Source organism: Pengzhenrongella phosphoraccumulans, assembly GCF_045689905.1.
Lineage (GTDB): Bacteria > Actinomycetota > Actinomycetes > Actinomycetales > Cellulomonadaceae > Pengzhenrongella > Pengzhenrongella phosphoraccumulans.
Genome location: NZ_CP144210.1, coordinates 1,252,001 through 1,309,671, shown reverse-complemented (window position 1 = coordinate 1,309,671; position 57,671 = coordinate 1,252,001). Strand labels below are relative to the sequence as shown.

The 57,671-nt window shown below is 72.4% G+C and carries 49 protein-coding genes, 2 tRNA genes, 1 pseudogene and 1 riboswitch (2 of these 53 running past the window's edge); of the genes and pseudogenes, 34 read left to right on the top strand and 18 right to left on the bottom strand.

What is annotated here, in order from left to right:
- From VTA80_RS06055 to VTA80_RS06045, 3 genes are all read left to right on the top strand, one after another.
- Window positions 1-107, top strand: partial view of a MarR family winged helix-turn-helix transcriptional regulator gene (locus VTA80_RS06055; RefSeq protein ID WP_407344494.1) — the 3' end only. Its footprint begins 379 nt before the window's first position; only the last 107 of its 486 coding nucleotides appear in the window; its start codon lies off the left edge, out of view; its stop codon occupies window positions 105-107.
- Window positions 104-1,459: an MFS transporter gene (locus VTA80_RS06050; protein ID WP_407344493.1), complete on the top strand. Its 1,356-nt coding sequence runs from the start codon at window positions 104-106 to the stop codon at window positions 1,457-1,459. Before VTA80_RS06055 ends, VTA80_RS06050 begins: the two co-directional genes overlap by 4 nt.
- A 377-nt stretch (window positions 1,460-1,836) precedes the next feature.
- On the top strand, window positions 1,837-2,880 hold the full coding sequence (locus VTA80_RS06045; protein ID WP_407344492.1) for an endonuclease domain-containing protein: 1,044 nt from the start codon (window positions 1,837-1,839) through the stop codon (window positions 2,878-2,880).
- A gap of 136 nt (window positions 2,881-3,016) precedes the next feature.
- On the opposite strand, the gene VTA80_RS06040 is transcribed toward VTA80_RS06045, so the two are convergent.
- A complete protein-coding gene (locus tag VTA80_RS06040) occupies window positions 3,017-3,838 on the bottom strand; it encodes a hypothetical protein (protein WP_407344491.1) in 822 nt (273 codons plus the stop codon).
- On the bottom strand, window positions 3,835-4,221 hold the full coding sequence (locus tag VTA80_RS06035; RefSeq protein WP_407344490.1) for a PadR family transcriptional regulator: 387 nt from the start codon (window positions 4,219-4,221) through the stop codon (window positions 3,835-3,837). Before VTA80_RS06035 ends, VTA80_RS06040 begins: the two co-directional genes overlap by 4 nt.
- Before the next feature lie 195 nt (window positions 4,222-4,416).
- Between VTA80_RS06035 and hutH the strand changes: the two genes are divergently transcribed.
- The 7 genes from hutH (at window position 4,417) to VTA80_RS06000 (ending at window position 14,454) form a co-directional block, all read left to right on the top strand.
- Window positions 4,417-6,003 carry a histidine ammonia-lyase gene (gene hutH / locus VTA80_RS06030; protein WP_407345706.1) on the top strand — a complete coding sequence of 529 codons (1,587 nt, stop codon included), beginning with the start codon at window positions 4,417-4,419 and terminating at the stop codon, window positions 6,001-6,003.
- A 50-nt stretch (window positions 6,004-6,053) separates the two neighbouring features.
- Complete coding sequence (hutU, locus tag VTA80_RS06025) at window positions 6,054-7,718, top strand: urocanate hydratase (protein ID WP_407344488.1); 1,665 nt, start codon at window positions 6,054-6,056, stop codon at window positions 7,716-7,718.
- Complete coding sequence (locus tag VTA80_RS06020; RefSeq protein ID WP_407344487.1) at window positions 7,715-9,106, top strand: formimidoylglutamate deiminase; 1,392 nt, start codon at window positions 7,715-7,717, stop codon at window positions 9,104-9,106. The genes hutU and VTA80_RS06020 overlap by 4 nt, the downstream gene beginning before the upstream one ends.
- A gap of 11 nt (window positions 9,107-9,117) precedes the next feature.
- A complete protein-coding gene (gene hutI / locus VTA80_RS06015; protein WP_407344486.1) occupies window positions 9,118-10,350 on the top strand; it encodes an imidazolonepropionase in 1,233 nt (410 codons plus the stop codon).
- A gap of 71 nt (window positions 10,351-10,421) precedes the next feature.
- On the top strand, window positions 10,422-11,798 hold the full coding sequence (locus VTA80_RS06010) for an asparagine synthase-related protein (protein WP_407344485.1): 1,377 nt from the start codon (window positions 10,422-10,424) through the stop codon (window positions 11,796-11,798).
- A 79-nt stretch (window positions 11,799-11,877) separates the two neighbouring features.
- On the top strand, window positions 11,878-13,779 hold the full coding sequence (locus VTA80_RS06005) for a DUF4012 domain-containing protein (protein ID WP_407344484.1): 1,902 nt from the start codon (window positions 11,878-11,880) through the stop codon (window positions 13,777-13,779).
- 102 nt (window positions 13,780-13,881) lie between these two features.
- Window positions 13,882-14,454, top strand: a complete 573-nt coding sequence (locus tag VTA80_RS06000; RefSeq protein ID WP_407344483.1) for a hypothetical protein — start codon at window positions 13,882-13,884, stop codon at window positions 14,452-14,454.
- 133 nt (window positions 14,455-14,587) lie between these two features.
- Here VTA80_RS06000 and VTA80_RS05995 read toward each other — a convergent pair whose 3' ends face one another.
- Both VTA80_RS05995 and serC read right to left on the bottom strand, forming a co-directional pair.
- Entirely contained in the window at window positions 14,588-15,913 is a 1,326-nt protein-coding gene (locus VTA80_RS05995; protein WP_407344482.1) for an MFS transporter, read from the bottom strand.
- Window positions 15,906-17,054 carry a phosphoserine transaminase gene (gene serC, locus VTA80_RS05990; protein ID WP_407344481.1) on the bottom strand — a complete coding sequence of 383 codons (1,149 nt, stop codon included), beginning with the start codon at window positions 17,052-17,054 and terminating at the stop codon, window positions 15,906-15,908. Before serC ends, VTA80_RS05995 begins: the two co-directional genes overlap by 8 nt.
- A gap of 142 nt (window positions 17,055-17,196) precedes the next feature.
- Here serC and VTA80_RS05985 point away from each other — a divergent pair, with 142 nt between their 5' ends.
- From VTA80_RS05985 to VTA80_RS05970, 4 genes are all read left to right on the top strand, one after another.
- Window positions 17,197-17,892, top strand: a complete 696-nt coding sequence (locus tag VTA80_RS05985) for a metal-dependent transcriptional regulator (RefSeq protein ID WP_407344480.1) — start codon at window positions 17,197-17,199, stop codon at window positions 17,890-17,892.
- 107 nt (window positions 17,893-17,999) lie between these two features.
- Window positions 18,000-18,201: riboswitch (cyclic di-AMP (ydaO/yuaA leader) on the top strand.
- An 86-nt stretch (window positions 18,202-18,287) separates the two neighbouring features.
- Window positions 18,288-18,965: a C40 family peptidase gene (locus VTA80_RS05980; protein ID WP_407344479.1), complete on the top strand. Its 678-nt coding sequence runs from the start codon at window positions 18,288-18,290 to the stop codon at window positions 18,963-18,965.
- Window positions 18,966-19,193: 228 nt separating this feature from the next.
- The gene (locus VTA80_RS05975; protein WP_407345704.1) at window positions 19,194-19,700 is read left to right on the top strand and encodes an HNH endonuclease; all 507 of its coding nucleotides are present in this window, start codon (window positions 19,194-19,196) and stop codon (window positions 19,698-19,700) included.
- A 119-nt stretch (window positions 19,701-19,819) separates the two neighbouring features.
- Window positions 19,820-20,788 carry a universal stress protein gene (locus VTA80_RS05970; RefSeq protein ID WP_407344478.1) on the top strand — a complete coding sequence of 323 codons (969 nt, stop codon included), beginning with the start codon at window positions 19,820-19,822 and terminating at the stop codon, window positions 20,786-20,788.
- Between the two features lie 160 nt (window positions 20,789-20,948).
- On the opposite strand, the gene rocD is transcribed toward VTA80_RS05970, so the two are convergent.
- From rocD to VTA80_RS05955, 3 genes are all read right to left on the bottom strand, one after another.
- Window positions 20,949-22,160: an ornithine--oxo-acid transaminase gene (gene rocD, locus VTA80_RS05965; protein ID WP_407344477.1), complete on the bottom strand. Its 1,212-nt coding sequence runs from the start codon at window positions 22,158-22,160 to the stop codon at window positions 20,949-20,951.
- A complete protein-coding gene (gene ddaH, locus VTA80_RS05960) occupies window positions 22,157-23,005 on the bottom strand; it encodes a dimethylargininase (RefSeq protein WP_407344476.1) in 849 nt (282 codons plus the stop codon). The genes rocD and ddaH overlap by 4 nt, the downstream gene beginning before the upstream one ends.
- Before the next feature lie 163 nt (window positions 23,006-23,168).
- Complete coding sequence (locus tag VTA80_RS05955; protein ID WP_407344475.1) at window positions 23,169-23,672, bottom strand: SRPBCC family protein; 504 nt, start codon at window positions 23,670-23,672, stop codon at window positions 23,169-23,171.
- 261 nt (window positions 23,673-23,933) lie between these two features.
- On the opposite strand from VTA80_RS05955, the gene VTA80_RS05950 reads away from it, so the two are divergent.
- Window positions 23,934-24,926, top strand: coding sequence for an aldo/keto reductase (locus VTA80_RS05950; RefSeq protein WP_407344474.1), 993 nt, complete (start codon window positions 23,934-23,936; stop codon window positions 24,924-24,926).
- Window positions 24,927-24,960: 34 nt separating this feature from the next.
- Here VTA80_RS05950 and VTA80_RS05945 read toward each other — a convergent pair whose 3' ends face one another.
- Together VTA80_RS05945 and VTA80_RS05940 are read right to left on the bottom strand one after the other, a co-directional pair.
- A complete protein-coding gene (locus VTA80_RS05945; RefSeq protein WP_407344473.1) occupies window positions 24,961-25,788 on the bottom strand; it encodes a hypothetical protein in 828 nt (275 codons plus the stop codon).
- 1 nt (window position 25,789) lies between these two features.
- A complete protein-coding gene (locus VTA80_RS05940; protein ID WP_407344472.1) occupies window positions 25,790-26,260 on the bottom strand; it encodes an OsmC family protein in 471 nt (156 codons plus the stop codon).
- Window positions 26,261-26,464: 204 nt separating this feature from the next.
- On the opposite strand from VTA80_RS05940, the gene VTA80_RS05935 reads away from it, so the two are divergent.
- Both VTA80_RS05935 and VTA80_RS05930 read left to right on the top strand, forming a co-directional pair.
- Complete coding sequence (locus tag VTA80_RS05935) at window positions 26,465-27,679, top strand: CAP domain-containing protein (protein ID WP_407344471.1); 1,215 nt, start codon at window positions 26,465-26,467, stop codon at window positions 27,677-27,679.
- Window positions 27,680-27,874: 195 nt separating this feature from the next.
- A tRNA-Arg gene (locus tag VTA80_RS05930) sits at window positions 27,875-27,947 on the top strand.
- Window positions 27,948-27,989: 42 nt separating this feature from the next.
- On the opposite strand, the gene VTA80_RS05925 is transcribed toward VTA80_RS05930, so the two are convergent.
- Entirely contained in the window at window positions 27,990-28,154 is a 165-nt protein-coding gene (locus VTA80_RS05925; RefSeq protein WP_407344470.1) for a hypothetical protein, read from the bottom strand.
- A 211-nt stretch (window positions 28,155-28,365) separates the two neighbouring features.
- Here VTA80_RS05925 and VTA80_RS05920 point away from each other — a divergent pair, with 211 nt between their 5' ends.
- The 4 genes from VTA80_RS05920 to VTA80_RS05905 all read left to right on the top strand — a co-directional run bounded on the left by VTA80_RS05920 (window position 28,366) and on the right by VTA80_RS05905 (window position 35,677).
- Complete coding sequence (locus tag VTA80_RS05920; protein WP_407344469.1) at window positions 28,366-29,361, top strand: diguanylate cyclase domain-containing protein; 996 nt, start codon at window positions 28,366-28,368, stop codon at window positions 29,359-29,361.
- Window positions 29,362-29,668: 307 nt separating this feature from the next.
- Window positions 29,669-31,783 (top strand): putative bifunctional diguanylate cyclase/phosphodiesterase, encoded by a 2,115-nt coding sequence (locus VTA80_RS05915; RefSeq protein ID WP_407344468.1) that lies wholly within the window; start codon window positions 29,669-29,671, stop codon window positions 31,781-31,783.
- 375 nt (window positions 31,784-32,158) lie between these two features.
- Window positions 32,159-35,248, top strand: a complete 3,090-nt coding sequence (locus tag VTA80_RS05910; protein WP_407344467.1) for an EAL domain-containing protein — start codon at window positions 32,159-32,161, stop codon at window positions 35,246-35,248.
- A gap of 87 nt (window positions 35,249-35,335) precedes the next feature.
- Entirely contained in the window at window positions 35,336-35,677 is a 342-nt protein-coding gene (locus VTA80_RS05905; RefSeq protein ID WP_407344466.1) for a PGPGW domain-containing protein, read from the top strand.
- 38 nt (window positions 35,678-35,715) lie between these two features.
- Here the strand turns inward: VTA80_RS05905 and VTA80_RS05900 are convergent, their stop codons facing one another.
- From VTA80_RS05900 to VTA80_RS05885, 4 genes are all read right to left on the bottom strand, one after another.
- Window positions 35,716-36,165: a DinB family protein gene (locus VTA80_RS05900; protein WP_407344465.1), complete on the bottom strand. Its 450-nt coding sequence runs from the start codon at window positions 36,163-36,165 to the stop codon at window positions 35,716-35,718.
- Window positions 36,166-36,215: 50 nt separating this feature from the next.
- A complete protein-coding gene (locus VTA80_RS05895) occupies window positions 36,216-36,764 on the bottom strand; it encodes a dihydrofolate reductase family protein (protein ID WP_407344464.1) in 549 nt (182 codons plus the stop codon).
- Window positions 36,765-36,854: 90 nt separating this feature from the next.
- Window positions 36,855-37,946 carry an RDD family protein gene (locus tag VTA80_RS05890; RefSeq protein WP_407344463.1) on the bottom strand — a complete coding sequence of 364 codons (1,092 nt, stop codon included), beginning with the start codon at window positions 37,944-37,946 and terminating at the stop codon, window positions 36,855-36,857.
- A gap of 34 nt (window positions 37,947-37,980) precedes the next feature.
- Entirely contained in the window at window positions 37,981-38,895 is a 915-nt protein-coding gene (locus tag VTA80_RS05885) for an EamA family transporter (protein WP_407344462.1), read from the bottom strand.
- A gap of 83 nt (window positions 38,896-38,978) precedes the next feature.
- Here VTA80_RS05885 and VTA80_RS05880 point away from each other — a divergent pair, with 83 nt between their 5' ends.
- The 5 genes from VTA80_RS05880 (at window position 38,979) to VTA80_RS05860 (ending at window position 47,159) form a co-directional block, all read left to right on the top strand.
- Window positions 38,979-39,896, top strand: coding sequence for a LysR family transcriptional regulator (locus VTA80_RS05880; protein ID WP_407344461.1), 918 nt, complete (start codon window positions 38,979-38,981; stop codon window positions 39,894-39,896).
- Between the two features lie 82 nt (window positions 39,897-39,978).
- A complete protein-coding gene (gene heR / locus VTA80_RS05875) occupies window positions 39,979-40,761 on the top strand; it encodes a heliorhodopsin HeR (protein WP_407344460.1) in 783 nt (260 codons plus the stop codon).
- A gap of 107 nt (window positions 40,762-40,868) precedes the next feature.
- Window positions 40,869-42,362: an amino acid permease gene (locus VTA80_RS05870; protein WP_407344459.1), complete on the top strand. Its 1,494-nt coding sequence runs from the start codon at window positions 40,869-40,871 to the stop codon at window positions 42,360-42,362.
- Between the two features lie 287 nt (window positions 42,363-42,649).
- Window positions 42,650-46,876: a hypothetical protein gene (locus VTA80_RS05865; protein ID WP_407344458.1), complete on the top strand. Its 4,227-nt coding sequence runs from the start codon at window positions 42,650-42,652 to the stop codon at window positions 46,874-46,876.
- Window positions 46,877-46,919: 43 nt separating this feature from the next.
- Window positions 46,920-47,159 carry a hypothetical protein gene (locus VTA80_RS05860; RefSeq protein WP_407344457.1) on the top strand — a complete coding sequence of 80 codons (240 nt, stop codon included), beginning with the start codon at window positions 46,920-46,922 and terminating at the stop codon, window positions 47,157-47,159.
- Window positions 47,160-47,192: 33 nt separating this feature from the next.
- Here VTA80_RS05860 and mscL read toward each other — a convergent pair whose 3' ends face one another.
- Entirely contained in the window at window positions 47,193-47,606 is a 414-nt protein-coding gene (gene mscL, locus VTA80_RS05855; RefSeq protein ID WP_407344456.1) for a large conductance mechanosensitive channel protein MscL, read from the bottom strand.
- 86 nt (window positions 47,607-47,692) lie between these two features.
- Window positions 47,693-48,421: a flagellar biosynthesis protein FlgA gene (locus VTA80_RS05850; RefSeq protein ID WP_407344455.1), complete on the bottom strand. Its 729-nt coding sequence runs from the start codon at window positions 48,419-48,421 to the stop codon at window positions 47,693-47,695.
- A gap of 126 nt (window positions 48,422-48,547) precedes the next feature.
- On the opposite strand from VTA80_RS05850, the gene VTA80_RS05845 reads away from it, so the two are divergent.
- The gene (locus tag VTA80_RS05845; protein WP_407345854.1) at window positions 48,548-48,808 is read left to right on the top strand and encodes a hypothetical protein; all 261 of its coding nucleotides are present in this window, start codon (window positions 48,548-48,550) and stop codon (window positions 48,806-48,808) included.
- A gap of 14 nt (window positions 48,809-48,822) precedes the next feature.
- Here VTA80_RS05845 and VTA80_RS05840 read toward each other — a convergent pair.
- Window positions 48,823-48,963 (bottom strand): annotated as a pseudogene (locus VTA80_RS05840) (FmdB family zinc ribbon protein); the annotation flags it as partial.
- A 158-nt stretch (window positions 48,964-49,121) separates the two neighbouring features.
- Between VTA80_RS05840 and VTA80_RS05835 the strand changes: the two are divergent.
- Entirely contained in the window at window positions 49,122-51,743 is a 2,622-nt protein-coding gene (locus VTA80_RS05835; protein WP_407344454.1) for a penicillin acylase family protein, read from the top strand.
- Here the strand turns inward: VTA80_RS05835 and VTA80_RS05830 are convergent.
- On the bottom strand, window positions 51,721-52,371 hold the full coding sequence (locus VTA80_RS05830) for a 5-formyltetrahydrofolate cyclo-ligase (RefSeq protein ID WP_407344453.1): 651 nt from the start codon (window positions 52,369-52,371) through the stop codon (window positions 51,721-51,723). The genes VTA80_RS05835 and VTA80_RS05830 overlap by 23 nt on opposite strands.
- A 107-nt stretch (window positions 52,372-52,478) precedes the next feature.
- Between VTA80_RS05830 and galU the strand changes: the two genes are divergently transcribed.
- From galU to VTA80_RS05800, 6 genes are all read left to right on the top strand, one after another.
- Entirely contained in the window at window positions 52,479-53,378 is a 900-nt protein-coding gene (gene galU / locus VTA80_RS05825) for a UTP--glucose-1-phosphate uridylyltransferase GalU (RefSeq protein ID WP_407344452.1), read from the top strand.
- Entirely contained in the window at window positions 53,375-54,601 is a 1,227-nt protein-coding gene (gene glp / locus VTA80_RS05820) for a gephyrin-like molybdotransferase Glp (protein WP_407344451.1), read from the top strand. Before galU ends, glp begins: the two co-directional genes overlap by 4 nt.
- Window position 54,602: 1 nt before the next feature.
- Window positions 54,603-55,214, top strand: a complete 612-nt coding sequence (locus VTA80_RS05815; protein WP_407344450.1) for a GNAT family N-acetyltransferase — start codon at window positions 54,603-54,605, stop codon at window positions 55,212-55,214.
- 364 nt (window positions 55,215-55,578) lie between these two features.
- Window positions 55,579-56,361, top strand: coding sequence for a hypothetical protein (locus tag VTA80_RS05810; protein ID WP_407344449.1), 783 nt, complete (start codon window positions 55,579-55,581; stop codon window positions 56,359-56,361).
- A 72-nt stretch (window positions 56,362-56,433) separates the two neighbouring features.
- A tRNA-Ala gene (locus VTA80_RS05805) sits at window positions 56,434-56,509 on the top strand.
- 276 nt (window positions 56,510-56,785) lie between these two features.
- Window positions 56,786-57,671: the 5' portion of an aldo/keto reductase gene (locus tag VTA80_RS05800; RefSeq protein ID WP_407344448.1), read on the top strand. Its footprint extends 65 nt past the window's final position; only the first 886 of its 951 coding nucleotides appear in the window; the start codon lies at window positions 56,786-56,788; the stop codon falls past the right edge of the window.

Sequence of the window (57,671 nt, the reverse complement as noted above, 5' to 3'; positions counted from 1 at the left end):
GGCGACGCGACGCGTGGCTCGCCAAGAGACTCGCGGGTCTGACCCTGGCCGAGCGCGCCACGCTCGCCGAAGCCACCGAGATCCTCCGGAGTATTGCCACTACATGAGTCCTACTTTTTCCTCGTTCCGTTACTTCAACTACCGGCTGTGGTTCGCCGGTGCGCTCGTCGCGAACGTCGGCACCTGGATGCAGCGCGTCGCCCAGGACTGGCTCGTGCTCACCGTCCTCACGAACGAGTCGGGCGTCGCCGTCGGCGTCGTGACGGCGCTGCAGTTCCTGCCCGTGCTCGCGCTGTCGGCCTGGGCCGGCCTGCTCGCCGACCGGGTGAACCGCCGCAAGCTGATCATCGTCACGCAGTCCCTGCTGGCGCTGCTCGCGCTTGGGCTCGGCGCGCTGACCATGTCGGGTCACGTCGAGCTGTGGCACGTGTACGTGTTCGCGACGCTGCTCGGTTGCGTGTCGGCCATCGACAACCCGGTCCGGCAGACCTTCGTCGCCGACATGGTGCCCGCGAGCCGGCTGCCGAACGCCGTTGCGCTCAACAGCGCGTCCTTCAACGCCGCGCGCCTGATCGGCCCCGGGGTTGCGGGGCTGATGATCGCCTGGGTCGGGACCGGTTGGGTCTTCCTCATCAACGGGCTCTCGTTCGCGGCGACGATCTTCGCGCTGACCCAGATGCGTACCCGCGAGCTGCGGCCCGCCCCGCGCGTGGTGCGGGACAAGGGTCAGATCCGCGCCGGCATCCGGTACGTGCGGCGGCGCAGCGACATCCTGGTGATCATGGTCGTCGTCGGCGTCGTGTCGACGTTCGGACTGAACTTCCAGCTCACGAGCGCGCTGATGGCACGGACGGAGTTCGGCAAGGGCGCGGGGGAGTACGGGATCCTCGGGTCGATCATGGCGATCGGGTCGCTCGCCGGGGCGCTGCTCGCCGCGCGGCGCGAGCAACCGCGCGTGCGGCTCGTGATCGGGTCGGCGTTCGCGTTCGGGATCGCCGACGGGATCATGGCGCTCATGCCGACGTACCCGACGTTCGCGGTCGCGTGCATCCCGGTGGGGCTGGCGTCGCTCACCATGATGACGGCGGCGAACGCGACCATCCAGACGACCACCGACCCCTCGATGCGCGGGCGCGTCATGGCTCTGTACATGATCGTGTTCCTCGGCGCGACGCCGATCGGCTCACCCCTGGTCGGCTGGATCGGCGAGACCTACGGCGCGCGCTGGGCGATCGGCATCGGCGCGATCGCGTCGCTGCTGGTGGCGAGCGGTGCGGCCGTGTGGGCCATGCGGCACTGGCACCTCGAGGTGCGCTACCACGTGCACCGGCCGCACCTGCAGATCACCTACCTCGACGCGGAACCCCTGCCGGGCACCGCCGCCGACCTGGCCGCCCGAGCGGACGCGGCCCTCCGCATCCGCGAACGCGAGCTCCAAGACGCGACCACGGCCGCCTGACCCACCCCGCCTGACCCCGCCGGCCGCGGAGCGCCGCGAACCCCGAGAAGTGGTCCCCCCGGATCTCCCCCCGACAACCCCTTCTCCCAGTTCGCGGCCGCTGAACCGCCCTGCCGCCCCGAAATGGCCCGACGCGCTCTGCGGCTCCGTCCCGCCCGACCGCCGCACGTTCTTCGCCGATTTGCGCGCGAACCCCGAGAAGTGGCGCTGCGGTTTCCTTGGGGACAACCACAGCTCCCGGTTCGCGGAGCCCGCGGGCGGCTGGTGCGCGGTTGGTGTGTGCTCGAGCCGACCCGAGGTTCGGTTTCTCGCGCCGTGTCCACCGGGGAGGGGACCGCGCCGGTGGATCTCCTGGACCGGCGGCAGGGTCCGGTCCTATGAATCCGCCCAGTCACCTGCCGCAGAACCCCACCTACCCTCCCGATCCCGTTCGCGGGCCTGCGCCGGGCCGCCTAGCCAGTTCCCTGCCCGACGCCGTCATCGGCCCCGTTCGCGTGGCCGATGCGCTCGCCGCGGGAGTGAGTCGCGGGCGGCTGCGCAACCCGTCGCTCGTCGCGCCGGTGCGGGGCGTCCGGATGCCGGTCGAACATGCCGGGGATCTCGCGGCGCGCTGCCGGGCGATCGGCCTCGTCCTGCCCGACGACGCCGCGTTCTCTCACGCCACCGCCGCCGCCCTCTGGCGACTGCCGTTGCCACGCATGATCGATCCGGCGGCGCCCGCGCACGTCAGCGGGCCGGCTGGACGCACCGTGATCCACGCGCGTGCGCTGACCACTCACGAGGGGATCCGGCCCGACGACGTCGCGCGGTGCCGCGACCTGCCCGTCACCACGGTCGCGCGCACCTGGGCGGATCTGGGCGCCGTGCTCGGGCTGACGGACCTGGTCATCCTCACCGACGCGATCCTCTCGCTTCCGTACCCGCGCACAACGACGTCCGACCTCACCGTCGCGCTCGACCGAGCCGCGGGTCGGCGGGGGTGCCGCGCGCTTCGTCGAGCGCTCGGGCTCGCGCGGCACCTGGTCGACTCGCCGATGGAGACGCGGGTGCGCCTGAAGCTCGTCGCGTCGGGGTTCCCATGTCCCCGCGTCGGCGCGGATCTCTTCGACGATCGCGGCTGCTGGATCGCGCGGCCCGACCTGTGCTGGCCCACCCTGCGGCTCGCGATCGAGTACGACGGCGAGCACCACCGCACCGACCGATTCCAGTACGCCAAGGACATCCACCGCAAGGAGCAGATGGAGGACCTCGGCTGGCGGTCGATCGTGCTGTTGTCCGACGACGTGAACCGCCGCTGGACCGTGACCGAGTCCAGGATCACGGACGCCTTCGCCTCCCGCGGCATCCGCAACCCGCGGATGGTCCCCTCGGAGCCGGACACCCCGACTCGAACCCGCCTGACGACCCCCCGTCCGACCTGACCGCGACCCAGGCCCGCGAACCCGGAGCTGTGGTCGTCCTGAGCCCCCGTGCGACGACCACAGCTCGGGGTTCGACGGCGGGCGGCGCGCTCGGAGGTGGGGCGTCGGGCTGTGGGGCGGTCGGTGGTGGGGCGGGTCAGGTGGTCATCGCGTGGAGCAGCAGCGAGAGCAGCAGCAGGAAGACCGTGCCCGCCGGGAACATCGCGGTGGCGGTCAGGGTGGCGAACAGGGGGCTCTCGATCAGGCGTCCCAGCCGCGTCGGCGCCGGGGGGAGCGGGGCGAGCGGGGACGTGATCTTGTCGTCAAGCCCGTGGCCTGCCCGGATCCGCACGAGCGCCCACCCGACGCCCGCCGCGAGCAGACCGGCTCCCGCGGCGAGGCCCCAGCCCGCCCCGACCCGCCAGATCGGCACGTCCCAGAGCAGCAGAGCGGCGACGCCGACCCCGATGACGACAAACATCCAGCCGGCCAGCAGGAGTCCGGCACGGACAGGGTGGCGTACGAGCAGACGCAGCGCGGGATCGGCGAAGCGGACGACCGCCGTCAAGGCGATCGCGGTGACGAGCGCGCCCACGAGGAACCCCACCGTGAACTCGAGCGGTCGGCCGCGCAGCATCGGGTCGAAGCTCCAGCTCAGCAGCGACATCCCGGCGAACTGGACCGCAGTGGGGGCGAACTCCCGCAGCGCGACGCGAGCGGACACGTCGTCGGTCCCGGGCAGATCGAGGCTGCGCGCGTAGGTGATCGCGTCGCCGAAGGCGTCCGGAGCGCTCTCGCCGCTGTCGGCGCAGTGCGACTCGACCTCGCTCAGCGCGCTGCCGATGTCGTCTCCCGACACGCCGAGCAGGCGCAGCTCGAGCACGAAGTTCTCGGCCCAGGTCCCGTCGACGTGCGGGGCGAGTCGACCTTCGAGGGTGAAATCGGACGCACCCTTGCGGCTGTCGACGGGTGAGCTCATGGCGCAACCTCTCTGGTGCTGGCATCGGTGCTGGCGGGGATGGTCGACGTCGGCGGGTTGGCGAGGATCTCGCCGGTCAGCGCGGTGAAGCGGGCCCACCGGTCGGCGGTGCTCGCGAGCTCGGCGCGCCCGCGGGAGGTGAGCTCGTAGTACTTGCGGCCGGGTCCTCCGTCGCCGGCCCGCCAGTGCGCGGTGACCAGCCCGGCGTTCTCGAGCCGGATCAGCAGCGGGTACAAGGTCCCACCCTTGACCGTGCCGAGCCCGGAGTCCGCGAGCCGGGTCGCCACGGCGTACCCGTACGTCGCGCCGTCGGCCAGCACGCGGAGCACGCACAGCTCGAGCACGCCGCGCAACCACTCGCTGGGCCACCCGCTATCGGACACAACTAGACAGTAACCCGATCTAGTCAGACGCACAACGTACTGAACCCCCGAGCCCAACAACGCGAACCCCGCGAAGTGGTCGCGGTTCGGGTGACCGGCACGACCACAGCTCGCGGTTCGGCGCGCTGCGCGGCGCCGTGCCGGGCCGAGGGCGTGTTCTGCGACGATCTGGGTGTGGATGCAGTCCAATGGGGGATGTCTTCCGGTCAGGGCGACGCTGCCCCCGCGTATCCGGCTCGGCTCGTCCCGCCCGTCGTCGTCGGGATCGGACCCGTGTCGGTGGCCGACGTCGTCTCGGTCGCTCGCCTGGACGCAGCCGTCCGCATCGACGACCTCGCCTCCCGGGCGATCACCGAGTCGCGCGCCCTCATCGACCGGCTCGCGACCGACCCGGTGCCGCACTACGGCATCTCGACCGGCTTCGGCGCGCTCGCCACGACCTTCATCGCACCCGAGCGCCGCGCCCAGCTGCAGCAGAGCCTCATCCGCTCGCATGCGGCCGGGTCGGGCGCCGAGGTCGAGCGCGAGACCGTCCGGGCGCTGATGCTGCTGCGCCTGTCGACCCTGGCGACCGGTCGCACCGGCGTGCGGCTCGCGACCGTGACCGCCTACGCCGCGCTGCTCAACGCCGGGATCACCCCGGTGGTCCGCGAGTTCGGGTCGCTCGGCTGCTCCGGCGACCTCGCCCCGCTGGCCCACTGCGCGCTCGCGCTCATGGGCGAGGGCACCGTGCGCGACCGGTCGGGCGCCGAGGTGCCCGCCGCCGACGCGTTGCGCGCGGCCGGGCTCACCCCGGTCGTCCTCGCCGAGAAAGAGGGTCTCGCCCTCATCAACGGCACCGACGGCATGCTCGGCATGCTGAGCCTCGCGCTGCACGACCTGCGCGCCCTGCTCACGCACGCCGACGTCGCCGCCGCGATGAGCGTCGAGGCGCTGCTGGGGACCGACGCCGTCTTCGCCGACGACCTCGCCGCGCTGCGCCCGCAGGTCGGCCAGCGCGCGTCGGCCACCAACCTGCGGGTCCTGCTGGCCGGCTCCCCGATCGTCGCGAGCCACCGCGGCCCCGACTGCACCCGCGTGCAGGACGCGTACTCGCTGCGCTGCGCCCCCCAGGTGCACGGCGCCGCGCGCGACACGCTCGACCACGCCGCGCTGGTCGCCGACCGTGAGCTCGCCTCGGTGATCGACAACCCCGTCGTCACGCTCGACGGGCGCGTCGAGTCGAGCGGCAACTTCCACGGCGCCCCGGTCGGCTATGTGCTCGACTTCCTCGCGATCGTCGTCGCGGACGTCGCGAGCATGTCCGAGCGGCGCACCGACCGGCTGCTCGACCCCGCGCGCAGCGCCGGCCTGCCCCCGTTCCTCGCGCACGACGCCGGCGTCGACTCCGGCCTGATGATCGCGCAGTACACCGCCGCCGCGATCGTGTCCGAGCTCAAGCGGCTCGCGGCACCGGCGTCGGTCGACTCCATCCCGTCGTCGGCCATGCAGGAGGACCACGTGTCGATGGGCTGGGCCGCCGCGCGCAAGCTGCGCATCGCGATCGACGGGCTGACGCGCGTGCTCGCGATCGAGATCATGACCGCCTCCCGGGCGCTGGACCTGCGCGCGCCGCTGACCCCGGCCGCGGGCACGGGCGCCGTCGTCGAACGCGTGCGGCGCGACGTCGCCGGCCCCGGGGGCGACCGGTTCCTCTCGCCCGAGATCGAGGCCGTCACGGCCGCCGTGCTGTCTGGCGACCTGCTGACGGCGGCCCGCGCCCGCATCGGCGAGCTGCTCTGACGCGTCGGCGATCCCTGACCACCCACGACCCCGCCCGGGAGGCACCCACCATGGCCGTTGAGCACGGACCCCGACCCGTCCGCGCCCCTCGCGGCAGCGCGCTCACGGCCAAGAGCTGGCAGACCGAGGCCCCGCTGCGGATGCTGATGAACAACCTGGACCCCGACGTCGCCGAGCACCCGGACGCGCTCGTCGTGTACGGCGGCACCGGCCGGGCCGCCCGCAGCTGGGCCGCCTACGACGCCATCGTCGCCACGCTCACGACCCTCGAGGACGACGAGACGCTGCTCGTGCAGTCGGGCAAGCCGGTCGGCGTCTTCCGCACGCACCCGTGGGCCCCGCGCGTGCTCATCGCCAACTCGAACCTCGTGGGCGAGTGGGCGACCTGGCCGGAGTTCCGCCGGCTCGAGGCTCTCGGCCTGACGATGTACGGCCAGATGACCGCCGGCTCGTGGATCTACATCGGCACCCAGGGCATCCTGCAGGGCACCTACGAGACGTTCGCCGCGGTCGCCGCGAAACGGTTCGGCGGCACGCTCGCCGGCACGCTCACCCTGACCGGGGGTGCCGGCGGGATGGGTGGCGCGCAGCCGCTCGCGGTCACCATGAACGACGGCGTCGTGCTCATCGTGGACGTCGACGTCACCCGCCTGCGCCGCCGCCTGGACCACGGCTACCTGGACGAGCTCGCCCACGACCTGGACGACGCCGTCGGCCGTGTCCTGGCGGCGAAGGCGGCGCGCCGTGCGCTGTCGGTCGGCCTGGTCGGCAACGCGGCGACGGTGTTCGCCGACCTGCTCGCGCGCGGGACGCCGATCGACATCGTCACCGACCAGACCTCGGCGCACGACCCGCTGGCGTACCTGCCCGAGGGGATCACCGTGGACGACTGGCACGCCGCCGCGGCCGCCGACCCGGTCGGGTTCACCGCGCGGGCCCGCGCCTCGATGGCCAAGCAGGTCACCGCGATGGTCGGGTTCGCCGACGCGGGGGCCGAGGTGTTCGACTACGGCAACTCGATCCGCGCCGAGGCGCTGCTCGGCGGGTGCGAGCGCGCGTTCGCGTTCCCCGGGTTCGTGCCCGCGTACATCCGGCCGCTGTTCGCGGAAGGCAAGGGCCCGTTCCGGTGGGTCGCACTCTCCGGGGACCCGGCTGACATCGCCGCCACCGACGCCGCCGTCCTGGCGCTGTTCCCCGACGACGAGCACTTGCGCCGCTGGATCACCGCCGCGGGCGAGAAAGTGGCGTTCGAGGGCCTGCCGGCGCGGATCTGCTGGCTCGGGTACGGCGAGCGGCATCTGGCCGGCCTGCGGTTCAACGAGATGGTCGCGAACGGCGAGGTGAGCGCCCCGATCGTCATCGGCCGCGACCACCTCGACGCCGGCTCGGTCGCCTCCCCGTACCGCGAGACCGAGGCCATGGCCGACGGCTCCGACGCCATCGCCGACTGGCCCCTGCTCAACGCGCTGCTGAACACCGCGTCCGGGGCGACCTGGGTGTCGATCCATCACGGCGGTGGGGTCGGCATCGGCCGGAGCATCCACGCCGGGCAGGTGATCGTCGCGGACGGGACCGCGCTCGCGGCCGAGAAGATCGCCCGCGTGCTGCTCAACGACCCCGGCACCGGCGTGATGCGGCACGTCGACTCCGGGTACCCCCGGGCCGCGGAGGTCGCGCGCGAGCGCGGGCTGCGCGTGCCGATGGACGAGCAGTGAGCCCTCCCCTCGAGGGCAACCCGCCCGTCTCCTACTGGTGCGCCACCCTGCTGTCCGCGGCCGGCCCCGCCCCGGCGCGCGAGCACGGCGTCCGGCTCGAGGTCGGCCCCGACGGCCGGATCTCGAAGGTCGAGCTCGACGGCGGGCCCGCCCCCGGTGACATCGGGCTGCACACCGTGCTCCCGGGGATGGCGAACGCGCACTCGCACGCGTTCCATCGCGTCCTGCGCGGCCGCACGCACACGGCCGACGACGGCGACTTCTGGGGCTGGCGCCAGGCGATGTACCGCGCCGCCGCCGTGCTGGACCCCGAGAGGTACTACGCGCTCGCGCGGGCCGTGTTCGCCGAGATGCTCGTCACGGGCTGGACCGCGGTCGGCGAGTTCCACTACCTGCACCACCGCGCCGACGGCACGCCGTATGCGCCCGCGCACGCCATGGAGCGCGCTGTCGTGGCCGCCGCGCGCGACGTCGGGATCCGGCTCGTGCTCCTCGACACGTGCTACCTGCAGGCGGGAATAGGCGACCGTCCGCTCGAGCCGGGCCAGCGCGCGTTCGGCGACGGCACGGCCGCGGCATGGTTGCGCCGCTGGACGTCGCTGCGCGAGGAGCTCGGCGCCGACCCGGACCGTCGCGTGAGCCTCGGCGCCGCGATCCACTCCGTGCGGGCCGTGCCGCCCGAGGCGATCGCCGAGATCGTCGCCGGCCTGCCCGCGGGCGTGCCGCTGCACGTGCACGTGTCCGAGCAGCCGCAGGAGAACGCCGACTGCCTGGCCGCGTACGGTGTCACCCCGACCGCGCTGCTCGACCGGCTGGGTGCGCTCGACCGACCCCTGGCCGTCGTCCACGCGACGCACCTCACCGACGAAGACGTCGCCCGGCTCGGCGCGGCCGGCGTGATCGTGGTGATGTGCCCCACGACGGAGGCCGACCTGGGCGACGGCATCGGATGCGCCCGGGACCTCGCCGGGGCGGGTGCGCGGATCGCGCTCGGTTCGGACCAGAACGCCGTGGTCGACCCGTTCCGCGAGATGCGGGACCTCGAGATGGGCCAGCGGCTGGCCTCGGGTCGCCGCGCCCGGTTCGACCCGGCTGAGCTGCTCGCCGCGGCGACGACCCATGGCTACGAGGCCCTCGGCCTGGGCGCTGCGCGCCTGCGGGTCGGCGACCTCGCGGACCTGGTCGAGCTCCGGTCCACGAGCGTGACCGTCGGGTGCGCCCCCGAACAGCTCCCCCTGGTGGCCACCGCGGGCGACGTCGGACGCGTCGTCGTGCACGGCCAGATCGTGGCCGACGGCGGCCGCCTCGCGTCGGGCGAGGATCCCGCCGCGCTGCTGCGCGCAGCCCTGGGAGACCTCCCGTCCAGCCGCCACCAGAGAGCCCGTTGATGACCCCGCCGATGAACCCGCCCGTGACATGGACACAGAACCCGCCGACGCCGTCGTCCGAGCTGATCACCGGCATCGCCGAGCTGACTACCCAGGACGACGACGACCGCCCCGACGGCGGCCCACGCCGCACTGACGCCGCACTCGTGGTCGAGGCGGGCCGGATCACGTGGATCGGACCGGCCTCCCGGGCGCCCGAGGCAGACCGCCGCACCGATGTCGGCGGCCGGGCCGTGCTGCCCGGGTGGGTCGACACCCACACGCACCTGCTGTTCGCCGGCGACCGGTCGCCCGAGTTCGAGGCCCGGATGGCGGGCCGACGGTACGAGGCGGGCGGCATCCTCGCCACCGTGCGTCCGACCCGTGCGGCGACCGAGCCAGAGCTGTTCGCGTCGGCGTCGGCCCTGCGGCGCGAGGCGCAGGCGCAGGGCACGACGTTCCTCGAGACGAAGACGGGCTACGGCCTCGACGTGGCCGCCGAGACGCGGTCGGCACGGGTCGCGGCGCAGGTGGCCGACGTCGTGACGTTCCTCGGCGCGCACGTGGTCCCGCCCGGGGTCGACCGGCGCGACTACCTCGACCTCGTGACCGGCCCGATGCTCGCGGCAGTGCGCCCGTACGCCCACTTCATCGACGTGTTCTGCGAGCAGGGGGCGTTCGACGTCGACGAGGCGCGCGAGGTGCTCCTTGCCGGTCGCGCCGCCGGGCTCGGGCTGCGCGTGCACGGCAACCAGCTGGGGTTCGGCGGCGGGGTGCGCCTGGCGGTCGAGCTGGGTGCGGCGAGCGTCGACCACTGCAACCACCTCACCCCCGCCGATGTCGACGCGCTGGCGTCGTCGGCCACCGTGGCGACGCTGCTGCCGGCGTGCGACTTGTCCACGCGCGAGCCGTTCGCGCCCGCGCGGGCCCTGCTGGACGCCGGGGTGAGCATCGCGCTCGCGACGAACTGCAACCCGGGCACGTCGTACACGACCTCGATGCCGTTCTGCGTGGCGACGGCGGTGCTGCAGATGGGTCTCACCGTCGCCGAGGCGGTCTGGGCGGCCACGCGGGGTGGGGCCAGGGCCGTGGGGCGCGAGCACGGCCCGGACGCCGTCGGCTCGTTGCGGGTAGGCGGTCGTGCCGACCTCCAGGTGCTGGCTGCGCCGTCGATCGCACACCTGGCCTACCGGCCGGGGGTGGCGCTGACGGCCGCCGTCTGGCAGGGGGGTCGGCGGATCGACCGAGAACCGCTGCGGATCTGAGCCTGGATTGCTACCGTTTCGGCCCACATGGCAGTCGTCGGGGGACGGCGATGGGCAACGGGGAGTCATAGATGACGCATCACCGCGCGGTGGACCGGTCCGGTCAGTTCGCGTTCGACAAGACCACGATCGAGCAGTACCTCGCCTACGGGTTCGTCCCCGACCCGCTGGACCCCGAGCCCCTCGGGCTCCTTCGGGAGTGGTCCCGAGAGCCTCGGCGCGGAGCGTGGGAGGTCACGGAGCAGGCGTTGCTGCGCGAGGGCGCGCGGGCGATGCGGGCCGCCGTCGCCCACTGCGCCGCGCGGCAGACGGGATCGGGCGACCAGATCGTCTTCCTGAGCGGCGGGCTGGACTCCCGGATGATCCTCGCCGCGCTGCTCGAGACGTTCGACCGCTCGCAGATCGTCGCGGCGACCTTCGGCCAGCCGGGCGAGCAGGACTTCGACTACGCCGCGGTGGTCGCCGCCGCAGCGGGTGTCCGGCACGAGCGGCTGGAGTCGTCGAGCGTGGACTGGTCCACGCAGGGGCTCGTCGACTCGATCCTGGCGCGCCAGGTGCCCCTGCCGTTCCCGTTCGGGCAGCGCTACCTCAGCTACCTCCTGCACGAGCGGATCGGCCGCGAGCACGTGTTCTGGGACGGCCTGTGCGGGGACGCGACCGGCGGGTTCCGTTCACCCAAAGAGGGCGAGACCTGGGAGTGGGCCGACGCGGTCACGGAGTTCCAGGCATTCCACCTGCGGCGTGGCTGGGGTCGGATCGTGTCCGCGGACTTCCTCCCCGCGTCCGGGATGCCACCCGAACCGTTCTGTTCGGACCAGTTGATGGCGTACCCCGACCAGCTGGTCTTCGGCGTGCGCCAGCGGTCGTACACCGCGACCCGGATCCTGCGCGACTACACGATCCGCACGCCGTTCGTCGCCCAGCCGTGGTTGGACTTCATGCTCGGCGTGCCGGAGCGGTACCGCAACGACCAGTACCTCTACCAGGAGATCCAGAAGTACGCCTACCCGCGGCTCTTCTCGCTCCCCACGACCACCTACGGCGGCGGCGCGGTCCTCGAGTCCCGGGTGACCCGGGCGACCCGCAACCTGCGCCGACGCGCGCTGAGCAGAGCCGCGCGGATCGGGCTGCCGGTGCGCAGCGCCACGGCGCCCGAGAGCGGCGCCAACGCCGCGATCCGGGCGGGTTATCACCAATCGGGTCCGACCCAGGATCTCGCGCGGCGCAACCTCCTCGACCTGGCCGCCCGGGGCGTCGTCGACTGGATCGACCCCTGCGAATTCATCCCGGGCCGGCCCGGGGTCGCGGCGCAGGACGAGCCGCGCGAGTCCGACATCACCCGGCTGCTCGGCCTGGAGCTCAACCTCAAGGCGATCGATCAGCTCGCCGCTGCGGACGACGGGCTTGAGCAGTCGTCCGCGACGGATCGCGATCCCGAGCGAGTCTGAGCCGTGGGCCCACGAACCGGGCGGGTGAATCGGGCCGGTCCAGGTCGGTTCGAACTACCCGATATGTGACGATCGTGCGATGACCGCTCCCGCCGATGCGACGCCTGAGGGCGCAGTGCCTGAGGGTGCCGTGCCTGACGGCGTCGTGCCCGACGGCGTCGTGCCCGAGGGCGACCTGCTCGACGGCGCCGTGCCCGACGGCGACCTGCCCGCTCAGTCCCCGGGCGGCGCGCGTGCGCGGCGGCGTCGTCGTCGCCGGTGGCGCAACGTGGCGCTCGCCGTCGTGCTGCTCGTCGTGATCGCCACCGGGTGGCTCGTGTTCCGCGGCTGGCAGGCGGCCACCGCACTGGTGCACGCCGAGGGGATCGTCCAAGACGTCCGGACGAGCCTGGCCGACGTCGACACCCAGGCCATCGCGGGCCGGCTGCCCGAGCTGACGGCCGACGCGGCGAAGGCGCACACCGCGACCGCCGACCCCGTCTGGTGGGCCGCCTCCCACCTGCCGTTCGTCGGCGCGAACTTCGCCGCCGTCGCGACGATCTCGGCCGCCCTCGACGACGTCGCCCGGGTCGCGGAACCCACCCTCGCCGGGATCGACACCATCGGTGCGGCGCAGGGCCTGCGCGGCACGGACGGCCGGATCGACCTCGCCCCGCTCGCGGACGCCGCGCCTGCGCTCGAGAAGGCGGCGGCCACGGTGGCCGACGCCGACGCCGCCGTCGCCCAGATCGACTCCGAGCGGTTGCTCGGTCCGCTCGTCGGGCCGGTCGAGAAGGTCCAGGACGGGCTCACGGAGGTGTCGGACCTGCTCGGTAGCGCCGCCCGCTTCTCCGCGCTGCTGCCCCCGATGCTCGGGCTCGATGGTCCGCGCACCTACCTCTTGCTGTCCCTCAACAGCGCCGAGCTGCGCAGCGCGGGCGGGATCGTCGGCGCGGTGGCCGTGCTGCACGCCGACAACGGGTCGCTCGACCTCATCGACCAGCGCACGACCGCCGACTTCCCGAAGCTTGCGGACCCCGTGCTGCCCCTGACCGAGGACGAGCTCACCGTCTACACCGACCAGCTCGGGCGCCGGCTGGCCAACAGCTCGATGACGCCGGACTTCCCGCGCACGGCCGAGCTCGCGACCCAGTTCTGGCGCGACAGCACCGGCCAGGAGGTCGACGGCGTGATCGCCACGGACGCGGTCTCGGTGGCCAACCTGCTCAAGGCGACCGGCCCGGTCGTCGAGCCCGGGGGGCTACGCCTGTCGTCCAAGAACTTCCTCGACGAGCTGCTCCACAAGTCCTACGTGCGGCTGCCCGACCCGGACAAGGCGGATGCGTTCTACACCGGCGTCGCGGCGACGATCTTCCGTGCCGTCGGCGCGGGGCAGGGTGAGGCCCGCAAGGTCGTCGAGGAGCTCGGCAAGGCGAGCGGAAAGCACCGGCTCCGGGTCTGGTCCGCACATCCCGAGGAGCAGGCGCAGCTGGCCCGGACGTCCGCGGGCGGTGCGTTCCTGTCGGGGGGCGCCGACGATGCCGCTGGGGTGTTCCTCAACGACGGCACCGCCGGCAAGGTCGACTACTTCCTCACCACCGACGTCGTGGTCGAGAAGGTGCGCTGCGATGCCGCCTCGACGACCGCGACCGTGCGGCTCGACCTGGCCTACGACCCGCCGTCGGACATTGCCGACTACCCGAAGTACGTCACCGGGTACAGCGGTTCGAACCTGCCCGCCGGGTGGGTGGCGACCAACGTCACGGCCTACGCGCCGGTCGGCGGGCAGATCGTCTCGGCCCGGCTGGACGACGGCGTCATCGGCGGGCTCACCGCGTCCGAGGCCGGCCGAGCCGTGGAGGTTCTCACGTCCAAGCTGGCGCCGGGCGGGCGGGCCACGTACCGCTTCGAGCTCCGGAGCCTGAGGGCGGTCTCCGAGCTGCCGGTCTGGCTCACGCCTACTCTGACAAGCCCGGGGCTGGTCACCGCAGTCTGCCGGTAGTGGCTGAATTCACCCACGCAATAAGGCCAAAAGGGGACAGACCCGCTAGTCTCTTGGTACTGAGATGCCCGATTCGGGGCGTACGTGCACCGAGGAGTGACCATGCGGCACTTGGCCCGATCCCTGGCAGCGTTGGCTATCGGCGCTGCGTCCGTGCTGGCTTTCGGCTTGCCCGCCTCAGCCCAGGACCCCGCGTGTGACCAGCAGGACACGGGGTATGGCGCGAGCAGCGTGTGCGTGGTTCGGGTCGCGAAGGCTGACCCGATCTGCCCGGCCGACTCGCTGCAGCTGCAGTACGTGGTCACAGCCGAGGGCACCCCGGCCACCACCGTCGACCTGCGCTGGATCAACCCGGGGGGTTCCGACGTCGTCCAGACCGGCCTGCCCTTCACCGGCACGGTGAACTGGCCCGCGTCGATCCCGAAGAAGGCCACCGCCGTCGAGTTCGTCGTCGGTACGGATGTGGTTGTCAATGTCGACCCGACCGCGGCACTCGCGACCTGCGCCTCGGGGAGCAAGGTCCTCGCGGTGAGCAACCCGACGTCGGGTTCTCGCGTGCTCGCACTGACGGGCTCGGACGTCGCACCGTACGTCGCCGTCGCCGGTGGCCTGCTGTTCGCCGGAACCGCGCTGATCCTGGTCCGCGCGGCACGCTCCCGCCGTGCGGTGCAGTAGCAGCACCGCACCAGTCGCAGCACCCGCTCCGTAGTCAGTGGCCCGCCGGTCAGCCGGTGGGCCACTGCCATGTCCGGCGACTGCCGTCGGTGGACCGGCGGCTCGTGACCAGCTCGTGAGCGAGGTTGCCGGGTCAGGTGCGCGCGGCAGGGGCGGCGCGTTGCACGCTGCGCAGGCCGAGTGCGACGGCGGCCGCGCCGACCGCAAGAAGCACCGGAACCAGCAGGAACGCCGTGTGCGAACCGAACTCGTCGGCGAGCGCCCCGAGCAGGAACGGTGCGACGCCCACCGCGACCCCGGCACCGAGCGTCGAGCGCGCCTGAGCCTTGTCGGGTCGCCCGTCGGAGGCTCGCAGCACCAGCGCGATCGAGAGCGGGTACTGCGCGCCGTAGCCGAACCCGGCGACCACGAGCCCGATGAGCGCGGGCACGGTGGCCGTTGCGCTCCAGAGGATCGCCCAGCCGAGTGCGGCGATGGCGAATGCGACCAGCAGGAGCTTCTCCGGGGCGCGGTGCATCGACATCGGGCCCACGACGAACCGCGAGGTGCTCATGCCGACGAGCAGTCCGGCGAGCGCGCCGGTGGCGATGCCCGGTCCGGCCCCGGTGCGGTTGATGAGCAGGTCGGCCGCCCAGAACGTCGTCGCGTTCTCAACCGCGACCGCGATGAGCAGCCCGACCCAGAAGCACCAGAACGTCCGGGAGAAGCCGCGGGGTGCGGGCGCGGGCCCGGTGGCCAGGGTGTGGTGAACCCCGACGTCGTGCGGATCTGCGATCTCGGCGGGCACGCGCGACGAGCCGAGCGCCCCGTGCCCCGGCAGGGACCCCATGAGGACCGCGGCCACCGCGGCGAGCAGGATCGTGACGGCGACCGCCGGGCGCCAGCCCCAGCCGATCGCGACGCACGCCCCGACAGCCAGCGGGGCCAGGAGCCCGAACAGCGAGCCGACGCCGTTCGCCTCCACGACGGCGGCCGCACTGGCCTCCCGGTGATGGACCGAGAGTGCGGGCTGCGCGGCCGAGATCACCAGGGTCCCGCCCATCGCCGTCACCCCGGCGCCGATCAGCGTCACGGTCAGCGTGGTGCCGATGACCAGGGTCGCGACACCCGTCACGAGCACCGCGACCGCGATGAGCAGCGTGCCGCGTCGTCCGAACCGGTCCACCAGGCGCGCGCTGAAGAACGCCGAGGCCAGCGTGCCGACCGCCATCGCGGTCCCGTGCAGGCCGGCCTGGGCCTTGGTGATCCCCTGCTCCTCGGCGAGCAGCGGGATGCTGGGGGAGAAGCTGTACAGCAGCCATCCCCACGCGACGAAGTGCGCGTACAGCGCGATCGTGACGCGGTCCCGGCGAAACTTGATCGGTGCGATCGGCACGATCGGGAGCCCTGGCTCGGGCACGTCGGCGTCGGGGACGTGGGCGTCGGGCATTGCGGCGGCGGAGACGGTCGGATCAGCCAAGACGGTCGACCACGTGGTCGACGCACGCCGTCAGCGCACGGACGTCGTCGGGCTCGATCGCGGGGAACAGGGCGACGCGCAGCTGGTTGCGGCCGAGCTTGCGGTAGGGGTCGACGTCGACGATCCCGTTCGCCCGCAGCACGGCGGCGACCGCCTTGGCGTCGATGGCCGGGTCCAGGTCGACCGTGCCGACCACGTTCGACCGGGCGGCGGGGTCGGTCACGAACGGCGTGGCCCAGTCGCGGGCCTCGGCCCAGTCGTACAGGTACGCGGCGGAGGCCGCGGTCCGAGCGGCCGTCCAGGCCAGCCCGCCGTGGTCCAGCATCCACGTGAGCTGCTCGGCGAGCAGCACCAGCGTGGCGATCGCGGGGGTGTTGAGGGTCTGGTCCTGCCGCGAGTTCGCGATCGCGGTGCGCAACGAGAGGAACTCCGGCACCCAACGGCCGCTCGACTCGAGCTCGGCCGAGCGCGCGACGGCGTCGGGCGAGAGCAGCGCGAGCCACAGGCCGCCGTCGGACGCGAAGCATTTCTGCGGGGCGAAGTAGTAGGCATCCGTCTCCGCGATGTCCACGGCGAGCCCACCGGCGGCCGACGTCGCGTCCACGAGCGTCAGCGCACCCTGCTCCCGGGATCCCGCCACCCGGCGCACGGGGGCCATGACCCCGGTGGACGTCTCGTTGTGCGGCCAGGCGTAGACGTCGACGTCGTCCTCGAGCTCGGGTCGCGCGAGCTGGCCGGCCGGTGCCGTCCGCAGGGTGGGCTCGGCGAGGAACGGGGCGCGGGACGTGGCGGTCGCGAACTTCGCGCCGAACTCGCCGAACGTGGTGTGCTGCGCGCGCTCGCGGACCAGGCAGAGCGTGGCCAGGTCCCAGAACGCCGTCGACCCGCCGTTGCCCAGCACGACCTCGTAGCCGTCGGGGAGACTGAACAGGTCACCGAGGCCCTCGCGGATGCGTCCGACGAGGCTGCGGACGGGGGTCTGGCGGTGGGAGGTGCCCAGCAGCGAGCCGCCGACCGCGGCCAGAGCGGCGACCTGCTCGGCGCGGATCTTGCTCGGACCGCAGCCGAACCTCCCGTCGTCCGGCAGCAGCCCCGCAGGGATCGCGATGGCGGGGGGCGTGTTACCAGTCGGCTCGGGCACCTCGCGAGCCTAACCTCGCGTGCGGCGCGGACCACCATGACCGGCCTCCGGGCCGCGCAAACCCCCTGGTGGGCACCCCCGACGACACCCCGGAACACCCCGTAGCCTGGGGCCAGAGCGTGATCAACCCGAGAGGCCTTCCGTGAGCGACCTGATCGACACCACCGAGATGTACCTGCGGACCATCTTCGAGCTGTCCGAAGAGGGCATCGTGCCGCTGCGCGCCCGGATCGCCGAGCGGCTGGGGCACTCGGGCCCGACCGTCTCGCAGACCGTGGCGCGGATGGAGCGCGACGGTCTCGTCATCGTCACGGGGGACCGGCATCTCGAGCTGACCCAGGCCGGGCTGCTCAAGGCGACGCGCGTCATGCGCAAGCACCGCCTCGCCGAGCGCCTGCTGACGGACGTCATCGGCCTGGACTGGGAGTTCGTGCACGACGAGGCCTGCCGCTGGGAGCACGTGATGAGCGACCGGGTTGAACGGCGCCTGCTCGAGCTCCTCGACCACCCCCGGCACTCGCCGTACGGCAACCCGATCCCGGGGCTCGCCGAGCTCGGCGACCAGGCCGCACCGGAGGGTTTCCTCGACGGCGTCGTCGCGCTCGCCCAGATCGCGCCGCTCGACGGCGGCACGATCCAGGCCGTGGTCGCGCGGCTCGGGGAGCCCGTCCAGACCGACCCCGAGCTCCTCAGCCGCCTTGCCGAGGCGGGGGTCACCCCCGGCGCGGAGATCAGCGTCGGCAGCGGCCGCGGGGTCGTGACGGTCCGCACCGCCGGCAAGGACCACTACCTCGATCTGCCGGAAGAGATCTCGCGGCACATCTTCGTCAAGGCCTGATCAAACCCACCCGGTGTGACTTTCGTCACCGTAACCGAAACGTGACATTGGGTGGGCCTGTCCGGTACGTTCAACTTGCTCCTCGGAACCCTCATCCGCAGGAGCCCTCGAGCGGATCGCCTAATCCTGCCGCCGCACGGGGTTCCGTACGACTTCGCCGGCAGGGGCGGGGGACCCAAGTTCGTGGACACCGGTGACGGTGACCTTGGGGTGAAGCTGGGCGGACGTCGGTAACGACGCCCAATCAGCCGGGTGAACTCTTCCTACCCGAACCCGACAGCTGACCTCGTAGGCGTTCGGAGAGGCATCACGTGACTGTGAGCATCGCCCGGCACCGCTCTGCGCGCCGACCTGTGACACCACTGAGTGACTTCGCTACCGCCGCAACCGGATCGATGGCCGTCGTCGGCCGCCGCTCGGCTGTCGTTGCTGCCGCTGCCGGACTGGTCGTCTCGACCTTCGGCGCGCCGGCCACCGCGGCGACGTCCGCCGAGAACGCCTCGTCGGTCCCGGCCGTCGACACCTCGGCACTGACCGCCTCGGCGCGTGCCGCTCTCGAGACCGCCCCGGTCGTCACCGTCGCCGCCGACGCCTCCTGGACGCTCGACGTCCCGGCCGTCACGGTCGTCGTCGACGCTCCCAAGCCCAAGCCCGTCACCCGTACCGCTGCGGCAGCGTCTCGCTCGGCCGCTCGGACCGCTGTGCCGGCCGCCGCGAACAGCCCCGTCCCGCAGTCGGTCTCCGGCAACGCGGTCCTCGAGGTCGCGGCCCGTTACGTCGGCGTCCCGTACCGGTCGGGCGGCAAGACCCCCGAGGGCTTCGACTGCTCCGGCTTCACCGCCTACGTGTACGGCCAGCTCGGCATCTCGATGACGTCGCAGTCGTCCGCCCAGCGCAACGTCGGCACCGTGGTCTCCCGCGCGGACGCCCTCCCCGGTGACCTGATCTGGAGCCCCGGCCACGTCGCCATCTACGCCGGCGGCAACACGCAGATCGACGCGCCGAAGCCCGGCGGCTCCGTCCAGTTCCGCGCCATCTGGCAGTCCAACCCGGTGTTCATCCGGGTCAGCTGACCGATCCCCCAACGTTCGGCCCCGGTAGCGCGTCAGGCGCCGCCGGGGCCGTCGCGCGTTCGGGGTAGGGGGCGCGAGCCCCGCCCATCGCCGCGGCCGGGACCTTCCAGAGACGGCCCCGGCTGGTGGCGACGCGGTGTGCGGTTACGATTGTCGCGCTTGTACCTCCACAGCGGGCCGAGTCAGCCAGACGGGCCCGACAACCTGGTCCTGGAGCTCATCGTGCTGATGCCCGTGGCGCCCCCCCGACGGACGTTGCTGCTCAACGCGAGCCTGGAACCCCTCTGCGTGGTGAGCGTCCATCGCGCCGTCGTGCTCGTGCTGACCGGCAAGGCGATGGTTTTGGAGACGGACGGCCGACTGCTGCACTCGGAGCGGTCCGCGGTGCCGGTGCCCCTCGTGATGTGCCTCGTGCGGTACGTGCACGTCCCGCACCGCCGCACGGTTCCGCCGACCCGGCGCACGGTGCTGCAGCGCGACGACCACCGCTGCGCGTACTGCGGGGGCACAGCGGACACCGTGGACCATGTCCAGCCCCGGTCGCGCGGGGGCCGGCACGAGTGGACCAACGTCGTGGCGGCGTGCGCCCGGTGCAACCATCGCAAGGCTGACCGGCTGCTCGCGGAGCTCGGGTGGCAGCTCGAGTTCAGCCCGCACGCCCCGCGGGGGGTGGCGGCGCTGTTCGCTGCGACAGTTCGGACGGATCCGTCCTGGTCTGCCTACCTGGTGGCCTGAGCAGCCCCGCACCGACGGGAATGTATCGGCAAAGGTTTTGGCACGCCCAGCCCTTCCCGCAGGGTATTTTCGAGGGACACTAGAGCAAAGATGCTCTGGGAGTCTCGGGAGGAACAGCCATGACGCGCGACAACGTGGTTCTGGTCGGGGTGGATGGCTCCGCGGCCAGTCTGCACGCGCTCGACTGGGCGGCCGCCGAGGCCGTCACTCACGGGTTCACTCTCAAGCTGGTGTGCGCCTACTCGCTCCCGTCGTTCACCGCAGCCTCCCTCGACGGCGGCTACGCAGCCCTCGACGACACAGCGATCCAGGAGGGCGCCAAGGTCGTGCTCGCCGAGGCCCAGGCGCGCGCCGACTCGCTCGGGGTGGCGGCGACGTCGTGCCTGGCGACCGGGGATGCGACCGGGGTGCTGGTCGACATGTCCCGCACGGCGCGCCTGGTCGTGCTGGGGACGCGGGGTGGGGGCGGGTTCGCCGACCGCCTGCTCGGCACCGTCTCGTCCGCGCTCCCGGCGCACGCCTTCTGCCCCACCGTCGTCGTGCCCACCCGCCCGCCGGCGCGTGCGAACGACGTCGAACAGGCACCGATCGCCCCGGTGCGCCGCATCGTCGTGGGGGTCGACGGCTCACCCGCCTCGGACCTGGCCCTGCGGCAGGCGATCCGGGAGGCGAAGGCCTGGGGCGCCGAGCTGACGGCGGTCGCCGGTGTGCCGCTGGGTTCCGGCACGGGAGCGCTCGCGTGGCTGCCCGCCGCGATCGACCACGAGGCGGTCCTGGCCGACGTCGCCGAGGGGCTCAACGTCGTCGTGGACCGGGCCCTGGTCGACCTGCCGGGGGTGCAGGTCAAGCGGCACGCGCTCGACGGCACGGGGGCCGCGCTGCTCACGGAGTTCTCCACGGCGACCGACCTCATCGTGGTCGGCTCGCGCGGGCGCGGCGGCTTCACCGGCCTGCTCCTGGGCTCGACGAGCCAGGCGGTCCTGCACCACTCGGCCGCCCCGGTGATGGTGGTCACCGCCCGAAGCACGGAAGGCCCGCCCACCCCTCCCGGCACAAGAATCCGAGGAATCGGCGACCTCTACCGCTAACCGCCACCCCACCCACCCACTTACTTACCTACCTCACCGCACCTCACCGGGCCCACCGCGACCCGCGAACTCGGAGGTTTGCCTCGAACTAGGACACCGTGGTGTCCGAGTTCGAGGCAAACCTCCGAGTTCGGCAGCTGGTTTTGGGCGGGGGAGGGGGTTAGTGGAGGGCGTCCGTGAGTTGGTCCAGGGCCCAGTCGAGGTCGTCGGCGCTGATCATCAGGGGCGGGGCGAGTCGGATCGTCGAGCCGTGCGTGTCCTTCGCTAGCACCCGCCGCGCCAGCAACCGCTCGCACAGCTCGCGCCCGGTCCCGCGCGCGGGGTCGAGGTCGATGCCGGCCCACAGCCCGACGCCGCGCCGCGCCGCGAGCGAGCCGTCGGCCACGAGCGCATCCAGCCGGGCCTGCAGGTGGGCGCCGAGCTCCCGCGCGCGCGCCTGGTACTCGCCGGTCTCGAGCAGGTCGACGACCGCGATCCCGACCGCGCACGCGAGCGGGTTGCCGCCGAACGTCGAGCCGTGCGACCCGGGCGTGAGCACGCCGAGCACGTCGGCGCGGCCCACGACCGCGGACACCGGCAGGATGCCGCCGCCGAGCGCCTTGCCCAGGGTGATGAGGTCGGGTCGGACCCCGACCAGCTCGCACGCGAGCGTCGTGCCCGTGCGGCCGAGCCCGGACTGGATCTCGTCCGCGATCAGGAGCACGTTGGCGGCGTCGCACGCGGCGCGGACGGCCGGCAGGTAGCCGACGGGCGGCACGATGACGCCGGACTCGCCCTGGATGGGCTCGAGCAGCACCGCGACGGTGTCCTCGTCGATCGCGGCGATCAACGCCGCGGCGTCGCCGTACGGCACGACCGTGAAGCCCGGGGTGTACGGGCCGAACCCGCGGCGGGCGTCGTCGTCGGTGGAGAACGAGATGATCGTCGTGGTGCGGCCGTGGAAGTTGCCATCCGCGACGATGATCGTGCCGCGGTCGGCCGGGACGCCCTTAACCTCGTGGCCCCACCGGCGGGCGGTCTTGACGGCGGTCTCGACCGCCTCCGCGCCGGTGTTCATCGGCAGCATCATCTCGGTGCCGGTCAGGGCTGTCAGCTTGGTCGCGAACGTCTCGAGCAGGTCGTTGTCGAACGCGCGCGAGGTCAGCGTGAGCGTGTCGAGCTGGGCATGCGCGACGGCGGTCAGCCCCGGGTGCCGGTGACCGAAGTTCAGCGCCGAGTAGCCCGCGAGCAGGTCGAGGTGGCGCGTGCCGGCGGCGTCGCGCACCCAGGCGCCCTCGCCGGACGCGATGGTGATCGGCAGCGGGTGGTAGTTGTGTGCGAGGTGGCCCCCAGCGCCCACGGCGCCGGTGGGCGCCTCCAGGGCGGCGGTCATCGGGACACCCCGATCAGGTCGGTGACGGCGGCTTTTCGGACCTCGAGCGTGCAGCACTTCGCCCCACCGCCACCCTTGAGCAGCTCGCTGGTGTCCACGGCGATCGGCACGTACCCGCGCGCTCGCAGCGCGGCGGCGAGATCGACGGCGTCGGGCGCGATGATCACGTTCAGGCCGTCGCTCACCGCGTTGAGGCCGAGCGCCGCGGCGTCGGCGGCGGTGGCCAGGATCGCGTCCGGGAACATCGACTCGAGCACCGCGCGGGACCCGGGCGAGAACGCCGCCGGGTAGTAGGCGATCTGCGGGTCCGGCGAGTCGCTGGACAGCACCGCCAGGGCGGTGTCCAGGTGGTAGAAGTGCGGGTCCACCAGCTCGAGGGAGATCACCGGCCGGCCGACGAGCTCCTGGAGCTCGGCGTGCGAGGCGCGGTCCGTGCGGAAGCCCCAGCCGGCCAGGATGACGTCGCCGATGACGAGCAGGTCGCCTTCGCCCTCGTTGACCGAGAGCGCGGTGTGCGTGAGGTAGCCCTGGTCCGCGAACCACTTCTGGTACGCCGGGCCCTCGGGTGCGCGCTCGGCGTAGTGGAACTTCGCGGAGTACACGACCCCGTCCACGACGGTCGCGCCGTTCGCCGCGTAGACCATGTCGGGCAGGCCCTCGAGCGGCGGGATCGTCTGCACCGTGTGCCCGAGGCCGAGGTAGGTGTCGCGCAGGACGTTCCACTGCGCAACGGCGAGGTCCCGGTCGGTGTGCCGCGTGACGTCCATCCACGGGTTGATCTCGTAGCTGACGGTGTAGTGCGTCGGCTCGCACATCAGGTAGTGACGTGGGCTTGCGACCGGCATGGTTCCTCCTGGGCTGGGGTGCTCGCGTGGGTGCCGCACCGGGGGTTCAGGTCGTAGGACTCCAGCGTAGGTCGCCGCCTGCCCGCGCCCCGTGTCGTGGCGTTGTGTCGGGCTCCTCGGATCGTCGCGATCGCGGTGTCGTGCCCGACGGCGATTCCTCGCGTCACCTCTCGTTCGTACGTTCCGATCGGCCGCGCGCGACCTCTCGGGCGGCGCGCCACAGGGCCAGCCGAACCATCCCGGCGAGCACGGGGGCGAGCAGGCGGCGGGTCAGGGCGGGCGGCAGCGGACCCGCGAGGTAGACGTCCTCGACCCAGGTCGTCAGGCTCGCCCGGTCTCCCCTCGGGGCGACCCGAACCTCGGCCGTCCCGAGCAGCAGGGGCCCGAGCTTGGTGAACACCGCGACGCCCTCGGCCGACGACGTCGGCGGCTCGACCCGGTCCAGCCGCATCCGATCGGGCAGCCCGGGGGCACCGCGCCGGGCGAACGGTCCGGAGGTCGCGACGATCCGCCAGCCGACCGCGAGCGGCGGACCCGACACCTCGACGCGCGTGAGCGGGATCCAGCGGGAGTGGTGGCGCGGGTCGGCCAGCAGGTCCCACGCGTCGGCCGCCGGGAGCGGCAGCGTGCGGGAGATCGCGACGGGGGGTCGGACGGCGGGGGTCATGGCGGCTCCGGTGTGGTCGGGGGGCGCAGCGGCGCGGTGTGAGGTCCCGTCGGCGGCGCTCCGCGGTCAGGGTAAGCGGCGGGGGGACGTTCTGTCTGTCCGTCCGCGCGGAGCATGAGACAGGAGGGGCTCAGGTGGCTCAGAACCGGCTCCCGCGGGGCTTCGGGGGCCCGGCGGCCCCATGCTCCGCGCGGACGGGCCGGTACCGCTCTCCTGGGTGGCTGTCCTGGGCGGCACGGGTCCCGCGGTAACGTCCCAGGCATGGAATCACGGGTGTTGGGTCGGACCGGTCGTCAGGTCAGTGTCGTAGGGCTCGGGTGCTGGCAGCTCGGCGCCGACTGGGGCGAGGTCGGCGCAGACGAGGCGCTCGCGGTCATCGCCGGCGCGGTCGATGCCGGCGTGACGTTCCTCGACACCGCTGACGTCTACGGCGACGGGCGCAGCGAGAAGCTCATCGGCCAGTTCCTCGCGCAGCGCGCGCCGGACGCGACCCCTCTGACCGTCGCGACCAAGATGGGCCGCCGCGCCGACCCGCACGTCGCGGCCGCCTACACGCTCGATGCGTTCCGTGCCTGGACGGACCGGTCGCGCGCCAACCTGGGCGTCGACACGCTCGACCTGGTGCAGCTGCACTGCCCGCCGACTGAGGTGTTCTCGCGCGAGGCGACCTACGACGCGCTCGACACGCTGGTCGCCGAGAAGCGCGTGGCCGCGTACGGGGTTTCCGTCGAGACCGTGGCCGAGGCCCTGACCGCCATCGCCCGCCCGCACATCGCGACGGTGCAGATCGTGTTCAACGTCTTCCGGCGCAAGCCCCTCGAGCAGGTGCTCCCGGCCGCCGTCGCCGCGGGTGTCGGGATCATCGCCCGCGTCCCGCTCGCGAGCGGGCTGCTCTCGGGCAAGTACGACGCCTCGACCGTGTTCGCCGCGACCGACCACCGGTCGTACAACCGGCACGGCGAGGCGTTCGACGTCGGCGAGACGTTCGCGGGGGTGCCGTATGACATCGGCGTCGTCGCCGCGCAGCGCGTCGCGGCGCTCACCCCGGCCGGCGCGACGACGGCGCAGCTCGCGTTGCGCTGGATCATCGACCAGCCCGGGATCAGCGCCGTCATCCCCGGTGCGCGCAACGCGACCCAGGCCCGCGGCAACGCGGCCGCCGCCGGCCTCCCGCCGCTCGACGACGCCACGCTCGACGCGCTTCGGGTCATCTACGACGACGCGATCCGCGCGCACGTGCACGACCGCTGGTAGCAGCCCGCCGTCCGAAAGGACCGATCGGGAACGGTCAGTGACGTAGGCCGTTCCCGGCGGTCCGGCCAGGGTCGTGCGGGAACGGCGGCTGGCCCGACGCCGGGATCACGCGGGGCACGTCGCCGGTCTCGATGACCTCGACGAGCTGCGGGAAGTGCGGCGGCGGCGGCCCGAAGGCATGGCGCGCGCCCATGATCACGGTCCGCCCGAGCGCTCGGGCGCCCGTCACGCCGATCAGCGCGCCGATGCCGAACGGTGCGAGCCGACCGAACGCGAGCGCGCCCTGCCGCACGGCCTGCCGGCGGACCATCCGCTGCGTGAGCACGCGGTTGACCCGCGCGATGGTGCTGGTCGGCATCCGGGTCAGCACGGCCCGCGCGAACGCGCCCGAGGAGATCTCGGCCTCGGTGCCGGCCAGGACGGCAGACTCGCCGACGATGCTCCCAAGCAGGAGCGCGCGTCGTCGGCCCGTGTCCTGGACCTCGATGCCGTGCACGCTGGCGACGGCGAGCGCGAAGGCGGCCGACGAGGCGAAGAACGTCGCGACGTCGCTCGCGGTGAGAGCCATCGCTACCCCGGTGCCGATCGACGGCGCCGCCGCCGCCGCGCCGACGGCGCCGCCGGCGCCCGCGAGCACGAAGAGATACTCCCGCTCGAGCAGACCGATGATCTGGGCAGGTGACGCGTACGGGTTGCGCCGGCGCAGGCTCTGCACGTGGGCGTGGATCGTCGCCGACGGGATCGTCACGGCCTTCTCGAGCGCCGCGTCGATCACGGGCATCCGGCGCAGGTGCGGGGCGGACTGGTCGTCGAGAGCCGGGCCGATCTCCTGGCCGGGCTTCTTGCGTCGCTTCGCGGCCATGTCAGCGGCCACCCGTCGTGGGTTCGTCGTCGGTGACGACGAGCGCGACCGACGCGCCCGCCAGGAGGGTGCGCCCGACCGTGCAGTTCTGGTCGACGGCCCGCTGGACGACGACAAGGAGTCGTTCGAGGGCCGCCCCCGCCAGCGCGGAGAGGTCGACGACGATCTCCTCCTGCAGGTGGGGATACCTGTCTTCGAGCTCGTCGCTCGCCCCCGAGACGCGCACCGTGGCGGCGTAGTCCGGACCCAGCCGCCGGGCGAGCGGCAGGTCCGAGCTCATGCCGCAGCAGCCGGCGAGGGCGACCTTGAGCAGCTCGCCCGGGGTGAAGACCGCACCCGCGCTCGAGGGTCCCATCCGGACCTCGGCGCCCCGGGCGTTGCGCCCGGTGTACGTGCGGGAACCCGTGCGTTCAGCCCAGACGTCCACGGGGCGGGCGGGCGCGTCGGGCAGCAAGACAGGCAGAGCAGTCATGGCGTCGATCCTGCCACGGGGGCGCAATGCCGGGCGCACCCTGGCACATAGCAGATCAAATGTTCCGATTTACCGGATCTTTCAGACATTTCATGCTGAAGTGACGCGGACAATTTGCTCAATGCCTTCTGGTGATGCTGCCCTTGTCTTGGGGTGCGCATGGGGGTTCTTTTTCCATCGATCGTCTAGCCAAAGGCAGCGCACATGCGTCTCCCTCGCTCGAAGGCCGCCGCGGCGACCACCACCCGTTCCGCTGCGACCGACGGCCGCCTGCCGACACAGCGCGCGACCGCCCCGGACGCCCGTGCGGACGGGCGCGACCTGGTGACTGCCGGGGAGCTCGATGCCGAGCTGGCCTACGTCCTCGCCGGCGGGACCGGTAGAGGCGACGCTCCAGGGGTGCCGGGCTCAGTCGTCGAACCCGACGGCGCGCAGCTGCCCGGGAGCCCGTTCATCGCCCCACCGCTGGTGCTGCCGTTGCCGCTCCCACTGCGTCGCCGGCTCGCGCTCGCGACCTCCGCGGTCGTCGTGATCGTGCTCGCGGTAGCCGGGATGACGGTCGCGGCGGTGCAGCGCGCCGCGGCTCAGGCCGCTGTCGAGGCGCACTCCGCCGTCATGGCCGAGCAAGCACGGGTGTACGCCGCCGAGCGGGTCATGCTGCGGGAGCAGTACAACGCGGCGACCCGGGTGCAGATGGTGGCCGAGCAGACGGCGGCCGCCACAGCCGGCGTCGTCGTCCTCGACGCGGCCCGGGTGGCGTTGGCCGCGGCGCCACAGGCGGCTGCCGATCTTCTCGCCTCCGCGCAGGCATCGATCGACGCGGCCTCGGCCGTGGTGGGTGCGGACCCGATGCGCACGGTGCTGACCATCCAGGACGCCGTCGCCGCGGTCGACGCGCCGCTGCAGGCGGCCGTCGCGTCGCAGGGTGTCTGGCAGGTCGCCGAGGACGCGCGGATCGCCGCTGCGCAAGCAGCTGCGCAGGCGCAGGCGGCCGCGGCCGCGACCGCGGCCAAGCCGCGGACGACGACCCGGCGCGCGACGACGTCCACGGCGAGCGCGCCTGGGGCAGCGGCCCCCGCCCCCGCCCCCGCGAGCAACGTCCCGGAGTTCAGCGCGGGCGAGCTCGGCGGCGCGATCAATGCGTTCCGGGCCTCACAGGGGCTGGGTGCGCTCAGCGTCTCGCGGTCGTCGAGCCTCGTGGCGCACGCGGGCGCGATGGCGCAGGCCGGGGACATCTGGCACAGCGGCGGCGACAAGATCGTGGGCTACGTGCAGCCGGCGAGCGCCGCCGGGCTCGTGCAGGCCTGGGCGAACTCGCCGGGGCACCGGGCGTGGATGCTCAAGACCGACACGTCGGCGATGCAGGTCGGCGCCGTCGTGCTCAACGGGCGGCTGTACGGCGCGGTCAACTTCACCTGACGCGCCGTCGGCCGGTGCAGGTGCCGGGCGCCGGTTGACGCTGCTGGGGCGCCCTCCCGCGCAACCGGTACGCTCATGTCGGTCCGATCCGGGTGTCATGCCCGGGTCGATCAGCACGGAGACCCTGAACGCCATCCCCGGGACCCGCGGCCGCAAGGCCGGACGGTCTTGGCAAGGATGGCCCACGGGTCCCGAGCGCCTGTAGCTCAGGGGATAGAGCACCGCTCTCCTAAAGCGGGTGTCGGCAGTTCGAATCTGCCCAGGCGCACAGTGTGTTGTCGCAGGTCACAGGCCTGAGGCGGCTTCGGTGTTACCGCACGCGTTCGATGTCGGTCGCCGAGATGGCGGCCGGCGGGATCCGGCGCGCGTCCGCGAAGCGATTGAACGACTTCTCGGCGATGACGTGATGCGCTGCGAAGATCTTGACCCGCCACGACACCGTCCCCGACGGCAGGGTGCGCCGGGAGATGGCCATCAGGCAGCGCCCGCGGGGATCGGTTCCGTGTCCGGGCAGACGAAGTCTGCGGGGAGCAGGACCACTGTCCCCAGCCGCCGGGCGGGCACCTGCCCGGTCTCGACGAGAAGCCAGTGGGGTGCGGGAGGGCGCTAGGGTGTTGACGGAATTGGACGACGGCGACGACAGTGGTGAAGCACGCTGAATGCTGATGGCCGAACCGAGGTGTCTCATGTCGGTGACGCAAGCCACCCCCGAGCCGACGGCAGCAGATCCCGGGATCCTCGCGCTGCTCGACGCGTTACCCGACGCCACGGCGATGCTGGACCGCAACTGCACGATCGTCGCTGTCAACCACGCGTGGCGGATGTTCACGATCGACAACGGTGGGGACCCGACACGCACGGGGATAGGCGTCAACTACCTCGCAGTGTGCAAGATCTCTGCGGCAGCCGGATCCTCTGACGCGGCTGTCGTCGCGGCGGGCCTTCGCGCGGTGCTGCAGGGCGAGACCGTCGAGACTGAGTTCGAATATGCGTGCCCATCCCCTGCTGTCGGTCGCTGGTTTGCGCTCCGCATCACCCCGATCGGCGAGCCCCGCCTCGGGCTGCTTGTCTCGCATCTGAACATCAGCAGACGCAAGCTGGCCGAGGGCGACCTCATGCGCAAGGCCTCGCAGGACCCGCTGACCAGGCTCGCGAACCGCGAGCGGTTCCTCGAGCGGATGACTCACGCGCTCATCCCCCGCAATGGGCGACCGGCGACCGCCAACGTCGGAGTGCTCTACCTCGACCTCGACTCGTTCAAGCCGGTGAACGACACGTATGGGCACGCCGCCGGTGACGATGTGCTGCAGACCGTGGCGGCACGGCTCGCCGCGGTGACCCGTCCGCACGACACGATCGCCCGCCTCGGCGGGGACGAGTTCGCCGTGCTCGCACCCCGGATCACCCCCGCCGTGCTCGCGGGCCTCGTCGCGCGAATGACAGCCACCATCAACGAGCCCCACCTCGTGCATGGCGACTCCGTGACGGTAGGCGCGAGCATTGGTGCCTACCTGGCGCGCCCGGGCGAGACCGCCGCAGCATGCCTCCATCACGCGGACACCGCGATGTACGACCTCAAACGCGCACGCCAGAGCCCCATCGCGATTGACATCGGCCACGGTCCGCCAACTGGCCCGGGACACGCAGCAACCAGGAGCAGACGGCGACCACCGCCGAGATGAACCGCGGCATCCGCTGGGCCGTGGCGCGCGCCACCTTCCAGCACTGACGGCACCGACAACCGACGCTCCGGAGGTTCGGCAACTCACTGGCGACCGGCTCGCGTTCGGCGTGGGCACGATCGTTGGCGGCACGGTTCCGGCGTCCTGGAGCGAGACACGGAACCGTTTCTCAAATGCCGCAGCGCGAGGTCGATAGGTACCTCAAGGGGCTCGACCGGCCGTTCGGCGTGCGTCGATGCGGACCTTGCATGGACGAGCATGGGCAATGGCTGCACGAACAACGGATCGTCGGGAAAGCGGGAGGGTTGTGGACAGCGCCGCGTCAGTTGCTCGCGACTCGGATTCCCGCGTCGAGCGGCTGGAGACGATCTTCGAGCTCGCGCCGGTCGGCATCGGCATCGTGGACCACGACGGCCGGACCACGATGACGAACCAGGTGCTGCGCCGCCTGCTGGGGTACAGCATCGAGGAGTTCAAGGCACTGACGTTCTATCAGTTCACGCACCCCGACGACTCCGAGACGAACCGTGTGCTCTTCGAGCGGATGATCGCCGGCGAGCTCGACCAGTTCTCGATGGAGAAGCGGTTCATCCGCAAGGACGGGCACCTCCTGTGGGCCTTCTTGACGGTCTCCCTGGTGAGGACGGCCTCCGGCGAGCCGGACTACGCGATCGGCATGACCCAGGACATCACGGAGCGAAAGCGGCTCGAGGCGGAGCTACGGGTCGCCGAGGAGGGCTATCGGCTCCTGGTCGAGCAGGTTCCGGCGGTGGTCTACGTCGCCGAGCCGGGTCCGACCGGCCGGTGGGGCTACGTGAGCCCCCAGATCGAGGGGATGCTCGGCTTCACGGCGGACGAGTGGATGGCCGACCCGGGCATCTGGATGCGACAGCTCGACCCGCGGGACCAAGCCCCGGTGATGACCCATGAGCGCAGCATCGTCGGCGATTCCTCGCGGCTCGAGAGCACCGACACCTATCGGCTGCGCCATCGGGACGGATCGACGGTGTGGGTGCGCGACGACGCGACGCTCGTCCGGGACGCCGACGGCATGCCCGTGTTCCACGGAGTGCTCGTGGACGTCACCCGGGAGAAGAGGCTCGAGGAACGGCTGGCCCACGAGGTCCTGCACGACCCGCTCACGGGGCTGCCGAACCGCAAGCTGTTCCATGACCGCGTGGGCCACGCCCTCGCCGCCGCGGCGCGCTCCGGCGGGGCGGTGGCGGTGCTCTTCGTCGACCTCGACGACTTCAAGACGATCAACGACACGTTCGGGCACGCGGCTGGAGACGAGGTCATCGTGGCAGCGGCCCGGCGGTTGCAGACCTGCGCCCGTGCGGGCGACACGGCGGCCCGGCTCGGTGGTGACGAGTTCGCGGTGCTGGTCGAGGATGCGACGCCGGAGCTGGCCCTCGCCCTCGGCGACCGCATCCTGGCGGTCCTGCAGGGCACGCCGGTGGGTTTCAGCGGGCGCACCGCGATGGTGGGCGCGAGCATCGGAATCGCCGTGGCCGTGCGGGGGGAAACAACGGAGACCCTGCTGCGAAACGCGGATCTGGCGATGTACCAGGCCAAGACGGCAGGTCGCGGACGCCACGCGCTGTACGACCCCGGCATGCACGCCGAGGCCGTCAGCCGGTTCCGGCTCGAGTCAACACTGCGGGCGACGGCGATCGCGGCCGACGCGATCACGCTCGCCTACCAGCCGATCGTGAACCTGCGCACGGGCGTCGTCGTCGGGCTGGAGGCCACCGTGCGCTCGTCCGACGCCGCGCTCGGTGACGTGCCCCAGCCGGACCTCGTCGCGGCCGCCGACCAGTCGGGCGTCCTGCCCGCAGTCGGCGCCGAGACCCTACGGCGGGCCTGCGCGTCCTTCGTCGCTTGGCGGTCCACCACCTGCCCCGGCGCGTTCCTCAGCTTCGCGGTCCTGCCCGTGCAGCTCGAGCACGCGGGCTTCGCGACGGTGGTGCTCCAGATCCTCCACGACAACGGGCTCGAACCGGCGGCGCTGGTGGTCGGCGTGGACGGGGAGGCCGGGCTCGCGGAGAGCGGCTTGGACGCGCTGCGGGCGCTGCGAGCGGCGGGGGTCCGCGTGTCAATTGAGGGCTTCGGCACCGGACGCTCGTCCCTCGCGTGCCTCGCCCGGCTCCCCGCCGACGTCGTGAAGATCGACCACGCCTTCCTGCGTGACGGGTCGGACCACGCGGGCAGTCCGGCTCTCCTACGCGCGATCGTCCAGCTCGCGCGGGGCTTGGACCTCGTCGCGATCTGCGAGGGCATCGAGACCCCCGACCAGCTCGCCGAGGTTCGGGGAAGTCTGTGCACGCTCGGGCGCGGCCCCCTCTTCGGGCCCGGTCCAATCAAGCTCGTCCCCGCGCGGATCCCGGCGTTCGCGACGCCGGACGTCACTGGCCCGGGCTGACCCAGCCCGCGCGGGCTGCGAATCAAGCACCGGTTACCTGGTGCCAGCTGGGCCCGCCCGACCCGCGCGTCAACTGTCGCTGCGCACCCGTGGAAGCATCGATGCCGCCGACGCCCTGCGCGCACACCTTCTGGAAGGTCGGGCATGAACGATTCGCGGCGCTTGACTCGCGGGTGAACCTCTCAACCGTGGCGGCTTCCCGTGCGCCGATTACTCGGTGACAAGGGTCCCGGTATGCCGCGAAGTGCGCCCTGTCGGGCCGGATGCAGATCATTGCGGGCGGCAGCCTCATGTGAGGGGCCTGGTGGTCGATGCATTCATTGAGGACTTGACGGGACAAAGCGTTACAGGTCGGGGGGTCGGGAAGGACGACGCGTGCGTCAGCAGAAGTCAACTGTGCTGGTCTTGACCCCGAGCCTGGGCGGGGAGTACTTCGGGGAGCTCCTGGCCGGTCTGGCCAGGGAGGTGGCCGGTGCGGGCCGGCGGCTCTTGGTAGTCAAGACCCTCGCCCTGGGCATGTCACCAGACCAGGGCGGTGAGCCTGGCGACTTCTCCATGCCGGTGGCATGGTCGCGTGCGGCGGGGGTCGTGTCGATCACGACGGCCGCCGGCGCGTCGTACTTGAAGCGGCTTCGCGATCGAGGCATGGCGGTGGTCTTGGTCAGCACGCAGGTCGAGGGCTTCGCGGCCCCGATCGCGATGCCGGACAACTATGGCGGGACGTTCACGGCGGTAGAGCACCTCATCGGTCACGGACACACCCGAATTGGTTTCGTCGGCAACTTCGGTCAGTCGGACGTCCGGGACCGGTATAGCGCCTACCTCCAAGCGCTCGCGACGCACGACTTGGTAGCCGATCCCGCCCACGTCTTCGCTGTGCCGGACCACACTGAGTTGGCCGGGGAACGTATCGGCACCGCCCTGTTGGGGTGCGCAGAGCCCCCCAGTGCCCTGATGGTTGCCACCGACCGCAACGCGATCGGACTGTTGCGCGCGTTGACGACAGCCGGGTTGACGTTGCCTGACGATCTTGCGGTCATCGGGTTCGACAACATCGAAGCCGGGGCGTTCAGCAGCCCATCGTTGTCGAGCGTCAATCAGCGGTTCGACGAGGTGGGTGCCCTGGCGGGTCGGCTGGTGCTGGCCACGATGGGCGGTGAAGTGGTGCCCTACACCACTTTCACGTCCCCGTCCGTCGTCTTGACCGTGCGGGAATCGTGCGGCTGCTCGACCGATGCTCACCCCCACCACGAGCAAGACCAGACCAAGGGCGGTTGGTTGCTCGAGACGTCACCCGAGCTCCTTCGGGACGAGCTGACGGATGTGCTGTGCGGGGCGCTGCTGACCGGCGCGAGCACGAACCAGAGCATGGCGCGCGACGCGATCGTCGCGACCATGCATGAGGTTTCGGGCCTGCTGCTGGCCGGCGACGGTGTGAGCTCCGCGCAATTGCGGTCCCTGACCGCCACACTGCGCGGCCTCACGTCCCGACCGGACACCCTGCGTCGGATCACTGACGCGGTCACCGACTACGCGGTGCGGGTCGGGATCTCCGCTGCTACAGGTGCCACACCGGAAGCGACGGCGGTCGCAGCCTCTCTGTGGAAGCTGCAGGCTGGTGCGTTCCTGCGCCAGGCGGAGACCACCGAGACGGCGATCCAAGAGCAGTTCGCCGTGGACGCCGCGCTGCTTGACTCGAACCGTTCCGATCCACAGACCCTGGGCTGGCTCACGCACACCCACCTGGCCGCGGCCGTGCTCGCACTGTGGGTCGACGACCCATCCGGACGGCTGCGGATCGCGGGCACCTACGACCCGGATCTGCAACTGCCTGACCTCGTCGGCCTCGATGTCAAGAGTGCGGACTTCCCTCCGACCTCCCTGATCGCCGCGACCACGCCCGCCGACGGGGAAGTGTGCGTCGTGGTCCCGGTGCGCACCACCTCCCACGAGTGGGGGCTCCTCGCGGTGGCCGGGACGATCGAGACAACCTCGGTGCGCGAGACCTATCAGCACTGGGCCGACCTGCTCGCGGCCTCGCTCGAGTCCCAGCAGCTGCACCAGGAGGTACGGCGCAACGCCCTGTACGACGCCTTGACGGGGTTGCCGAACCGGCGACTGTTCCTCGACCGGCTCGAGCATTCCCTGACGATGTACAACCGCACCGAGACGCCCTTCGCGGTTCTGTTCCTCGACCTGGATGGGTTCAAGCTGATCAACGACTCCCTCGGGCACCCGATGGGGGACCGGGTCCTGACCGCGGTCGGCGACCGCATCCAGCGCGAGCTGCGCGCGGTGGACACCGGTGCCCGGTTCGGCGGCGACGAGTTCGCGATTCTGCTCCACGACACTGAACCCGGTCACGTCCTGCGGGTTGCCCAACGCGTGCAAGGCGCCCTGGCCGCAGTAATCGACCTCGACGGCCATGAGCTCACCATCCGGGCCAGCATCGGCATCGCGAGCAGTGCCATCTCCTACGCGTGCGCCGAGGATGTCTTGCGCGACGCCGACACCGCCATGTATCGGGCCAAGACCGCCGAGCCTGGAACCATCGCGATCTTCGACGTCGCCATGCACGAGCAAGCCGTGCAGCTGGCAGTCCTGCACGACGAGATCCGCATCGCCCTCGACGAGCAGCAGTTCGAGGTGTTCTACCAACCGATCGTCAACCTCGCCACCGGCCGCACCGACCGCTTCGAGGCACTGGTGCGGTGGAACCACCCGACCCGCGGCGTGGTCATGCCTGACGAGTTCCTGCCCATCATGGAGGAGAACGGCCTGATCGTCCGGCTCGGCCACCGCATCATCGACGAGACCGTCCGCCAACTCGCTGCCTGGGGTTCGCGTGTCGTCAACGTGGCCGTGAACCTCTCCGGCCGCGAGTTCTGGCACCACGACCTGCTCCGGTACGTCCTGGAGGTCCTGGACCGCCACGAGGTCACACCCGACCGCCTCACGTTCGAGATCACCGAGGGCGTGATCATGCGCCGCCCCGAGGCAGCCCTGCGCCTGATGCGCGACATGCACGACGCCGGAATACGCCTGCACATCGATGACTTCGGCACGGGCTACTCCTCGCTGGAGACCCTGCACCGATTCCCGGTGGACGCCTTCAAGATCGACCGCTCCTACATGCGTTCGCTCGCGACCACGAACCACACCGCCGAGCTGATCACCTCATTGGTCGACATGGGTAGATCCCTCGGGCTCGCCGTGGTCGCCGAAGGCGTCGAGACCGCCGAACAGCTCGACTTCCTCCGCCAGATCGGCTGCGCGACCGGGCAGGGCTACTTCTTCATGCCCGCCGTAACCAGCACCCATGCCACCGAACTCCTCAATCGCGAGCTCGCCGCGCCCACCCGCCGGAGCGACCCGAAAGATCCCCGGCAACCCCGGCCTACCGGCGTCCCTCCGGTCACGCGCGACCCCGCCGGATCCGCTGTCACGGCACGCGCGCACGGGTGACACCCCATCGCTCGGCAGCTCGGATCTGCCCAGGCGCCAAGCCGCGGTGGCGACGACGACGGATGCTGGCCATGCACAATGGTGGGCATGGACCCGAACGGCCCGACCACCGACGACGACGCCGACTCGAGCTCCGACCCCGCCGCCGGCACGCGGCGCTCGTTGCCGGAGCGGGTACGGTCCGCCCTCGGCTTCCTGCCGAGTCCGGTCCGGTGGGTCGTCGTCGGGCTCGTGGGTAGCACGCTGATCGTCGCGGGAGTCGCGATGCTCGTGCTGCCGGGCCCGGGCCTGATCACCATCTTCGCGGGTGTGGCGATCTTGGCTGCCGAGTTCACGTGGGCCGAGATCTTGCTGCACCGGATGAAGGCGGTGGGCGCGGCCACCTGGTCGCTGATTCGTCGCAAGCCGCGCCCCGAGCCCACGAGCTAGCCCGGGGCACGGCGTGCGGTCCTAGCAAGCGGGGCCCGTCAGTCCCCGGTCACGCCGTCAACCAGCTCCCGGAGCACGTCGAGGTGCCCGTTGTGCCGGGCGTTCTCTTCGATGAGGTGCAGCACCACCCACCGCAGCGTCGGGAAGTCGCCCGAGGCGAAGGGCGTCTGCGAGCGGGTGTCGAGTTCGAGCCCGGCGATGAGGAGATCGGTGCGCCGGGCCTGGTCGGCGTACTCCTCGAGCACCTGGCTCAACGGCGTGGTTGCACCGAGCGTGAACTCCCGGTCGGGCTCGTCGTCGGTCCACGGCCCGAGGTCGGGGCCGCCGACGAATCGGTTCTCGATCCAGGAGTGCTCGACCCAGCGCAGGTGATTGACGACGCCCCCGATCGACATCAGCGGCGACGTCACCAGGGGGGTCGCGGCGGCACCGGCCGCGGAGAGGCCGTCGCACTTGTCGCGGGCGGTGTCGCGTGTGTACTGCAGCATCGCGAGCAAAGTGGCGCGTTCGTCCCAGCTCGGCGGGCGATCCGTCCGCGTCACGCGCGCGGGCCGTAGACGGTGATGGTGTTGCCCTTGCTCGTCGTGCTCGAGTCGAGCAGGGTCAGGCGGGTCTGGGGGTCGCCCGTCTCGAAGAGCCGCCGGCCGGTGCCCGCGACCACGGGGTGCGTGGTGAGGGTCAAGGCGTCGAGGAGACCGGCGAAGATCAGCTGCCGGACCACGGAGATGCTGCCGTTCACGGCGATGTCCCCGCCGTCGTCGTTGCGCATCGCCGCGACCTCCGTGAGGAGGTCGCCCTTCAGGAGTCGGGCGTTGCGCCAGGCCAGGTCGCCGGTCAGCGTGCGGGAGGCGACCAGCTTCTCGATGGGATTGATGAACGCCGCGAACGGGTCGTCGTCACCGGCGTTCGGCCAGTACGACGCCCATTCCTCGTAGCTCACCCGGCCGAGCAGCACCGTGCCGACCCGGGCGATGGCGGCGCCCATCGCTTGGCCGAGCTCGTCGTCGAACTGGTCGAACTGCCAAAGGTTGGGCGACTCGACCACTCCGTCGACGGAGTGGAACAGGTGGGCGGTCACGGTGCGCATGGGTGCTTCTCCTCCGGTCGCGACGATGTGACCTTCACCGTAGGGGAAGTGCTGTCCCGGTGACCGCTGTGCCGGTGACCGCTGTGCCGATCAGAGCACCGGGCCCGGCGCCGATGCCACGCACCCGGGCGACTCGACGCCGTCGACCACGAGGGTCTGCGTCCAGGTCCACGCGTCGCCGAGACCCGACATCGCGTCGGCCGACAGTGAGATCGTCGCGCCCTGGTCCCCGGCGGCGAAGCCAGCGAACTCGACGTCGCGGGCGCCCGTGCCGTCGGCCCGGGCGAACGAGGCTCGGAGGGTCACGTCGTTCGTCGCGCCGACGGGCGACGCCCATTCCCAGGTTGCGACGGGGTCGGCCGGCTGGCCCGACGCCGGTCGGGTCACCCCCAGGCGCGTCGTGGTCGCGCCGCCCGTGTCCGCCGTCAACGTCCCACCGGTCAGGTGCACGGGAGCGCCGTCCACGCCCGTCATGGTGCACCGGGTCGCGAACGAGCCCGACATCCGCCCCGACGCCGGACCGTAGGCGAACAGCAGCCCGACTCCGCACGCGATCGCGGCCAGCACCGAGGCGGCCGTCCACCAGGTGGGGGCCGACGGCGACTCCCACGAGATCGGCGGACCCGGATCCAGCTCAGGGTTGGCGTGGCCGGCGAACCAGCGGTGCCGGCGGGGCCGGCGCGTGTCCAGCACGACCGTGGCCAGGAGGCTGTCTGCGAACGTCTTGTGCTGGGGGTGCCAGAGCGGTCGCAGGAAGCCGATCATCAGGATCGAGTCGATCAGGTGGGCGAGCCAGCGCAACGCGGTTCCCACGATCCCGACCGGGCGGGCGTCGGCGTCGCGCACGACGGCGATCCCCAGCACCAGCTTGCCGGGGGTGACCCCGAGGTACCCCTGCATCGCGACCATCGCGACGACCGCACCCACGAGCCAGCCGCTGTCGGTCCACGTCGGGAGGCCCATGCCCTGAGTACCCAAAGTCACGGACGTCCCGAAGAACGGCACCCCGACACCCACGTCACCGAACGCGAGGAACGACGCGCCGACGCCGATCGCGCCGTCCAGGACTGACGCGCCCACGCGCTTGACCCACGAGGCGTAGCGGGGGGCGACGTCATCGAAGGCGCCGAGCGACCCGGGGTAGAGGTCAGGGTCGACCGGTGCGCCCCCTGCAGCTGTCATGGGCGCCATCGTCCCGCGTGCTGCGCCCGGCCGGCTAGGACCCCGGCGAGGTGCGGGCGACGACGACCTCGGGCAGGCCGATCGGCGCGGGACGGGCGCCGCTGCGTTCTGCGCCGATCCCCGCCGCGATGACGAAACCGATGCCGACCAGCGGCAGCAGGGCCGGCTGCTGGTGCAGGAAGACCAGGCCGACGAGCAGGGCGATGGCCGGCTCCAGGCTCATGAGGGTGCCGAACGCGCCCGCCGTGAGCCGGCGCAGGGCGAGCAGCTCCAGGGTGAACGGGATGGTCGGCAGGAGGATGGCCAGGCCGAGCCCCCACGCGACGATGGGCCAGGTCAGTAAGCCCGCCGTGCTCGGAGCGGCGACCACGGTCGCGACGAGGGCCGCCACGGGCATCGAGACGGCGAGCCCCTGGATCCCGCTGACTTCGTCCCCGACCCGCTGCGTCAGCAGGATGTAGGCCGCCCAGCACAGGGCCGCACCCAGTGCGAAGCCGATGCCGACGAGGTCGGCCGTGCCGAGCCAGGGTTCGGTCATCAGGAGCACGCCGGCACCGGCGAGGGCCGGCCAGATCAGCTTGCGCAGCCCGCTGCTGTGCGCGACGGCGACCCCCAACGGGCCGAGGAACTCCAGCGCGCTCGCCGTCCCCAGCGGCAGCCGGGCGACCGCCGCCATGAAGAACAACGTCACCCCCGCGGTCGCGATGCCGAGCAGGACGCTCGCCTGCAGGCCGCGACGCGACATCGAGCGCCACCGCGGGCGGACGACGACGAGAAGGATGAGGCCCGCCCAGCTGAGCCGCAACCACGCGACCCCCGCCGGGCCGACGTCGGCCAGCATCCCGACGGAGGCCGCGAGCCCCAGCTGGACGCACAGCATCGACGTGATGGCCATACCGGTCCCGACCCGGGCGGGGGAGCGGCTGGGCGGGCGAAGGGTCGTGGTCACGTCTTGAGTAAACGTGACTGCGATCGTTCGTGTCCACTAGTCAATAGTGAACAAATAGATCGACAAATATGGATGATAGGGGGATGGACCCCCGCCGACTCCGCCTGCTGCTCGAGCTGTCGCGCCGTGGATCGATGCGGGCCGTGGCCGACGCGGTCGGGGTCGCGACATCGACTGTCTCGCAACAGCTGGCAGTCCTGTCGGCCGAGGTGGGGGTCTCGCTGATCGAGCCGGACGGTCGCCGGGTGCGCCTCACGCCCGCCGGCAAGCGGCTCGCCGGGCACGCCGTCACGATCCTCGGGGCGATCGAGGCGGCCTGCGCCGATCTCGACCCGGCGGCCGCGCCGGCGGGGGACGTGCGCGTGGCTGGTTTCGCCACCGCAGCCCGGCAGACCCTGCTGCCGGTGGCCCGGGAGCTCCAGTCGGGCCACCCGCTGGTGCGGTTGCACGTCTTCGAGCACGAACCGACCGAGGCGATGAGCCTCCTGCTCGACGATCGGGTCGACCTGAGCCTGATCTACGACTACAACCTGGCCCCCCAGGTGGTCGACCCCACGCTCGTGACCGCGCCGCTCTGGCACGCGCCCTGGGCCCTGGCTGTCCCGGCAGCGGACGACCTTCCGGCCGGGAACGCCGTGGCGATCTTCCGTCGCTACCGCCGGCACGACTGGGTCGTCAACTCGCGCGAGAGCACCGATGAGGACGCGATCCGTGCGGTTGCCGCGCTCGCCGGATTCACCCCGACGATCGGGCACCGAGCGGACAGCCTCGAGCTCGTGCAGGACATCGTGGCGGCGGGCCTGGGGGTGGGCATGTTGCCGGCCGGGGTCGTGACCATCCCCGGCGTCGTCCTGCTCCCGCTGATCGACCCCGAGGTGATCCTGCGTGCCTTCGCCGTCACGCAGCCAGGACGGGCGAGCTGGCCGCCGCTGGCTCTCGTCCTTCGCCTGATCGCCGGGCCGGCTGCTCGTCCGAACAGGCCCCACGAAGCCGATTCGTAGGGCAGGATGCAGTGGCGTGGGAATCCACCTCGTGGTGGTTTGCACCAGGGCCGTCCCGCACCGACACCAAGGAAGACCGACGATGCAGCAGCTCGACACCGTCCCCGTTGCCACCGGGGTCACCGACAAACGGCTCGCCGGCCTGCGCACCTGGAACCTCGGCCTCGCCCTGCTCCACTTCGGCCAGGCGGTCGCCGTCGTCTTCCTCGCGGGCAGCTTCGCCATCACGGTCAACTCCTCGATCCCCGAAGGCCCGCCCGGCAGCCCGGTACCCGCGCCGACGGCGATCTTCGACGTGCCGATCGGCTGGGCCATCGCGGTCTTCCTGTCGCTCGCGGCTCTGGACCACCTGCTGACCGCGACGGTGGCGCGTGGCACCTACGAGCGCGACCTCAAGCGGGGCATCAACCGGTTCCGGTGGGTCGAGTACTCGGTGAGCGCCACCCTGATGGTCATCCTCATCAGCTTCTACTCGGGCATCACGAACATCAACGCGGTGATCGCCGTCGCCGGCGCCAACGTCGCGATGATCCTGTTCGGCTGGCTGCAGGAGCTGATGAACCCGCCCGGGCGTCGCGTCACCACGATGCTCCCGTTCTGGTTCGGGACGATCGTCGGCCTCGCCCCCTGGATCTCGATCGGCTACAACATCGCGGCGTCCGGGTCCGTGCCCGGCTTCGTCTACGGGATCATCGTCACGCAGGTTCTGCTCTTCTTCAGCTTCGGGCTCAACCAGTGGCTGCAGTACCGCGAGGTCGGCCGGTGGGTCGACTACGCCTACGGTGAGAAGACCTACCTCGTGCTCAGCCTCGTGGCGAAGACCCTGCTCGCCTGGCAGATCTTCGGCGGGTCGCTCGCCCCCTAGCCGACCCCGAAGGTGCACATGGCGGACGCCCGCCGCGGCTCGCGCCCCGCGCGGCTAGGTTCCTTGCGGTGTGGCGACAGTCGTCGCGCGAGCGACGGAGGACACCCATGGCGGGCAAGTGGCGGGTCAAGACGGTCGAGCAGTCCATCCGGGAGACCGACGAACCGGGGCACCAGCTCAAGCGGAACCTGAAGACCTGGGACCTCATCGTCTTCGGCGTCGGCGTGATCGTCGGGACCGGGATCTTCGTGCTCACCGGTCAGCAGGCGGCCCTCAATGCCGGTCCAGCGGTGATCCTCTCGTTCCTGCTCGCCGGGATCACGTGCGCGTTCGCGGCCCTGTGCTACGCCGAGCTCGCCGCGACGGTGCCCGTCGCCGGCAGCGCGTACACGTTCGCCTACGCGACGCTCGGTGAGGTCGTGGCCTGGATCATCGGGTGGGACCTGCTGCTCGAGCTCATGCTCGGTGCCGCCGTGGTGGCGCGCGGCTGGTCGGCCTACCTGCAGTCGCTGCTCGGCCTGCCCACCTGGATGGCGGGGGACAAGGCCTGGCCGGACCCCGCCGCGATCGCGATCGTGCTGGTCCTGTCGCTGCTGCTCGTGCGCGGGTCGAAGACGGCGAGCCGGTTCACGGGGGTGCTCGTCGCCGTGAAGATCGCCGTCGTGCTCGTCGTGATCGTCGTCGGTGCGATGCACATCAACACCGCGAACTACTCGCCGTTCATCCCGCCGAGCCAGCCCGTGCAGGGCGCCGGGGGCGGGATCCTGCACCAACCCATCGTGCAGGCGTTCCTCGGCCTCGAGCCCAGCGCGTTCGGGGTCTTCGGGGTCGTGGCCGCCACATCGGTGGTCTTCTTCGCCTTCATCGGGTTCGACATCGTCGCCACGACGGCCGAGGAGACGGCGAACCCGCAGCGCGACATGCCGCGCGCCATCCTCGGGTCGCTCGCGATCTGCACCGTGCTCTACATGGCCGTCGCGGCCGTGCTGACCGGGATGGTCCCCTACGGCGAGCTCAACACGGGCGCGCCCCTCGCGGAGGCCTTCGACTCGATCGGGATCACGTGGGCGGCCCGCGTGATCGCGCTCGGCGCCGTCGCGGGGATCACCACCGTGATCTTGGTGATGCTCATGGGCCAGACCCGGGTGCTGTTCGCGATGTCCCGCGACCACCTCGTGCCGCCCCGGCTGGCCAAGGTCCACCCCCGCTTCGGCACGCCGTCGCTGATCACGGGCATCGTCGCCGCGGCGGCCGCGACGCTCGCGGGCTTCGTCCCGCTGTCGGCGCTGTCCGAGCTGGTCAGCATCGGCACGCTGTTCGCGTTCGTCGTCGTGTGCGTCGGCGTGCTCGTGCTGCGCCGCACCCGGCCCGATCTGCCCCGCGCGTTCCGGACCCCGGGAGTCCCGGTCGTGCCGGTGCTCGGGGTCGTGGCGTGCGTGTGGCTCATGGTCAACCTGCCGTTGGAGACCTGGCTGCGCTTCCTGGTGTGGATGGTCATCGGCATCGTGATCTACCTGGCGTACGGACGTCGTCACAGCCGGCTGGCGCCGGACGTGGACCTGCCCACCGAGCTTCCGTCGCCTGCTCCGGTTCCGACCTGACCTCCCCGCTCGCCGTGGCGGCCCCGGCGTTCCGGGGCCGAGCGCGGTCGGGGACGAGTGGGTGCGTCTGGGTCGGTAGTGGGGCAATTTGACCTTGACCCCTGCGCGGCGTCACAATTAGCCTTGACAGTGCGCATCGCCGGCCCCCTGCGCGGTGCGCACTGCCTTATCTTTTCCTGGCTTTCCGTTCGCCCTGAAGGGCGTCACGACGTGCCCGTTTCGATCCAATCCCGGCTTCGACGGCGAGCCACGCACGGTCCGCCGCGATCCGCGGCTAGCGTTCCAGCGTGACTGTTCCCGCACACACCGCAGGCACACCGTCCGGCGTCGGTCCCGAGTTCCCCGCGACGGCCGGCAACCAGCCTGTGGCCGTCGTTCCGCCCTCGACCGCCGAGCTCGTGGCGGTCGCCGTCGCGTCCTGGCGCTCGTCCCTCGTCGAGGCAGCCGGGGGATCGTCCCTGGCCAACGTCGACCTGCTCGGCGAGGCCTCGCTCGACCTGTCGGCCGCGCACCCGTCCGGCATCGCGCAGCTGTTCGCCGGTCGCGACACCCGCCTGTCGAACCTGGTCCGCGAGGGCGCCGCCCTGGCGACCGCCAAGCGCCGTGCGCGGGCGGTGGGCGCGCGCGCCGAGGAGTACGCGCAGCGGTACGGGATCGCCCCCACCTACCTCGCGATCGGCGTCGCCACCTGGATCGAGCGGACGTCACCGGACGTGGCGACCGACGACGTCGGCGCGCTCGCCGCGGTGACCCGCAATCGGCCGAGCCACGAGGGGCCGGCGCGCGAGGGGACCGACCAGGCGTCGATGGCCGACGACGGCGCGGACGCGGAGGCCCGCACCGAACCCGGCTCGCACCCCGAGACGCCGTCAGCCCCCCGGACCGTGCGCGCGCCCGTCCTGCTGCGCCCGGTCGGGCTGCACCCGCGCGGCAGCGGCGCGAGCGACTACGAGCTCAGCCTCGAGCCGTCGCTGGAGCTCAACCCGATCCTGGCCCGCGCGCTGCGGGGTCGGGGCGCGCTGCTCGACCCGGTCGCGCTCGCCCGCGGCGCATTCACCGGCTCCGGCTTCAACCCGCGACCGGCGCTCGACCGCCTGTCCGCCCTGGGTGCGGCCGTGCTCGAGGACTTCACGCTCACGGAGCGGCTGCTGGTCGGCACGTTCGTCCACCCGGGCCAGGTGCTCGTCGAGGATCTCGACCAGAACTCCGCCACGCTCGCCCGGCACGAGGTGATCGCCGCGCTCGCGGGCGACGACGCCGCGCTCGAGCTCCTGGCGAGGCCGCTCCCCGAGCGCGTGCGCGGCGACCGTGACCCGGCCGCCGAACGCGGCGTCGGCGACCTCGACCCCGTGCAGCGGCACGTGCTCGACGTGCTCGCGACCGGCAGCCACCTGTTCATCGACGCCCCGGCCGGCTGCGACGAGACCGGCACGCTGGCCGCCGTCGTCGCCGACGCCGCCGCGAGCGGGCGCAGCGTGCTCTACGTCCCCGGTCACCGGCGTGCCGCGACCGCGCTGAGCGCCCGGCTCGGCGAGCTCGGTCTCGGTGACCTGCTGCTCGACGTCGCACCGGACGCCGACTGGCGGTCCGCCGTCGCGCGCCGGCTCCTCGGGGCGATGACGCTCGAGCCCGCCGCGACGGACCCCCAGCGGGTCGCGGCCCTGCGTCGCGACCTGGTCGCCCACCGCGGGCGCCTCAGCGGGTACGTCAACGCGCTGCACCAGGAGCGCGAGCCCTGGGGTGCCTCCGCGTACGACGCGCTCCAGGCGCTCGCCCGGCTGACCTCGACCCGGCCCGCGCCGCAGACCACCGCTCGGCTGAGCCCCGACGTCGCTCGCGTGCTCGACGCCCCCCGGCGGGCGCTGCTCGCCGTGGACCTCGCCCGCGCCGCCGTCCTGGGCGCCTTCTCGCTCCGCGCGGCGCAGACCCCCTGGTTCGGCGCGGACCTCGTGACGGCCGCGGCCGCCCAGGACGCGCTCGCGCGGATCGAGCGGCTCGTGGGCCAGTCTCTGCCGATCCTTGCGGCGCGCGCGGAGCAGGTGGCGGTCGCGACCGGCCTCACCACGGCGACCACCGTCGCGGCCTGGGGCGAGCAGCTGTGGATGCTCGACGGGATCCGCGGCGCGCTGGACGTCTTCCAGCCGATGATCTTCGAACGCACCGCCGCCGACCTCGTGGCCGCCACGGCGTCCAAGGCCTGGCGAGTCGAGCACGACCAGCCGATGGGGCGCATGCTCCGGCGCCGGCTGCGCAAGCAGGCCAAAGACATGGCCCGACCGGGCCGGCCCGTCGCCGACCTGCACGCGGCGCTCGTCGAGGTTCAGCACCAGCGCGAGATCTGGCAGGCGCACTGCCCCGGTGGCGGTTGGCCGCGGCTGCCCGAGGGTCTCTCGGCGATCGAGGCGGAGTACGGGCAGGTCGCCGACGACCTTCAGCACCTCGAGGCCGCGCTCGCGACCACCCCCGGCGGCGGCGAGCTTCGGCTCGTCCCGCTGCCCGAGCTCGCCGATCGGCTCCGTCGGCTGCTCGCCGACCGGTCCGCGCTCGACGCGCTCCCCGAGCGCACCGCGCTGGTCCGCACGCTCCGCGCGGCGGGGCTCGACCCGCTGCTCGACGACCTTGCCCGACGCCGGATGGGCGCCGAGCTCGTCGGCGCCGAGCTCGACCTTGCGTGGTGGAGCACGGTCTTCGACGAGCTGCTCCGCCGTGACCCTGCCCTGGCCGGCTACGACGGCACCGCGTTGTCGACGCTCGCGGCCGAGTTCCGTCGGCTCGACCTGGAGCAGGTGGCGAGCCTGTCGGCGCCGGTGCGCACCGCCGCCGTCGGGCACATCGCCACCGCGCTGACCGCGCACCGCGAGCAGGCCGAGGAGCTCTTCTCCGAGCTCGTCGACGAGCGGCTGACCAGCCTGCGCCAGACCGTGGAGCGTTACCCCGACCTGGTGCGCCGGCTGCGCCCGGTGCTCACGGCGTCGCCCATGATCGTGCCCCAGCTGCTTCCCGCGACCCGCACGGTCGACCTCGTCGTGCTCGACGCCGTCCAGCACCTCCCGCTCGAGGTCGCGCTGGCGGCGCTCGTGCGCGGGCGCCAGGTCGTCGTCGTCGGCGATGCGCGGTGCGCGTCCGGGACCGCCGTCCGCGAGCTTGCGGCCGTGCTGCCGGGGATCGCGCTGCGGGCCGACTCGACCCGGCGCGACCCGTACCTCACCGCGTTCCTCGCCGAGCACGGCTACGCGGGTGTGCTCGAGGCGACGCCGCTGCCCGTGGCCGCGCCGCTCGTGCGGCTCGACGTCGTGGACGGCTCCGGCATGCCCGACCCCGCGACCGGTGCCGTCGACAGCACCCGGGCCGAGGTCGAGCACGTCGTCGAGCTCGCGATCACGCACGCGCTGACCTGTCCCGAGGAGTCGCTCGCCGTCATCACGTCCTCGCCGACGCACGCCAACCGGGTGCGCGAGGCGGTCCTGGCCGAGGTGCGGGACAACCCGTCGCTCGCGGCTTTCTTCGACGTCGCGCGTTCGGAGCCCTTCGTGGTCGCCGACCTCGCCGGCGTGGCCGGGCTGCGGCGTGAGGCGATCATCCTGTCGGTCGGGTTCGGCAAGACCCCGCACGGGCGTGTGCTCCACGGCTTTGGCCCGCTGAGCGGTCCGGGCGGCGAGGCGTTGCTGCTCGATGCGCTCGGCGCCACCCGGCACCGGCTCGTCGTGGTGTCCTGCTTCGGTGCCGACGAGCTCGACCCGGAGCGGCTGCGCGGCGCGGGTGCGCGGTTGCTCGCCGACGTGCTGGCGTTCGCGTCGGCGCGCGGGCGCGACGAGACCGGCATCGCCGTGAGCGCGCCGGACCCGTCCAGCCCGGACCGGCTCGTGATGGACCTGGCCGAGCGGCTGTGGCGCGCGGGCCTGCTCGTGGAGATCGACTACGGCGTGGCCGGCGGGTCGCGGATCCCGCTCGCGGTCGGGCACCCCGACCTGCCCGGCGAGCTGATCGTCGCCGTCCTGACCGACGACGCGGACTACGTCGCCGAGCCGAGCGTGCGGGTGCGCGACCGGCAGCGCGCCCGCCGCCTGGAGCGGTTGGGGTGGTCGGTGGCGCAGGTGTGGTCGGCGGCCGCGTTCCTCGACCCGCAGGGCGAGGCCGACGCGATCGAGCGCACGGTCCTCGCTCGGGTGGCGGACCGGGCCCGGCTCGCACGTCCGACCGGGGCGATGATGCCCGCGGGCGGGCCGGCGAACTCCGATCTCAGCGACGCGGGGGAGCTGCGGCGTTCCGCCGGGCACGCCCAGCCGACGCTGCCGGTGCCGGGCCTCCCGCGGCCGCCGGTGGAGCCGGGATTGCCGATCAGCGCCTACGGCGACGACCAGCTCGACGACCTGCTCACCTGGATCGTGTCCGACGGCGTCGAGCGTGACCACCTGCAGCTCGCGGCGGTCCTACGGTCCGAGCTCGGGATCGCCCGCCGCGGAGCGCGGGTGGACACGGCGATCGCCAGTGCGGTGCGCCGCATCCTGCCGTAGCCGCCTCGGCGGCTCGTCGGGGAACCACGTACCCTGGTAGATCGTGTCCCTCAACGACGTCTCCTCTGACCCCGCCGCCTCGACCCACGCTTCCGATGTGGCGCGGGAGCGAACTGGGCCGGAGCACACGGCGCGGCCCAAGCGACGGCGCGTCATCCGGCTCGGCGTGGGCGACGCGACCCCGAGCCGGAGCGTCGACGACGCCAACCGGGGCTGGCACGAGTCCGCGAGCGACCAGACGAACGACGCCCAGCTCCAGCGGGACGTCCCCCCGCACTGGTGAGCCGGTCCGGCCCACCAGCGCGAGCGGGGTGTGTCAGGAGCGCGGGGACGTGCCCTGCTGCGCGGCGAGCAGGTCGCGGATCTCCTGCAGGAGCAGGGTGTCCGTGGCGATCGCGGCGACCTCGGGCTCGACGCCCCGGTTGCGGCGCTCGGCGACCTTGTTGAGCGGGAACACGATGATGAAGTACACCGCGGCGGCGACCACGAGGAACTTGATCAGCCCGTCCAGGACCATGCCCGGGTAGAAGTGCGCGTTGTTGATGTCGAAGGCGCCGGCCTTGGAGAGATCCGTGCTGCCGAGGATCGCGGCGATCAGCGGCGTGAACAGCCCGTTGACGATCGAGTTGATCAGGGCCGTGAACGCGGCACCGATGACGACGGCGACCGCCAGCTCGACGACGTTGCCACGCATGATGAAGTTCTTGAATCCTTCGAGAACCGAACGCATCGGTGTCCCCAATCGGTCGAGGTGGGCGGATCGCCGCAGATCATTCCACGCTGAACCGGAGGCCGACGACACCGTTCACGCCCCGGTCAGCCCACGACGACCGCGCTCAGGCTTGCCCAGCTGGACGCACCGGCCAGGTCAGCCGCCTCCGCCGGGGTCACCGCAACCAGGGTCAGTTCCCCGGTCCCCGGGTCAGCCCCGCCGCCGCTGAGGATCCCGCCGCCGATCGCGTTCGCGGCGGTCGAGGCTGCGTCGGCACCGGGCCGGACCAGCACGATCGCCCGCTCCGCCAGGCGCCGCACGACCGGCTCGCCGTCGGCCGAGCCGGTCGCGGCGAGCACGTCGATACGGTCGCCGGGCCGCAGGAGCGCGGCGACCGCCGGGTCCGCGAGCCGGATCGGTGCGACCACCGAGCCGGCCGGCCCTGCGGCCGCGAGGCGGTCGCCGGCGAGCAGCGTGTCGACGATCGGGAGCCCTGGCGGGGCGCCGATCACCAGCTCGTGGCCGACGACGTCGTCCGCGCCGCGGTGGGAGCCGCGGGGGACCAGGGCGGGCGGCAGGCGGACCACACGGAGGTCGGCGGCCACCAGCGCACCGGGCGCGAGCAGGCGTGCAGCGACCACGACGGGCACGGTAGGCGTCGGCGCGGGGCTGAGGCGCCCGACGACCAGGGCCACCGCCACCCCCAGGAGCGTGGCGGCCACGGGGAACCGCAGGCGCCAGGCCAGCAGCCGCGCGCGGTGGGTCGGCGTCCGGCGGGCGACGGCAGCTCGTGGGGAGCCGTCCGGGGGGTGCCGCAGCGGGAGTCGAGGCATGTCCGGGACGCTACGGTCGCGCGGGCCGGTCGCCGTCGGGCAGGGACGTGCGATGTGGACGCACGGGGAGCCGCGCCGACCGGGGTCGGGCGCGGTCCAGGTCGCTCAGCTGCGGGACGTGCCTACTTGGACGTCGAGGCCCCGGCGCTTGCGGCGACCTTGCTGCCCGATCCCGACGTGCTGCCGGACCCGGACGTGCTGCCCGATCCCGACGCGGCGGCGGAGGTGCTCGGCGCGGCCGCGGGGGTCGAGGTGGAGGAGCTCGAATCGCTCGACGAGCTCGACGAGCCGGAGTCGCTCGACCCGCTCGAGCCCGAGTCGCCGTGCGACATGGTCGCGCCCGCGCTGATCTTGCCGTGGTTGCTCGACCGCGAGTCGTTGCGGTAGAAGCCGGAGCCCTTGAAGACGACCCCGACGCTCGGGAACACCTTGCGGAGGCGGCCGGCGCACTCCGGGCAGATGGTCAGCGAAGACTCGGTGAAGGACTGCTGCGCCTCGAACCGGTGGTCGCACGCGGTGCACGCGTAGGCATAGGTGGGCACAGGTGATCCTCCTTGCGGACTGCCAGCGACTGCTGGCACTCTCCTAGTTCAAGTGCCAATCCTACGTTGTCCCCGCAAGGGGTGCCTCCGGCGGGTGTTCGCACCGGCTCGGAGCGGACCCTCGCCGCCCGCCACGATCGACCGGCTACTCTCGCTGGGTGCCCCGCCGCCGTGCCGTCCGCCTCCTCTTCGTCGTTGCCGGCGTCGTCATCCTGGCGCTCGTCGCCACCTCCGTGCTGGCGCTCGTGGTGGTCCGCCGCCCGCTCCCGCAGACCAGCGGGACGATCGACGTGCCCAGCCTGGCCGCCGAGGTCGACGTCGTGCGCGACGCGCGTGGCGTTCCCCAGATCACCGCCGACTCCCCGGCCGACCTCTTCCGCGCCCAGGGGTTCGTGCACGCGCAGGACCGGTTCTTCGAGATGGACTACCGCCGGCACGTGACCGCCGGCCGGATCTCGGAGCTGGTCGGCGAGAACGCCGATGCCCTCGCCGCCGACACCGTGATCCGCACCTTCGGCTGGCGCCGCGTCGCCGAGCAGGAGTGGCCGCTGCTCGAGCCGAGCACCCGCCAGTACCTGCAGGCGTACGCCGACGGGGTCAACGACTACCTCGCCACGCGCGATCCCGACTCGCTCGGGATCGAGTACACGGTCCTCGGGCTCCAGGTCGACGTCGCCGAGCCCGAACCCTGGGATCCCATCGACTCGCTGGCGTGGCTCAAGGCGATGGCATGGGACCTGCGCGGCAACTACGACGATGAGCTGGACCGCGCCACGAGCTTCGCGTCCGTGCGCGACGTCGCGCGGGTGGACGAGCTGTTCCCCGCCTATCCCGAGGGGACGAACGCCCCGATCCTCGCCGCGGCCGCGGTGACGCCCGCGGCGACGGCCACCCCCGTCGCCGACGGCGCGACCGGCGACCTGCCCGTGGGGGCTTTGACCCCGGGGGACCTGTCCTCCTCGGGGCTGGCCGCCGACGACCTGCAGACCGCGCTCACCTCGGCGCAAGACGCGCTCGGCGCCGTCCCGCACCTGCTCGGCGAGGGCGAAGGCGTCGGGTCCAACTCCTGGGTCGTCGCGGGCAAGTACACGGCCTCGGGCAAGCCGATGCTGGCCAACGACCCGCACCTGTCCATCTCGGCGCCCGGGATCTGGTCGCAGGTCGGCCTGCACTGCCGCACCGTCAGCTCCGACTGCCCGTTCGACGTCGCGGGGTTCTCGTTCGCGGGCTTCCCCGGAGTCGTGATCGGCCACAACGACGCCCTCGCCTGGGGCATCACGAACCTCGGCGCCGACGTCACGGACTTCTTCCTCGAGCGCACCTCGGGGGACACCTACCTGCGCGACGGCGAACGCCAGGTCCTGGCCAGCCGGACCGAGACGATCAAGGTCAACGGTGCGGACGACGTCCAGATCACCGTGCGGTCGACCGAGCACGGGCCGATCATCTCGGGCGTGCTGCCGGACGTGAACTCCGCGCGCATCTCCCCGCTGCCCGACGGCGCCCCCGCGGGCATCTACGAGATCTCGCTCGGCTGGACGGCGCTCACTCCCGGACACACCGCCGACGCCGTGTTCGCGATGGACACCGCCCACACAGCCGCCGACATCAAGGCCGCCGCGACGCTGTTCGAGGTGCCGTCGCAGAACATCATCTTCGCCACCACCGACGGCCACATCGGCTACCAGGCCCCCGGCCGGATCCCGGTTCGCGCCGCAGTGCCCGACGGGCCCGTCCCGTCGAACGGCACGTGGCCCCGACCGGGCTGGGACAGTCGCTACGACTGGCAGGGCTACGTCGACCCGGCGGACATGCCCGCGGTGCTCGACCCGCCGGAGGGGTTCATCGTCGCGGCGAACCAGGCCGTGACCCCGACCGGCTCGGGCCCGTTCCTCACGAGCGACTGGGACTTCGGCTACCGCTCGCAACGCATCCGCGACGTCCTCACCGGCGCGATCGCGAAGGGGACCAAGGTCGACGCGGCCATGACCAGCGCGCTGCAGCTCGACGATGCGAACCCGTACGCGACCATGCTCGTCCCCACCCTGCTCACCGTGCCGGTCGAGTCGGCGTTCGACCGCACCGGGCAGGACCTCCTGCGCGAGTGGGACGGTCGATCCACGACCGAGTCGGCGGGGGCGGCCTACTTCGCCTCCGTGTGGTCGAACCTGCTCCAGCTCACCTTCTGGGACGACCTGCCCGACAGCGCCCGGCCCGACGGCGGCAGCCGCTGGCTCGAGGTCGTGCGCGGCATGCTCGAGCGGCCCGCCGACCCGTGGTGGGACGACCGCACGACCGTCGGCGTCATCGAGGGGCGCGACGAGATCCTGTCGCAGGCGCTCACCTCGGCCCGGCGCGAGCTCACGGTCCAGATCGGCAAGGAGCCGTCCGACTGGGAGTGGGGCAAGCTGCACACGGTGGCGCCCCAGCACCCCGCGCTCGGCGGCGACACGGTCCCCGGCATCATTCGGCGGCTGGTCAACCCGTCCCCGCTCGAGGTCGCGGGCAGCTCGAGCGCCGTCAACGCCACGAGCTGGGATGCCGGCTCGGGCTCGTTCACGGTGACGAAGGCGCCCTCGATGCGGATGGTCGTGGACCTCGGTGACCTGGATGCCTCGACGTGGGTCGTCCTCACGGGTGCGTCCGGACACCCTGGCAGCAAGCACTACAGCGACCAGTTCGGGGCGTGGGCCCGCGGGGAGACCTTCCCGTGGCCCTACAGCGCCACGGCGATCGACGAGGGCGCCGACTCCCGGCTCACCCTACGACCGGTGGCCTGAGCCAGCGCCACCCCTCGGGGGTCGCGACGGCGTCGACCAGGCGGTCGTGCTGCTGGCGCGGCAGCGGTCGAGTGCCGGCGTCGTAGACCTCTTCGGCGAAGACCAGTGCGATCACCGGTGTCCCGGGCCGGGCGTGCTCCAGCGCACGGTCGTACCACCCGCCGCCCTGGCCGAGCCGTGCGCCTGAGGTGTCCACGGCGAGCGCGGGCGCGATGATGACGTCGGCCGCGACGAGGGCCGCGGCGCCGAGCGCCGTCGTCCCGGGCTCGGGCGGACGGCCGGGTGCCCGCTGCTGCAGATCGGCGGCGCCGTCGTACACGGCCCAGTCGCGCTGGAGACCGGTGCCGAGTACCGGGAGGATGATCCGGACGCCGCGAGCGGCCAGCCGTTCGAGCAGGGCCGCGGTGCTCGGCTCGAACGGTCGCGCGACGTAGGCCGCCACGCAGGTGGCCGCGCGGACCTCGGGCATGGTCTCGAGCACCTCGGCGAAGGCCGTGCCGGCCTCGAGGCGGCGCCGCTCCGACCGTGCCTGGCGCGCCGTGCGTATCGCCGCCCGTAATGCGTCTTTTGCGTCTTCGGCATCGATGACGCCGAGGGCAGGGGGATAGGGCTGGGCGGCAGTGCTCATGTCTCCAGTGTCTCCCACCGCGCTGCCGGGGTCCCGCGCCACGCCCGATCGGGGGCCGCCCGGCGCGCTCGGCGTCGGGCGCGGCCGGCGGCGGATAGCCTCGACACATGGCTATACACAAGGCAGTGATCCCGGCCGCCGGCCTTGGGACTCGATTCCTTCCCGCGACGAAGTCGACGCCAAAAGAGATGCTCCCTGTCGTGGACAAGCCCGCGATCCAGTACGTCGTCGAGGAAGCCGTCGCCGCCGGCCTGGACGACATCCTGATGATCACCGGCCGGAGCAAGCGCTCGCTCGCCGACCACTTCGATGCCGCGCCTGAGCTCGAGGCGTCGCTCGAGGCGAAGGGCGACACGGCTCGCCTCGCCCTGGTCCGCGCGTCGACCGACCTCGCCGATGTGCACTTCGTCCGGCAGCGGCAGCCCAAGGGGCTGGGCCACGCGGTCCTGTGCGCCAAGCGCCACGTCGGCAACGAGCCGTTCGCCGTCCTGCTCGGGGACGACCTCATCGACCGGCGGGACCCGATCCTGCCCTGGATGCTCGCGCTCCAGGAGCGCACGGGGGGTTCCGTCGTCGCGCTGCTCGAGGTGGAGCCCGACCAGATCCACCTGTACGGCTGCGCGGCCGTGGTCCCGCTCGAGGGTGGCGGCACCGACGAGGTCCGCATCACGGGCCTGGTGGAGAAGCCCGATACCGCGGACGCGCCGAGCAACCTCGCGATCATCGGCCGCTACGTGCTCAACCCTGCGGTGTTCGCGACTCTCGAGGACACCGCGCCGGGTCGCGGCGGCGAGATCCAGCTCACCGATGCGCTCGCGACGCTCGCGGACCTGCCGGCGGAGGCGGGGGGCGGCGTGTACGGGGTCATCTTCCGTGGTCGTCGATATGACACAGGGGACCGGCTCGACTACCTCAAGGCCGTCGTGCGCATCGCCTCCGATCGTCCTGACCTCGGCCCGGAGTTCCGTCAGTGGCTGACCGAGTTCGTTCCGACCCTGCCCGCGTGAGGTCGGTCCAGGACCAGCTGGCGGCGGTCCTCGAGGCCGTCGGGCCGGTCGAACCCCTGGAGGTCGTGCTGGCCGATGCGGTGGGCTGCGTCCTCGCGGTCGACGTCGTGGCCGAGCGCGGCCTGCCGCCGTTCGCGCTCGCGGCGCACGACGGCTACGCGGTGTCGTCCGCCGACACCGAGCGGGCCGGATCCGGCCTGCCGCTCTACCTGCCGGTCGTCCACGACGTGCACGTGGGTGCGCCGGCGCCGCTGCGGCTCGTGCCCGGCTACGCGGTCCGGATCGAGTCGGGGGCGCCGCTGCCGCTGGGGGCCGACGCCGTCGTGCCGCTCGCGGAGACCGACCGTGGCACGGCCCACGTGCTCGTGCCGCGACCGACGGTGCCGGGCGAGAACGTCCGCCGCGCGGGCGTGGACGCACCCGAGGGTGAGGTCGTGCTCGGCGCGGGGACCCGCCTCGGCGCGCGTCAGGTCGCGCTGGCCGCCGCGATCGGTCGAGGGCGCGTCACCGTGCACCCCACGCCGCGCGTCGTCGTGATCTCGATCGGCGACGAGCTCACCGACCCGGGGTCGCTCCCGCGGGATGGCCGGGTGCACGACTCGAACGGGCCGGCGCTGGTCAGCGCCGTGATCGACGCGGGCGCGCTCGCGATCCGCATCGGCGTCGTCGGGGACGATCGTGCGGCCCTGCGTGAGGTCATCGAGGACCAGCTCGTCCGCGCCGATCTGCTCGTCACGACCGGGGGCCTGAGCGAGTCGACGTCGGACACCGTGAAGGACGTCCTCGCCTCCCTCGGCACGATGCGCTTCGACCATGTCGCGATGACGCCGGGCCACCTGCAGGGGTTCGGGCACGTCGGGGCCGCCGACGGCTCGCTGGTGCCGGTCTTCGCGCTGCCGGGCCACCCCGTCGCCGCGTACGTCTCGTTCGAGGTGTTCGTCCGACCGGTCCTGCGATCGATCGCCGGGCGTCCCGAGCTCTTCCGTCCCTCGGTCGCCGCGGTGGCCACGACGGGCTGGTCCTCTCCCGCGGGGATGCGCCAGTTCGTGCCCGCTCGGCTTTCCGGGACCCCGGACGAGGGGTACCGCGTCACGCCGATCGGCGATCCGGGCGAGCTCTCCGTCGTCACCCTCGCGCGGGCGAACGCGCTCGCGGTCGTCCCCGAGCACGACGCCGTCGTGCATGGCGGCGATCGGGTCCACTGTCTCGTGCTGGAGGCCTGACGTGGCACCTGGATGGCCCGTGGTCCTGACCGACGGCGACGTGCGGCTCCGGCCGCTGCGCCGGCGCGACGGGCGGGAGTGGTTGGCCCTCCGTGCCGCCAACGCGAGCTGGCTCGCGCCCTGGGAGGCCTCCTCACCGATCCCGGTCGTCGGACCCGCCCCGACGTTCGGTGGCTTCGTGCGGTCCCTGTCGACGCAGGCGCGGCAGGGCACGTCGCTGCCGTTCGCGGTCGATCATGCGGGCCAGCTCGTCGGCCAGCTCACCGTGTCCGGGATCACCTACGGTTCGCTGCGCTCCGGGACGATCGGGTACTGGGTCTCGCAGCACGTGGCGGGGCGGGGCGTCATCCCGACGGCGGTGGCCCTGGCGACCGACCACTGCTTCGAGGTGCTCGGGCTGCACCGCCTCGAGATCAACATCCGGTCCGAGAACGCACCGAGCCTGCGGGTGGTGGAGAAGCTGGGCTTCCGGGACGAGGGCGTGCGCGAGCGGTACCTGCACATCGCCGGCACGTGGCGCGACCACCGGACCTTCTCGCTGACGGCCGAGGAGGTGCCCGGCGGGCTCCTCGCACGGTGGCACGCCCGGACCGCCGGGCCGCCGACCGGCTGAATTGCGCGGGTCGGCCGCCGACACGCCGAACAGGCTGCGGCGACGCCGTGCGCTGCACGCCTACCGTCGGAGGGTGCGAGATCCAGCAGGCTTAGTCGCCCTCGCGGCGGCGGCGCTCTGGATCGCGTACCTGGTGCCACATCGCTTGCGACACCGTCAGCAGCTGCTCGAATCGCGTGCCGAAGACCGGTTCTCCGGGGCGTTGCGCGTGCTCGCGGTCACCGGCCGGCCAGGCAGGGACCCGCGCACGAGCGAGGCGCGGTCGACCACCAGTCGCGTCGCAGGGCGCGTCGTACTTCTCACTCCCTGCCGGGGGATCCCGGTGCAGAACCTCGGGGTTGTCGCGGTGACGGAAGGCGGGATCGTGGATCGACCGCACGGGACTCAGGACAGGATCACCGCCGACGCCGCGAGGCGCGCGGCCCAGCGCCGTTCTCGGCGAGCCGCCAGCCTCGCCCGTCGCGGCGCCGCGGCGCGCCGTCGCGGCGTCCTCACGCTCGGCCTGCTGCTGATGAGTGCCGCCGGCTGGGTCGTCGTCGGGCTGACGACCGTCGCGATCGCCGCCGCGATCATCCCCACCGTCGCGTTGGCTGGCGTCCTCGTGCTCGGCCGCCGCGCCGTCGTCCAGGGCCTCGTGGCCGACGCCGCGTGGGAGCGCCAGCGGACCGCCACCGGCGGCGCTGGTCGGGCCGCGACCGCGCCGGTGACCGGACGCGCCTACCACCCGTCGGACGCGCCGACCCAGATCATCGCCCGCATCCGCGACGACACCGTGCCGGAGTCGCTCGACGGGGTGGCCGGCACCGAGTCGGACGGGGCAGGTCAGGACGCCGCGGTGACCGCGGACGCGGCGGCGGACGATGCGGCCTCAGACAGCGCGTCGTCGGACGGCGCCGAGTGGTCCCCGGTCCCCGTCCCGCGCTCCACCTACATGACCAAGGCCGCAGCGCCGCGCCGCGAGCCGATCCCGCTTGTCCTGCCCGAGCTGTCGACGTCGTCGGCTGCCGGGGCGTCCGAGCTCGACGCGACCCCGGAGGCGGAGGTCGTTGAGGAGGATGCCGCTGAGGTGACCGCTCCGGGGTTCGACCAGGACAGCACCCCGCTCGACCTGGACGCGATCCTCGCGCGCCGCCGAGCCGCCGGCTGACCCCTGTCGGCAACCGATCCGGCCCGGTTTCTCGGAATCCGCTCCGTGGGTGCTAATCTTTACCCCGCTTGGGGGGCTGTGGCGCAGTTGGTAGCGCGCTTCGTTCGCAATGAAGAGGTCAGGGGTTCGAATCCCCTCAGCTCCACCAGTAAGAAAGGCCCCTGGCCTGCGGAGACGCAGCCGGGGGCCTTCCTTTTGCCCGTTCCGGCGAGGACCCCGGTCAGGGCGAATCATCCCGGCCTGAGGCAGGCACTCCGCCGCCCCTGGTTGCGCGTGCGATCCATGATCCGAACGTGACGTTCTCGATGGTTCTTAACAAGAACGCGTAAGACGAGAAGCGGCCGATAACCATCGGTCAGGGCCGCTGCGTGGGTCGCTCGATCCGGGTGCCACGGGACTCCGCGCCGAGGGGAAGATGGTGCTCATGAGCACCCGCCTGGGGATCGGGCTCGCCGCCGTTGGCCGGCCCGCCTACATCACGGCCCACCGCGGCCCCGACCTCGGCACGAGTCGGACGGTCGACGAGCTCCAGCGCCATACTCACGTGCTGCTCGACGCGGCGTACGCCGCGGGGCTGCGGTACGTGGACGTGGCCAGGTCCTACGGGCGCGCCGAGGAGTTCGCGGCGCACTGGCTCGCTTCGCGCGGTGCCCCCGATGTCGAGGTCGGTTCGAAGTGGGGCTACCGCTACGTCGGTGACTGGCGGGTGCGCGCCGACGTGCACGAGGTCAAGGACCACTCGCTCGCTGCCTTCCGCGCGCAGTGGCCCCTGACCAGGGACCTGCTGGGTGGTCATCTCGGTCGCTACCTGGTGCACTCGGCGACTCTGGACACGGGAGTGCTCGCGGACACCGACCTGCACCGAGAGCTGGCCATGGTGCGCGAGCTGGGCATCCGGGTGGGGATCTCGACGTCGGGCCCCCGGCAGGCCGACGCGATCCGCACCGCGCTCGACGTCGAGGTGAACGGCGCACAGCTGTTCACCTCGTTCCAGGTGACCTGGAACCCGCTCGAGCCCTCGGTCGGCAACGCGGCGGCGGAGGCTCACGCGCGCGGCAGCCAGGTGGTGATCAAGGAGTCGGTCGCCAACGGTCGGCTCGCGCCGGGCGGGGACGACGGGTCCGCGGGTGTTCGGCACGTCGCGGTGCTCGCCTCCCGCGCAGGGCTGGCGATCGACCAGCTCGCCGTTGCGGCGGCGCTGGCACAGCCGTGGGCGTGGCGCGTGCTGTCCGGCGCCGCTACCCCGGCGCACCTCGCGTCGCACGTGGTCGCCGCTGATCTGGTGCTCGACCCGGAGCTCGTCGCGGAGA

Coding starts and splice junctions, on each gene's coding strand:
- mscL (WP_407344456.1), bottom strand. CDS start 47,606: ATGCGTTCGGTTCTCGAAGGATTCAAGAACTTCATCATGCGTGGCAAC.
- VTA80_RS06040 (WP_407344491.1), bottom strand. CDS start 3,838: ATGAGCTCACCCGTCGACAGCCGCAAGGGTGCGTCCGATTTCACCCTC.
- VTA80_RS05830 (WP_407344453.1), bottom strand. CDS start 52,371: ATGAGCACTGCCGCCCAGCCCTATCCCCCTGCCCTCGGCGTCATCGAT.
- VTA80_RS05900 (WP_407344465.1), bottom strand. CDS start 36,165: ATGCTGCAGTACACACGCGACACCGCCCGCGACAAGTGCGACGGCCTC.
- VTA80_RS05935 (WP_407344471.1), top strand. CDS start 26,465: ATGCGTCTCCCTCGCTCGAAGGCCGCCGCGGCGACCACCACCCGTTCC.
- VTA80_RS05895 (WP_407344464.1), bottom strand. CDS start 36,764: ATGCGCACCGTGACCGCCCACCTGTTCCACTCCGTCGACGGAGTGGTC.
- hutU (WP_407344488.1), top strand. CDS start 6,054: ATGGCCGTTGAGCACGGACCCCGACCCGTCCGCGCCCCTCGCGGCAGC.
- VTA80_RS06005 (WP_407344484.1), top strand. CDS start 11,878: ATGACCGCTCCCGCCGATGCGACGCCTGAGGGCGCAGTGCCTGAGGGT.
- VTA80_RS05890 (WP_407344463.1), bottom strand. CDS start 37,946: ATGACAGCTGCAGGGGGCGCACCGGTCGACCCTGACCTCTACCCCGGG.
- VTA80_RS05905 (WP_407344466.1), top strand. CDS start 35,336: ATGGACCCGAACGGCCCGACCACCGACGACGACGCCGACTCGAGCTCC.
- galU (WP_407344452.1), top strand. CDS start 52,479: ATGGCTATACACAAGGCAGTGATCCCGGCCGCCGGCCTTGGGACTCGA.
- VTA80_RS05950 (WP_407344474.1), top strand. CDS start 23,934: ATGGAATCACGGGTGTTGGGTCGGACCGGTCGTCAGGTCAGTGTCGTA.
- hutI (WP_407344486.1), top strand. CDS start 9,118: ATGAACCCGCCCGTGACATGGACACAGAACCCGCCGACGCCGTCGTCC.
- VTA80_RS06010 (WP_407344485.1), top strand. CDS start 10,422: ATGACGCATCACCGCGCGGTGGACCGGTCCGGTCAGTTCGCGTTCGAC.
- VTA80_RS05870 (WP_407344459.1), top strand. CDS start 40,869: ATGGCGGGCAAGTGGCGGGTCAAGACGGTCGAGCAGTCCATCCGGGAG.
- VTA80_RS05940 (WP_407344472.1), bottom strand. CDS start 26,260: ATGACTGCTCTGCCTGTCTTGCTGCCCGACGCGCCCGCCCGCCCCGTG.
- VTA80_RS05925 (WP_407344470.1), bottom strand. CDS start 28,154: ATGGCCATCTCCCGGCGCACCCTGCCGTCGGGGACGGTGTCGTGGCGG.
- ddaH (WP_407344476.1), bottom strand. CDS start 23,005: ATGCCGGTCGCAAGCCCACGTCACTACCTGATGTGCGAGCCGACGCAC.
- VTA80_RS05980 (WP_407344479.1), top strand. CDS start 18,288: ATGGCCGTCGTCGGCCGCCGCTCGGCTGTCGTTGCTGCCGCTGCCGGA.
- VTA80_RS05955 (WP_407344475.1), bottom strand. CDS start 23,672: ATGACCCCCGCCGTCCGACCCCCCGTCGCGATCTCCCGCACGCTGCCG.
- heR (WP_407344460.1), top strand. CDS start 39,979: ATGCAGCAGCTCGACACCGTCCCCGTTGCCACCGGGGTCACCGACAAA.
- VTA80_RS05970 (WP_407344478.1), top strand. CDS start 19,820: ATGACGCGCGACAACGTGGTTCTGGTCGGGGTGGATGGCTCCGCGGCC.
- VTA80_RS05920 (WP_407344469.1), top strand. CDS start 28,366: ATGTCGGTGACGCAAGCCACCCCCGAGCCGACGGCAGCAGATCCCGGG.
- VTA80_RS06050 (WP_407344493.1), top strand. CDS start 104: ATGAGTCCTACTTTTTCCTCGTTCCGTTACTTCAACTACCGGCTGTGG.
- VTA80_RS05975 (WP_407345704.1), top strand. CDS start 19,194: ATGCCCGTGGCGCCCCCCCGACGGACGTTGCTGCTCAACGCGAGCCTG.
- VTA80_RS05850 (WP_407344455.1), bottom strand. CDS start 48,421: ATGCCTCGACTCCCGCTGCGGCACCCCCCGGACGGCTCCCCACGAGCT.
- VTA80_RS05880 (WP_407344461.1), top strand. CDS start 38,979: ATGGACCCCCGCCGACTCCGCCTGCTGCTCGAGCTGTCGCGCCGTGGA.
- VTA80_RS05945 (WP_407344473.1), bottom strand. CDS start 25,788: ATGGCCGCGAAGCGACGCAAGAAGCCCGGCCAGGAGATCGGCCCGGCT.
- VTA80_RS06045 (WP_407344492.1), top strand. CDS start 1,837: ATGAATCCGCCCAGTCACCTGCCGCAGAACCCCACCTACCCTCCCGAT.
- VTA80_RS06000 (WP_407344483.1), top strand. CDS start 13,882: ATGCGGCACTTGGCCCGATCCCTGGCAGCGTTGGCTATCGGCGCTGCG.
- rocD (WP_407344477.1), bottom strand. CDS start 22,160: ATGACCGCCGCCCTGGAGGCGCCCACCGGCGCCGTGGGCGCTGGGGGC.
- hutH (WP_407345706.1), top strand. CDS start 4,417: ATGTCTTCCGGTCAGGGCGACGCTGCCCCCGCGTATCCGGCTCGGCTC.